This window comes from Pseudomonas sp. GL_093, from assembly GCF_057837605.1.
This window is the reverse complement of sequence record NZ_CM174448.1, coordinates 4,567,213-4,621,390: the sequence shown is the minus strand read 5'-3', so window position 1 is coordinate 4,621,390 and position 54,178 is coordinate 4,567,213. Positions and strand designations below refer to the sequence as shown.

General features: G+C 56.7%; 61 protein-coding genes and 1 pseudogene (2 of these 62 running past the window's edge). 30 read left to right on the top strand and 32 right to left on the bottom strand.

The genetic code is table 11. From position 1 onward, the window contains the following. Positions 1–310 carry the 3' end of an agmatine deiminase family protein gene (locus AC3IUE_RS21325; RefSeq protein ID WP_489263652.1) on the top strand. It extends 815 nt beyond the left edge of the window, so the window shows 310 of its 1,125 coding nt (coding positions 816–1,125); the start codon falls outside the window, past its left edge; it ends in the stop codon at positions 308–310. A 38-nt stretch (positions 311–348) separates the two neighbouring features. On the opposite strand, the gene phnE is transcribed toward AC3IUE_RS21325, so the two are convergent. The 4 genes from phnE to AC3IUE_RS21305 are packed head-to-tail and all read right to left on the bottom strand — an operon-like array spanning position 349 to position 3,579. Next, complete coding sequence (gene phnE, locus AC3IUE_RS21320) at positions 349–1,116, bottom strand: phosphonate ABC transporter, permease protein PhnE (protein ID WP_489263651.1); 768 nt, start codon at positions 1,114–1,116, stop codon at positions 349–351. Continuing rightward, positions 1,113–1,940 carry a PhnE/PtxC family ABC transporter permease gene (locus AC3IUE_RS21315; protein ID WP_489263650.1) on the bottom strand — a complete coding sequence of 276 codons (828 nt, stop codon included), beginning with the start codon at positions 1,938–1,940 and terminating at the stop codon, positions 1,113–1,115. The genes phnE and AC3IUE_RS21315 overlap by 4 nt, the downstream gene beginning before the upstream one ends. Continuing rightward, on the bottom strand, positions 1,934–2,731 hold the full coding sequence (locus AC3IUE_RS21310) for a phosphonate ABC transporter ATP-binding protein (protein ID WP_056743816.1): 798 nt from the start codon (positions 2,729–2,731) through the stop codon (positions 1,934–1,936). The genes AC3IUE_RS21315 and AC3IUE_RS21310 overlap by 7 nt, the downstream gene beginning before the upstream one ends. Continuing rightward, complete coding sequence (locus AC3IUE_RS21305) at positions 2,728–3,579, bottom strand: putative selenate ABC transporter substrate-binding protein (RefSeq protein ID WP_415768366.1); 852 nt, start codon at positions 3,577–3,579, stop codon at positions 2,728–2,730. The genes AC3IUE_RS21310 and AC3IUE_RS21305 overlap by 4 nt, the downstream gene beginning before the upstream one ends. Positions 3,580–3,870: 291 nt before the next feature. On the opposite strand from AC3IUE_RS21305, the gene AC3IUE_RS21300 reads away from it, so the two are divergent. Continuing rightward, positions 3,871–4,179, top strand: a complete 309-nt coding sequence (locus tag AC3IUE_RS21300; RefSeq protein ID WP_489268918.1) for a panthothenate synthetase — start codon at positions 3,871–3,873, stop codon at positions 4,177–4,179. Positions 4,180–4,201: 22 nt separating this feature from the next. On the opposite strand, the gene AC3IUE_RS21295 is transcribed toward AC3IUE_RS21300, so the two are convergent. From AC3IUE_RS21295 to AC3IUE_RS21285, 3 genes are all read right to left on the bottom strand, one after another. Beyond that, positions 4,202–4,687 carry a GNAT family N-acetyltransferase gene (locus AC3IUE_RS21295; protein ID WP_489263649.1) on the bottom strand — a complete coding sequence of 162 codons (486 nt, stop codon included), beginning with the start codon at positions 4,685–4,687 and terminating at the stop codon, positions 4,202–4,204. 41 nt (positions 4,688–4,728) lie between these two features. After that, on the bottom strand, positions 4,729–5,532 hold the full coding sequence (locus AC3IUE_RS21290; protein ID WP_046046719.1) for a 2OG-Fe(II) oxygenase: 804 nt from the start codon (positions 5,530–5,532) through the stop codon (positions 4,729–4,731). 83 nt (positions 5,533–5,615) lie between these two features. Continuing rightward, on the bottom strand, positions 5,616–6,425 hold the full coding sequence (locus AC3IUE_RS21285; protein WP_489263648.1) for a glycosyltransferase: 810 nt from the start codon (positions 6,423–6,425) through the stop codon (positions 5,616–5,618). Between the two features lie 330 nt (positions 6,426–6,755). Between AC3IUE_RS21285 and AC3IUE_RS21280 the strand changes: the two genes are divergently transcribed. Next, complete coding sequence (locus AC3IUE_RS21280) at positions 6,756–6,905, top strand: hypothetical protein (protein ID WP_489269010.1); 150 nt, start codon at positions 6,756–6,758, stop codon at positions 6,903–6,905. Positions 6,906–7,019: 114 nt separating this feature from the next. Then, the gene (locus AC3IUE_RS21275) at positions 7,020–7,481 is read left to right on the top strand and encodes an anti-virulence regulator CigR family protein (protein WP_056743822.1); all 462 of its coding nucleotides are present in this window, start codon (positions 7,020–7,022) and stop codon (positions 7,479–7,481) included. Positions 7,482–7,530: 49 nt separating this feature from the next. Here AC3IUE_RS21275 and AC3IUE_RS21270 read toward each other — a convergent pair whose 3' ends face one another. Continuing rightward, on the bottom strand, positions 7,531–7,965 hold the full coding sequence (locus AC3IUE_RS21270; RefSeq protein ID WP_489263647.1) for a GFA family protein: 435 nt from the start codon (positions 7,963–7,965) through the stop codon (positions 7,531–7,533). 42 nt (positions 7,966–8,007) lie between these two features. After that, a complete protein-coding gene (locus tag AC3IUE_RS21265; protein ID WP_489263646.1) occupies positions 8,008–8,949 on the bottom strand; it encodes a carbon-nitrogen hydrolase family protein in 942 nt (313 codons plus the stop codon). Positions 8,950–9,052: 103 nt separating this feature from the next. Between AC3IUE_RS21265 and AC3IUE_RS21260 the strand changes: the two genes are divergently transcribed. Next, a complete protein-coding gene (locus tag AC3IUE_RS21260; RefSeq protein ID WP_489263645.1) occupies positions 9,053–9,736 on the top strand; it encodes a winged helix-turn-helix transcriptional regulator in 684 nt (227 codons plus the stop codon). A 93-nt stretch (positions 9,737–9,829) separates the two neighbouring features. Further along, entirely contained in the window at positions 9,830–10,354 is a 525-nt protein-coding gene (locus tag AC3IUE_RS21255) for a hypothetical protein (protein ID WP_489263644.1), read from the top strand. 417 nt (positions 10,355–10,771) lie between these two features. Here the strand turns inward: AC3IUE_RS21255 and chrA are convergent, their stop codons facing one another. The 3 genes from chrA to AC3IUE_RS21240 all read right to left on the bottom strand — a co-directional run bounded on the left by chrA (position 10,772) and on the right by AC3IUE_RS21240 (position 14,140). Continuing rightward, positions 10,772–12,130 (bottom strand): chromate efflux transporter, encoded by a 1,359-nt coding sequence (gene chrA, locus AC3IUE_RS21250; protein ID WP_489263643.1) that lies wholly within the window; start codon positions 12,128–12,130, stop codon positions 10,772–10,774. After that, a complete protein-coding gene (locus AC3IUE_RS21245; protein ID WP_489263642.1) occupies positions 12,123–13,067 on the bottom strand; it encodes a chromate resistance protein ChrB domain-containing protein in 945 nt (314 codons plus the stop codon). The genes chrA and AC3IUE_RS21245 overlap by 8 nt, the downstream gene beginning before the upstream one ends. Positions 13,068–13,225: 158 nt before the next feature. Continuing rightward, on the bottom strand, positions 13,226–14,140 hold the full coding sequence (locus AC3IUE_RS21240; RefSeq protein ID WP_489263641.1) for a LysR family transcriptional regulator: 915 nt from the start codon (positions 14,138–14,140) through the stop codon (positions 13,226–13,228). 151 nt (positions 14,141–14,291) lie between these two features. Between AC3IUE_RS21240 and AC3IUE_RS21235 the strand changes: the two genes are divergently transcribed. Beyond that, positions 14,292–15,302, top strand: a complete 1,011-nt coding sequence (locus tag AC3IUE_RS21235; RefSeq protein ID WP_489263640.1) for a zinc-dependent alcohol dehydrogenase family protein — start codon at positions 14,292–14,294, stop codon at positions 15,300–15,302. A 35-nt stretch (positions 15,303–15,337) separates the two neighbouring features. Here the strand turns inward: AC3IUE_RS21235 and AC3IUE_RS21230 are convergent, their stop codons facing one another. From AC3IUE_RS21230 to AC3IUE_RS21215, 4 genes are all read right to left on the bottom strand, one after another. Next, positions 15,338–16,078 carry a Mut7-C RNAse domain-containing protein gene (locus tag AC3IUE_RS21230; protein WP_489263639.1) on the bottom strand — a complete coding sequence of 247 codons (741 nt, stop codon included), beginning with the start codon at positions 16,076–16,078 and terminating at the stop codon, positions 15,338–15,340. A 166-nt stretch (positions 16,079–16,244) separates the two neighbouring features. After that, entirely contained in the window at positions 16,245–16,670 is a 426-nt protein-coding gene (locus AC3IUE_RS21225; RefSeq protein ID WP_056743836.1) for a GNAT family N-acetyltransferase, read from the bottom strand. 66 nt (positions 16,671–16,736) lie between these two features. After that, entirely contained in the window at positions 16,737–17,750 is a 1,014-nt protein-coding gene (locus AC3IUE_RS21220; protein WP_489263638.1) for an acyltransferase family protein, read from the bottom strand. A 411-nt stretch (positions 17,751–18,161) separates the two neighbouring features. Next, positions 18,162–18,644, bottom strand: coding sequence for a GNAT family N-acetyltransferase (locus AC3IUE_RS21215; protein ID WP_489263637.1), 483 nt, complete (start codon positions 18,642–18,644; stop codon positions 18,162–18,164). A 189-nt stretch (positions 18,645–18,833) separates the two neighbouring features. Here AC3IUE_RS21215 and AC3IUE_RS21210 point away from each other — a divergent pair, with 189 nt between their 5' ends. Together AC3IUE_RS21210 and AC3IUE_RS21205 are read left to right on the top strand one after the other, a co-directional pair. Further along, positions 18,834–18,965: a hypothetical protein gene (locus tag AC3IUE_RS21210; RefSeq protein WP_489263636.1), complete on the top strand. Its 132-nt coding sequence runs from the start codon at positions 18,834–18,836 to the stop codon at positions 18,963–18,965. Between the two features lie 15 nt (positions 18,966–18,980). Then, positions 18,981–19,184, top strand: a complete 204-nt coding sequence (locus AC3IUE_RS21205) for a DUF1214 domain-containing protein (protein WP_489263634.1) — start codon at positions 18,981–18,983, stop codon at positions 19,182–19,184. 168 nt (positions 19,185–19,352) lie between these two features. On the opposite strand, the gene AC3IUE_RS21200 is transcribed toward AC3IUE_RS21205, so the two are convergent. From AC3IUE_RS21200 to AC3IUE_RS21190, 3 genes are read right to left on the bottom strand one after another with little or no spacing between them, the layout of a single operon-like run. Continuing rightward, a complete protein-coding gene (locus AC3IUE_RS21200) occupies positions 19,353–19,895 on the bottom strand; it encodes a histidine phosphatase family protein (RefSeq protein WP_489263633.1) in 543 nt (180 codons plus the stop codon). 17 nt (positions 19,896–19,912) lie between these two features. After that, entirely contained in the window at positions 19,913–21,001 is a 1,089-nt protein-coding gene (locus AC3IUE_RS21195) for an SDR family oxidoreductase (RefSeq protein WP_489263632.1), read from the bottom strand. A gap of 3 nt (positions 21,002–21,004) precedes the next feature. Continuing rightward, positions 21,005–21,424 carry an ester cyclase gene (locus tag AC3IUE_RS21190; RefSeq protein ID WP_489263631.1) on the bottom strand — a complete coding sequence of 140 codons (420 nt, stop codon included), beginning with the start codon at positions 21,422–21,424 and terminating at the stop codon, positions 21,005–21,007. 116 nt (positions 21,425–21,540) lie between these two features. On the opposite strand from AC3IUE_RS21190, the gene AC3IUE_RS21185 reads away from it, so the two are divergent. Both AC3IUE_RS21185 and AC3IUE_RS21180 read left to right on the top strand, forming a co-directional pair. Beyond that, positions 21,541–22,476 carry a LysR family transcriptional regulator gene (locus AC3IUE_RS21185; RefSeq protein ID WP_489263630.1) on the top strand — a complete coding sequence of 312 codons (936 nt, stop codon included), beginning with the start codon at positions 21,541–21,543 and terminating at the stop codon, positions 22,474–22,476. Between the two features lie 133 nt (positions 22,477–22,609). Next, a complete protein-coding gene (locus tag AC3IUE_RS21180) occupies positions 22,610–23,179 on the top strand; it encodes a DJ-1/PfpI family protein (RefSeq protein WP_403137616.1) in 570 nt (189 codons plus the stop codon). A 163-nt stretch (positions 23,180–23,342) separates the two neighbouring features. Here AC3IUE_RS21180 and AC3IUE_RS21175 read toward each other — a convergent pair whose 3' ends face one another. From AC3IUE_RS21175 to pdxR, 3 genes are all read right to left on the bottom strand, one after another. Continuing rightward, positions 23,343–24,608 carry an MFS transporter gene (locus AC3IUE_RS21175; protein WP_489263629.1) on the bottom strand — a complete coding sequence of 422 codons (1,266 nt, stop codon included), beginning with the start codon at positions 24,606–24,608 and terminating at the stop codon, positions 23,343–23,345. Between the two features lie 33 nt (positions 24,609–24,641). Beyond that, on the bottom strand, positions 24,642–25,712 hold the full coding sequence (locus AC3IUE_RS21170; protein ID WP_489263628.1) for a sugar phosphate isomerase/epimerase family protein: 1,071 nt from the start codon (positions 25,710–25,712) through the stop codon (positions 24,642–24,644). 112 nt (positions 25,713–25,824) lie between these two features. Beyond that, positions 25,825–27,330: a MocR-like pyridoxine biosynthesis transcription factor PdxR gene (gene pdxR / locus AC3IUE_RS21165; RefSeq protein ID WP_489263627.1), complete on the bottom strand. Its 1,506-nt coding sequence runs from the start codon at positions 27,328–27,330 to the stop codon at positions 25,825–25,827. Positions 27,331–27,623: 293 nt separating this feature from the next. Here pdxR and AC3IUE_RS21160 point away from each other — a divergent pair, with 293 nt between their 5' ends. The 5 genes from AC3IUE_RS21160 (at position 27,624) to AC3IUE_RS21140 (ending at position 31,491) form a co-directional block, all read left to right on the top strand. Beyond that, complete coding sequence (locus AC3IUE_RS21160) at positions 27,624–28,535, top strand: YeeE/YedE thiosulfate transporter family protein (protein WP_489263626.1); 912 nt, start codon at positions 27,624–27,626, stop codon at positions 28,533–28,535. A gap of 347 nt (positions 28,536–28,882) precedes the next feature. Next, a complete protein-coding gene (sseB, locus tag AC3IUE_RS21155) occupies positions 28,883–29,683 on the top strand; it encodes an enhanced serine sensitivity protein SseB (RefSeq protein ID WP_489263625.1) in 801 nt (266 codons plus the stop codon). Further along, the gene (locus AC3IUE_RS21150; protein WP_489263624.1) at positions 29,680–30,288 is read left to right on the top strand and encodes a hypothetical protein; all 609 of its coding nucleotides are present in this window, start codon (positions 29,680–29,682) and stop codon (positions 30,286–30,288) included. The genes sseB and AC3IUE_RS21150 overlap by 4 nt, the downstream gene beginning before the upstream one ends. Before the next feature lie 64 nt (positions 30,289–30,352). Continuing rightward, positions 30,353–30,652, top strand: coding sequence for a hypothetical protein (locus AC3IUE_RS21145; RefSeq protein WP_489263622.1), 300 nt, complete (start codon positions 30,353–30,355; stop codon positions 30,650–30,652). 209 nt (positions 30,653–30,861) lie between these two features. Further along, the gene (locus AC3IUE_RS21140) at positions 30,862–31,491 is read left to right on the top strand and encodes a LysE family translocator (protein ID WP_046046699.1); all 630 of its coding nucleotides are present in this window, start codon (positions 30,862–30,864) and stop codon (positions 31,489–31,491) included. A 385-nt stretch (positions 31,492–31,876) separates the two neighbouring features. On the opposite strand, the gene AC3IUE_RS21135 is transcribed toward AC3IUE_RS21140, so the two are convergent. Further along, positions 31,877–32,152 carry a hypothetical protein gene (locus AC3IUE_RS21135; protein WP_489263621.1) on the bottom strand — a complete coding sequence of 92 codons (276 nt, stop codon included), beginning with the start codon at positions 32,150–32,152 and terminating at the stop codon, positions 31,877–31,879. 312 nt (positions 32,153–32,464) lie between these two features. On the opposite strand from AC3IUE_RS21135, the gene AC3IUE_RS21130 reads away from it, so the two are divergent. The 8 genes from AC3IUE_RS21130 (at position 32,465) to AC3IUE_RS21095 (ending at position 40,465) form a co-directional block, all read left to right on the top strand. Continuing rightward, positions 32,465–33,598 carry an aminotransferase class V-fold PLP-dependent enzyme gene (locus tag AC3IUE_RS21130; protein ID WP_489263620.1) on the top strand — a complete coding sequence of 378 codons (1,134 nt, stop codon included), beginning with the start codon at positions 32,465–32,467 and terminating at the stop codon, positions 33,596–33,598. Positions 33,599–34,116: 518 nt separating this feature from the next. Continuing rightward, positions 34,117–34,608 carry a Csu type fimbrial protein gene (locus tag AC3IUE_RS21125; protein WP_489268916.1) on the top strand — a complete coding sequence of 164 codons (492 nt, stop codon included), beginning with the start codon at positions 34,117–34,119 and terminating at the stop codon, positions 34,606–34,608. Further along, positions 34,602–35,141 carry a Csu type fimbrial protein gene (locus AC3IUE_RS21120; protein WP_489263619.1) on the top strand — a complete coding sequence of 180 codons (540 nt, stop codon included), beginning with the start codon at positions 34,602–34,604 and terminating at the stop codon, positions 35,139–35,141. Before AC3IUE_RS21125 ends, AC3IUE_RS21120 begins: the two co-directional genes overlap by 7 nt. Positions 35,142–35,158: 17 nt before the next feature. Beyond that, positions 35,159–35,695 carry a Csu type fimbrial protein gene (locus AC3IUE_RS21115; RefSeq protein ID WP_489263618.1) on the top strand — a complete coding sequence of 179 codons (537 nt, stop codon included), beginning with the start codon at positions 35,159–35,161 and terminating at the stop codon, positions 35,693–35,695. A gap of 4 nt (positions 35,696–35,699) precedes the next feature. Continuing rightward, the gene (locus AC3IUE_RS21110) at positions 35,700–36,200 is read left to right on the top strand and encodes a Csu type fimbrial protein (RefSeq protein WP_489263617.1); all 501 of its coding nucleotides are present in this window, start codon (positions 35,700–35,702) and stop codon (positions 36,198–36,200) included. Positions 36,201–36,226: 26 nt separating this feature from the next. Beyond that, complete coding sequence (locus AC3IUE_RS21105; RefSeq protein ID WP_489263616.1) at positions 36,227–37,012, top strand: fimbrial biogenesis chaperone; 786 nt, start codon at positions 36,227–36,229, stop codon at positions 37,010–37,012. 136 nt (positions 37,013–37,148) lie between these two features. Further along, a complete protein-coding gene (locus AC3IUE_RS21100) occupies positions 37,149–39,464 on the top strand; it encodes a fimbria/pilus outer membrane usher protein (RefSeq protein WP_489263615.1) in 2,316 nt (771 codons plus the stop codon). Between the two features lie 35 nt (positions 39,465–39,499). After that, entirely contained in the window at positions 39,500–40,465 is a 966-nt protein-coding gene (locus AC3IUE_RS21095; RefSeq protein ID WP_489268914.1) for a Csu type fimbrial protein, read from the top strand. 11 nt (positions 40,466–40,476) lie between these two features. Here the strand turns inward: AC3IUE_RS21095 and AC3IUE_RS21090 are convergent. The 3 genes and pseudogenes from AC3IUE_RS21090 to AC3IUE_RS21080 all read right to left on the bottom strand — a co-directional run. After that, a pseudogene (locus AC3IUE_RS21090) lies at positions 40,477–40,578 on the bottom strand (anti-sigma factor); the annotation flags it as partial. Between the two features lie 495 nt (positions 40,579–41,073). After that, a complete protein-coding gene (locus tag AC3IUE_RS21085; RefSeq protein ID WP_489263614.1) occupies positions 41,074–41,388 on the bottom strand; it encodes a hypothetical protein in 315 nt (104 codons plus the stop codon). A 61-nt stretch (positions 41,389–41,449) separates the two neighbouring features. Beyond that, entirely contained in the window at positions 41,450–41,812 is a 363-nt protein-coding gene (locus AC3IUE_RS21080) for a DUF6463 family protein (protein WP_489263613.1), read from the bottom strand. Positions 41,813–42,034: 222 nt separating this feature from the next. On the opposite strand from AC3IUE_RS21080, the gene AC3IUE_RS21075 reads away from it, so the two are divergent. Next, positions 42,035–42,376, top strand: coding sequence for a cupin domain-containing protein (locus AC3IUE_RS21075; protein WP_489263612.1), 342 nt, complete (start codon positions 42,035–42,037; stop codon positions 42,374–42,376). Positions 42,377–42,490: 114 nt separating this feature from the next. Here AC3IUE_RS21075 and AC3IUE_RS21070 read toward each other — a convergent pair whose 3' ends face one another. Further along, positions 42,491–43,147, bottom strand: a complete 657-nt coding sequence (locus AC3IUE_RS21070; RefSeq protein WP_489263611.1) for an FMN-dependent NADH-azoreductase — start codon at positions 43,145–43,147, stop codon at positions 42,491–42,493. Positions 43,148–43,253: 106 nt separating this feature from the next. On the opposite strand from AC3IUE_RS21070, the gene AC3IUE_RS21065 reads away from it, so the two are divergent. Next, entirely contained in the window at positions 43,254–44,108 is an 855-nt protein-coding gene (locus tag AC3IUE_RS21065; RefSeq protein ID WP_489263610.1) for a LysR substrate-binding domain-containing protein, read from the top strand. A gap of 145 nt (positions 44,109–44,253) precedes the next feature. On the opposite strand, the gene AC3IUE_RS21060 is transcribed toward AC3IUE_RS21065, so the two are convergent. Continuing rightward, positions 44,254–44,526 carry a hypothetical protein gene (locus AC3IUE_RS21060; protein WP_046056783.1) on the bottom strand — a complete coding sequence of 91 codons (273 nt, stop codon included), beginning with the start codon at positions 44,524–44,526 and terminating at the stop codon, positions 44,254–44,256. 584 nt (positions 44,527–45,110) lie between these two features. Here AC3IUE_RS21060 and AC3IUE_RS21055 point away from each other — a divergent pair. The 3 genes from AC3IUE_RS21055 (at position 45,111) to AC3IUE_RS21045 (ending at position 47,045) form a co-directional block, all read left to right on the top strand. Then, positions 45,111–45,593: an HIT family protein gene (locus AC3IUE_RS21055; protein WP_489263609.1), complete on the top strand. Its 483-nt coding sequence runs from the start codon at positions 45,111–45,113 to the stop codon at positions 45,591–45,593. Between the two features lie 180 nt (positions 45,594–45,773). Continuing rightward, entirely contained in the window at positions 45,774–46,169 is a 396-nt protein-coding gene (locus AC3IUE_RS21050) for a hypothetical protein (protein WP_489263608.1), read from the top strand. Next, a complete protein-coding gene (locus tag AC3IUE_RS21045; RefSeq protein WP_489263607.1) occupies positions 46,170–47,045 on the top strand; it encodes a YecA family protein in 876 nt (291 codons plus the stop codon). 146 nt (positions 47,046–47,191) lie between these two features. On the opposite strand, the gene AC3IUE_RS21040 is transcribed toward AC3IUE_RS21045, so the two are convergent. Beyond that, the gene (locus AC3IUE_RS21040; RefSeq protein ID WP_489263606.1) at positions 47,192–49,168 is read right to left on the bottom strand and encodes an ATP-dependent nuclease; all 1,977 of its coding nucleotides are present in this window, start codon (positions 49,166–49,168) and stop codon (positions 47,192–47,194) included. Positions 49,169–49,400: 232 nt separating this feature from the next. On the opposite strand from AC3IUE_RS21040, the gene AC3IUE_RS21035 reads away from it, so the two are divergent. Further along, positions 49,401–50,759: an MATE family efflux transporter gene (locus AC3IUE_RS21035; protein WP_489263605.1), complete on the top strand. Its 1,359-nt coding sequence runs from the start codon at positions 49,401–49,403 to the stop codon at positions 50,757–50,759. 50 nt (positions 50,760–50,809) lie between these two features. Here AC3IUE_RS21035 and AC3IUE_RS21030 read toward each other — a convergent pair whose 3' ends face one another. The 3 genes in view from AC3IUE_RS21030 to AC3IUE_RS21020 are tightly spaced (at most 31 nt apart) and all read right to left on the bottom strand, a layout consistent with a single transcriptional unit that may run on beyond the window. Continuing rightward, on the bottom strand, positions 50,810–51,511 hold the full coding sequence (locus AC3IUE_RS21030) for a VIT1/CCC1 transporter family protein (RefSeq protein ID WP_461999028.1): 702 nt from the start codon (positions 51,509–51,511) through the stop codon (positions 50,810–50,812). 31 nt (positions 51,512–51,542) lie between these two features. Continuing rightward, complete coding sequence (locus tag AC3IUE_RS21025) at positions 51,543–52,520, bottom strand: FAD:protein FMN transferase (protein ID WP_489263604.1); 978 nt, start codon at positions 52,518–52,520, stop codon at positions 51,543–51,545. After that, positions 52,504–54,178, bottom strand: the 3' portion of a protein-coding gene (locus tag AC3IUE_RS21020) for a PepSY domain-containing protein (protein WP_489263603.1). It continues 506 nt past the right edge of the window; only the last 1,675 of its 2,181 coding nucleotides appear in the window; its start codon lies off the right edge, out of view; it ends in the stop codon at positions 52,504–52,506. Before AC3IUE_RS21020 ends, AC3IUE_RS21025 begins: the two co-directional genes overlap by 17 nt.

The following is a 54,178-nucleotide window of genomic DNA, read 5'->3' as shown; positions in this document are numbered from 1 at the left end:
CATTCTCAACAATGCCACGGATGCCGATGGCCGCAAGCTGCAGGTGCATACCCTGTCGCCACCGCTCAACCCACGAAAGAGCAAGTTCAGCCGCAACAACCCGGACTTTGCGGCAGGCTACATCAACTACTTCGTGATCAACGGGGCGGTCATTGCGCCCGAGTCTGGTGACAGGGCGGCAGACTCCAAAGCCTTTGATTTGTTGTCCGAGCTCTACCCGGATCGTGAAGTGGTGCAGCTCAACATCGACGCGATCTCTGCCGGTGGTGGCGGTATCCACTGTGTGACCAGTCACCAACCGTTGGCTTAGTCTGGAACAACTCTTTGCCATCGGGTGCTGCGAAGCCGTCAGGCCTTGACCCAGCGTTGACGGCTCCAGCTGCTCAATGTGTCGACGGCAAATACCAGCAACAGCATGGCCAGAATGACCGTGCTGGCTTGAGCTTCCTGAAACAGGCTGAGGCTGACATAGAGCATTTGCCCCAAACCACCGGCGCCGACGAAGCCGAGCACACTGGCCATGCGGATATTGTTTTCCCAGCGGTACAGGATGTAGGCCAGTAGCTGCGGCAACAGGTTGGGCAGTGATCCGTAACAGAACGCCCATACAGCATTGCCGCCCTGCAGGCGGATGGCTTCGGCCGGTTCGGGTGGGGTGTTTTCCAGCGCTTCGGCGAACAGCCGGCCGAGCACACCGGTGGTGTGCAAGGCCAGGGCCAGGGTGCCGGCATTGGGGCCGAGCCCGGCGGCGAGGACCATCAGCGCAGCCCACACCAGTTCCGGAACCGCGCGCAAGGCGTTGAGCACCAGACGCGACGCGCTCTGCAAAGGCCAGCCGAAGCGCCCGGCCGCGGGCAATGCCAACAGCAGGCCGAATACCGCCGCGAGCAGGGTGCCGAGGGCGGACATGGCGATGGTTTCCAGGGCGCCGTGGCCGATGGCTTGCAGATGGCCTGCGCTCAAGTCCGGGCTGAGAAAACGCTGCGCATAAGCGCCCATCTGCTTCAGGTTGCCGCTGCCACCCAGCTCGCCAAGGTCGATGCCCAAGTAGATGAACGAGGCGACCACCGCTGCGCCGATACACAGGAGCAGTGTCAGGTTGATCAAGCGGTTCATGTCAGCCTCCAGCGCAGCAGGCGACTGAGTTGATCGGCGAGCAGTACCAGGACGAGAAACGTCAGTAACAAACTGGCCACTTCACCGCCGGCGAACATGCGCAACGACAGGTCCATTTGCTGGCCCAGACCGCCGGCACCGACGAAGCCCATCACCACCGAGGCGCGGATTGCGCATTCCCAGCGGTACACCGTGTACGACAGCAGCTCCGCAGCGACATTGGGCAGGATCCCGTAGAAAAAGGCAGCGAGCCGGCCGCTGCCAGCCTGCAATAGCGCGTGAGCCGGGCGCTGGTCGACTGACTCGAAAATTTCCGCGTAGACCTTGCCCAGCATGCCGCTGTAGGTAATGGCGATGGCCAGTACCCCGGCAGTCGGGCCGAGGCCGACGGCGCGCACAAACAAAAGCGCCCAGACGATTTCCGGCACGCTGCGCAGGAAGATCAGTAAACCGCGTACCGGCCAACGCAGCAGTTGACCCCAATAGCTCGGGTGACCGGCGCGGGAGGCAGCAGACAGCGACAGAGCCCGACTGGCCAGCAGGCTGGCGGGGACGGCCAACAACAACGCCAGTGCCATGCCGGCCGTGGCGATGGCCAGGGTCTGCAGAGTGGCTTGCACTAACAGCTCAACGAATTCCTCGCCATGGGCCGGTGGCCAGAAGGCTGAGACAAACCGGCCCATCTCGCTCTGACTGTCACTCGCCACCAGAACACTGAGGTCCAATTCGCTGAAGTGGATGCCCGGCCACAGCAAGGCAAGGGCCAGTAAGGTGAACAGCAGGCGGGGCCGGGTGGCCGGATCTCGGGTATCACGGGTCAGCATCGGGGAATCTGCACACTCAAGGGCGCCGGAGTAATCGGTGGGGATTGCAGTTGTTCGTTGGCGTAGAGCTTGTCGAGCAGCTCGCGGTCGACTTCGCTGGCCGCAAGGTCGAACATGATCTGTCCATCACGTAAGCCGATGATCCGCGAAAAGTGCGCCAGGGCCAGCTCCACCGCATGCAGGCTGGCGACCAGGGTGACGTTGTGCTGCCGGGCATGGCGACAGAGCACCGACAGCGTGTGCTCGGCCAACACCGGGTCCATGGCCGAAACCGGCTCATCGGCCAGCAACACTTCGGGTGCTTGATACAGCACGCGGGCAATGCCCACGCGCTGTAGCTGTCCACCGGACAGTTGCTGACATTGCGCGAACAACTTGTCGCTGAGGTCGAGCCTCGCCAATGCCGCGCGTGCGCCCGGAATATCCACCGGATGCAGCAAGTTCAGCAGACTTTTGCCCAGGCCCCACTGACCCAGCTTTCCAGCCAGAACCGCAGTGACAACGCGTTGGCGCGGTGGCAGCGGGGGCGCTTGATGGATCAGGCCGATGCGCGCGCGCAGACGCTGACGCTGGCGGGCAGACAGCTGCCAGGCTCGCTCGCCGAGCACCTGCAGCTCGCCGTTGTCCGGTCGCAGGGCGGTGGCCAGCAGGTTGAGCAGGCTCGACTTGCCCGCGCCGGACGGACCGATGATGGCGACCTGTTCGCTGGCACCGATGTGCAGGTCCACACCACGCAACGCATGGACGCCGTTAACGTGGGTAAGGCTGACCTGGGTCAGATGCAACGTCATTTGAGCAGTTCGGCAGCGCGTGCGGCTTCCTCGATGCCCTTGTAGTTCTCGGGTTTGGTTTCGATGAATCGGCTGGCGGCCTGCAGGTCCAGAATCTCCTTGTCCTTCGGGTTCGCCGGATCGAGCGCCAGGAAGGCGGCCTTTATCTTGGCCGCCAGCGCCGGGTCGAGGGTCCCGCGTACCGTCCAGTTGTAGTCGTAGTAGGCCGGGGTGGTCGCAAACACTCGGACCTTGGTGGTGTCGACCTTGCCGGCGGCGACCAGTTTTTCCCACACGCTGGCGTTCAGTACCCCGGCGTCCACTTTGCCGGCCTGGACCCAGGCGACAGTGGCGTCATGGGCGCCGGAATAGCCCACGCGACTGAAGTAGGTTTCCGGCTTGATGCCGTCCTTCAGCATGAAATAGCGCGGCATGAGACTGCCCGACGTGGAGGACACCGAACCGAAGGCGAAGGTCTTGCCCTTGAGGTCGGCGAGGGATTTGACGGCCGGGTCGGCGGTGATGAATTTGCTGGTGAACTGGGCGTCCTGTTCGCGCTGTACCAGCGGAATGGCATTGCCGGTTTTCAGGCGTGCCTGCACGAACGTGAAGCCGCCCAGCCAGGCCATATCGATTCGGTCAGTGGCCAGCGCCTCGACCACGGCCGGATAGTCGCTCACGGGAACGAACTCGACCTTCATGCCCAATTGCTGTTCCAGGTAGGTGCCCAGCGGCTTGAACTTGCGCAGCAGTTCGGTCGGGGCTTCATCGGGAATCGCACTGACTTTCAGGGTGTCGGCGGCCTGCGCCAACAGAGTGCAAAAAGACAGCGTCACGCCGACAGCCAATGCCAGGGTACGGTTGAGCATGAAAATTCTCCGGTGCATTAAGGCAAAAATGTCGATACGCCAAGCGCAAGCTGGTTGCTGCATGGCGCTTTGTGAGGGTAGACGAAATGGAGCGAAATTGACCGCTTTTGGCCCACTTGTTAGTGCGACAAGCCTGAAGTCGATCCGGCCAGGATGATACGTGGTTTGGCGCTTTTAGCAGCCCGAAATCGCCATGTTGCATGACCGCTCGTAACCCGGCCCGAGGGTTGGCTAACGCTTGGCTATTCTTCATGACACTACAGCGTTGCAAGTTGAACAGAGGATTGAATGATGAAGATGTTACTGATGGTCGAGTGCCCTAACGAACCCTTCAACACCCTTGTCAAAGCCGGGAAGGTGGGCGAGGTTATTGAACGCATCCTGACCAGCATCAAACCGGAGGCGGCGTACTTTACCGAGCAGGATGGCAAGCGTGGTGGGATTTTTGTGGTCGACGTGCAAGACCCCTCCGACATCCCCACATTGGCGGAGCCCTTTTTTCTCAACTTCAACGCCAGCTGCAAGTTCCGTATTGTGATGAGCCCAGAGGATCTGCAAAAGGCCGGTCTGGAGACGCTCGGGCAAACGTGGGCGTGCTGAGAGGCCAGCCGCGTCTGATTAGTCAGTTCCGTACAGTCCAAAGCATGGTCTGAACCCTGATATGCGGATGACTGACCAAAGGTTCCCATTCATCGATGAAAGAGAAACCCTGCTTTAGATAGAAGTTCGAGGCTCTTGCATTGTCCGGGGAGACATCCAGGAAAACGCGATCATGCCCTTTGCCGATCGCGCGAGATTTCACCGCCTCAACAAGCTGAGCTGCCACACCAGAACCACGTGCAGCGGGTTCAACCCACATGCCGATCAGGTTGTAGCGATTCGCTTGACTGACCCCGGCACCGATCATCCCCACCGGTTTATCGTCCTTGATGGCCAACCAGAATTCCGCTCCGGCCGCTGACGAGGCTCGCTCTTTCCACTGCTCGTCACTGTATTGAGCGGCCGTTTGGTAACTCACACCAAACGCTGTCGGCGTGTCCAACAGCGCAGCGAGACGGACTTGCTTCAAAAACATCCAGTCTTTGGCTTCCGTCAATCGAATGTCCATGATCTTCCCTGAAGATGGCGCGAAATGGCTGCTTTCGTAGTCTAGTTTTTTTTCTTGATTAGTTTAGCCAGGTAGTACTTTAGGCTTAAACGATCTTTAGGCCTTGGCTTGTAGTGGGTTTTATTTCTTTGTGCAGGATCGATCACCATGGTGCCTGCGGTGTAGTAATAAAGCGCTATAGACCTGCGCGTGATGTGCTCTGGCGTTGTTAAAGGCTCTGGATGCCCATGATTGCTGTCTTTGTCTGTGTTGAAAATGACACATCGATTGTAAATGGGCAGGACTTTTTTAAGGCAGGTCTTCATCCCGACATCCCAAAGTTCAAGGTTGCCGCCGTATTCCTCTCGCCAGTCTTCATTCAGATAAATGATGATATTCAGTCTGCGCTCAACATTAAGCTTTTTGTTGAGCCTGAAGTCCGAGTGTACCCCCAGGAAACCGCCACTTTTCGTTTCATGCAAGCCGCCACCAGCGAAGTAGGGGTCGGGTATCAAACCTTCGATGCCTGTGAGCTTTTCAAGAAACTGCAACATGGGGGCAGAGTTGAAGGCGTTGAAAACAGTCTTCAAATAGGGGGGGCATTCGTTGGGACTGATTTGACGTTTTAGTTGGCCTTTATAGCCGCGCTCATAGAGCATTTCGTTGTGGGTGGGTTCGGTTGGGAAGTGCGAGCAGATACTCGCAATCAGCTCTTCATCCAGGAAATTATCGATGACGATGTGCGGAAATGGCGTAGCCTGAATATAGCCACTGGCCAATGACGAACCCAAGGCGCTGGCGGCGTTCTGGTCGAAATCAAGCTCCGGGGAGAGGGTCATAGGTAGTGCTTGAGTGATGGGTGCCATTACCGCTCCAATAACTTGATATAAAGACGTTTTGGTGACTTCAAGCAGCGTCCAGCGCACTGCTCGTTGTGTCTCTTCGTCGCTTAATTTTGGCTGTCTTCTTTTTTCAGGCGCTTAAGGATATCGTTGTACATTTTGGTTCGTCTATGAGTCTTTTCATAGCCGCCAGCCGCTGCGACAGTGCCAGACTGCATGTGATCCAGATAACTGAAGATTTTACGCGGTGATAACATTTCAACGACATAGCCAAGTTCGGTCATGCGGTCCTGGAGGGTGTAGCCAGGCACCCGATCATCCATCGAAAAATGCATGTTGTGCTGTTTGATAAGTTTGCAGTTCCACAATGTACAGAAACTCTTCAAGTAGACTTCTCTGTACGGTTTTGGTTCTCTGGAGCGTAATCCCATGGAGATTTTCAGGTGCCTGAAATGGTGTTTGAATAGTCGTGAGCTAAAGCGCCAAAGTGTTCTCGTGGTACCGCGGTTTAATTGCTCAACACAACCGACGGCTACGACTTTTTGGTTTTTCAAGCATTTATTCAGCATCATCGGGAAAACATTTTTATCGAAAACAAATGTATCGGTGTGCATTAGAAATAAATAATCAGTTTCAACTCGCTCCAAAACCAGGTCAAGTGCTTTGCCATGCGCGACATGCCCAGGTTCTGGTTCAGAAACAGAACGTTCGATTAAATTGATCCAGTCAAGCGTACGTAAATACTCAGTGCTTTCATCGGCGGAATAGTTGTCAACGACCCATACTGGGATGTTGTGGCTGGCCACATGCTGGTGCAATAAGTCTAAGCATATCTTGGTGATTTCTGGTGTTTTGTAATTGACTATAACTATGCTGAAGGTTTTAGCGTTATCAGCCAGAAAGTTAGTGTTATTCATCGTTCAGACGCCCAATGATATAGCATTTTATTGTAGGAATAATTTAACATGTATACAGCTTTCGCTAATTTGTTCGCACAAGATTTGCTTGACTATAAAAACACAATTTGTTAAGCCCGCTTTGTCAAATATAACCATAGTTTACTCTGCCTGATGGAGAGCAGTATATGCGACTTCATCGTATAAGGATCTGCGCTGTAGGTAAACGTTCGTGACTTAATTTGTTACACGTTCCCCCGCTAGCTATCTCCCGTACACGCAGCCTGGCTAAGTACAGCCATTGCTGTAGTTACCGTGGCACTAACGGTTACTGCGCATTGAGCATCACTGATGAAACGTGCGGCCCAGTGCATCCAGGCGAACCGCGATGGGTGGCAAGCGCTGGCTGCTCAGGGCAAGGGTTTCGACATCGTCTGCGGTGTTTTGCGCGATGCTCTGCACAGACTGCAAGCGCCCGACCACTTCGCGGCCGCCAGCTGACTGTCTTCGACACAGCGCTCCACGCCTTGGGTGTCGATGGGAGAACATGGAACCCACATCGTCGATAGCGTCTAAATTACTGAGAGATGTCCCGCCACGCTGAAGGAACGACTCATGCTCAGATCTCGCTCATTGATTGCAGCTATTACATGCCTTGCGCTGGTTTCCGGTTCAGTGACTGCATTGGCCGATCCTGGTAATGGAAAGGGCCAGGGAAACGGAAAGGGGCATCCGCAAAACAGCCAGGATCATGGCAACCAGGGAGGCAAGGGCAAAAATTCCGGGGGTGGTGATTGGGATAATGGCCCAAGCATCAATCGCGGAAGCGTTCTTGGGATCGTTGGCGGGTATCGAGACTACTGGAGTCCCGGACCTGCATTGCCACCCGGCATTCAAAAGAACCTCGCGCGAGGTAAGCCGCTTCCCCCCGGGATTGCCAAAAAACTGGACGGCCGGTTGATCGGCAGGCTGCCTCATTATGATGGGTATGAGTGGCAGCAAGTTGGCACCGACTTGATATTGGTCGCGCTGGCAACCGGGCTCATCTACGAAGTGCTCAACGGTGCTTTTGATTAATGGGCATGATCCCTATGCCCATTTGAAGGTGGCACCGGCGTAAACAGCGCTATTCGTCCACGCTGATACCCGATCCCCCTAATTCGTTGGGGACATCCTTCAGCTTGGGCACTCCATCTTTGATGCGCAGCACGGTCTCCTGATAGTGGACGTGAACGCCTGGCGAATACGCAAGATCCGGGATGACCGCGGCATACACATCGATCAGCCCCATCCCCGGGTGTTCAGTGAAGAGGTGCCCACCGCACGTCTTGCACCACTTGCGGTAACTGCGCGGTGTCTTGTTGTAGGTGCCGATGTTGTCAGCACCCCGAGTCACTTGCACCGCCTCGGGTTTCCACAGCGTGAAGGCATTGACCGGCCCTGCTGACCAATGCCGACACGACTCGCAATGGCAATAGCCCATCGCGGCCGGCTCGCCACTGACGGTGAACTCGACTGCGCCGCAAAAACAACTGCCCTTGTAAGACCGTTCAATGCTCATGGCATGACTCCTTGATCAATTGCCAGGCGATACCGCCGGACCTCATTCGTCAATGTAGTGCACCGCAGTAGCAGGCGTGCGCCGCACCTGCAGTTCGAAAATGTCCGGGCGCGCGTAATGCCCGGTGACGTCGAGCGCCCGCCGCGCTGGCGCCACGAGTGCGACGTCGATGTCCGCATACAGAATGCCTGCCTCTCGGTGTAATGGACCGGCCACGATCCGGCCTTGAGGACTGACCACCACCGAGTCGCCGTCGTTGATCCATTCCTCCGAATCGGGAAACAGTTGCGCACGCGCCGGGAAGTCGTCGGGAATGTCACTGCCGCGCAGCACGGTGCCGCTGCCGAGCACCCAACAGCGGCCTTCAAGTGCAATGTGACGCATCGTGCTGATCCAGCCTTCGCCCGTGTCGTACGTGGGGGCGACGTAGATTTCCACCCCTTGGGCATACAGTGAATAGCGTGCCAACGGCATGTAGTTTTCCCAGCAGATGAGCGCACCGACGCGGCCGACGGGTGTATCGACCGTGCGCAAACCGGAGGCATCACCGAAGCCATGCACCATGCGCTCGGGATTGGTTGGCATCAGCTTGCGATGTCGGTTGAGCACGGCGCCGTTCGCGCCGATAACGACTACGCTGTTGTAGAGCGTGCCTCCTCCCTTTTGCCGGTCGCATTCATTGATGCCGCACACGATCGTCACGGCGTGAGCCCTGGCGGCCTCACATAATTGGCTCAGGTCACCGTTCGCGATATCGACGGCGTTGGCCAGCAGCCGCGTGTGCAACTGGCCCATCACAGCCCCGTCCTTTCCCGCCGCCAGCCGCCAGATCCACGACGGGTAACCGGGAATGTACGATTCGGGCAAAACGATCAGCGAGGCTCCCGCTGCCGCAGCCTCAGCAACCGATTGCACGGCCCGGGCGATTGTCGCGCTGCGATCGAGCAGCACGGGCGGAAGCTGAATGATGGCTACCTTGGTCATGGCGTGCTCCTTTGGTATTTGGCTTTCGAGGTTTCAGCGTGCGCGTGGCGAAGTGGCGGGGCTAGTTCAGAATCTGAAGCGTTGTAATTGCGGAGCCAAGGCAATGGACGAAAGCTACGGTCAGTTCTGCACGGTCGCGCGCGGTGCTGAAGCCCTGTGCGAGCGCTGGACACCTTTGGTCGTGCGCGAGTTGCTGTGCGGCAGCAAGCGCTTCAATGAACTGCACCGCGGCGTGCCCCGGATGTCCACCAACCTGCTGGCACAACGTCTGCGCCATTTGGAAGAAATCGGCGTCGTGCACCGCACGGCCACCGGCAAAGTCTGGGAGTACAGCCTGACCGAGGCGGGCGAGGAATTGCGCCCCATCATCATGGCGCTAGGGCATTGGGGCGCGCGCTGGATCGGCAGTCGCCTTCGCGATGACGAACTCGACGCGGGCCTGCTGATGTGGGACGTACGCCGGTTCGTGCGCATCGAAACGTTCCCGTCCCGACCGGTGGTCATCCACTTCAAGTTCCACGACGCGCGACCCGGCGAGCAAGCGTGGTGGCTCGTGGTTGAACAGGGTGTGGCAGACCTGTGCCGCGACGACCCCGGACGCGAACTGACGCTCGTCGTGGACTCCAGCGTGCGCGCGTTGACCGAGGTGTGGGCGGGCGACCGCACACCGCGGGAGGTTCTTCAGTCGCGAGAGCTGCGTGTAGATGGCGCGGTGAAGGATGCGGAAAGTTTGTGGCGCTGGCTTGGCACGAGTGCGTTCGCGGGTACACGGAGCGTGGCACGCTAGCGCTGGCAGCATCCGTCGGTCGCAGGACTTGAACTGTCTGGGGCTTAATGCGTCATAAGACTCGCGATATCAACCAACCCTACGGAAGCAATCATGCTTTTAAAGAATAAGAGTCTCATTGCTGTAATGTCCTGCGCCCTGATGCTTGCGGCCGCCCCATTACTCCCTGCTGACCTGTCCATCATGAACTCCGCCTATGCGAAAGACGGTGGTGGTGGTGGTGGTGGTGGTGGTGGTGGTGGTGGTGGTGGTGGCGGTAACGGTGGTGGTAATGGGGGCGGAAACGGAGGGGGTAATGGCGGTGGCCACGGCGGCGGTATAGGCGGCGGCCACAGCGGTTCAGATCACTCCGGCGGTACTAACAGCAACGGCCGCGGCAATGGACTGAGCAGCGATCATGCCGGCAAGGCTGTTCGCGACCATGGCGAAAGCGGAAACCACTACGGCAGAGATAGCAATAGTGATCGCGGTCATGGCCAAGCGACTTCAGGCATCGCCCACTCCAAAGACACTCGCGGCGTGGCCAAAGCCAGAGCAGTCTCGACCACGACACCAGGCGATCACAACACGAAAGGGTTGAGCAAAGCCGGGACATCGGTATCGAAAATCTCGCACTGATCAGCCATAAGGGTTGATGGGGAAGTCCAACAGACTCAACTGCAAAGTCTGCCACACGCTTGAGCTCAATTGGACTTCTTCGGTGGGTAGTTACCGCGCAAGCCCCCGGACTGGGTGCCTGTCTTACTGGTCAGGGCAGGCACTACCGGGCGAGATCTGGGTTGGGGGTTGGAGCGGCTCCGGGGTTGAGGTTGTTTGCTCATTGTTTGCCTCCTGACTTTTCAGGGTTTCGCGAAGGCCTCCTGATAAAGCTTAGCTGCTGGCTGCGATGGTCTGCATCGTTCAGCAGTGGGTGAAAAGGCTGCAAGCGACCAAAACCCGCAGCACGCAATCCTGAACAAAACGGGCGCCCGACAAGGCGCCCGTTTTCGTTTGTTCCGTTGCTTGAGTCCGTAAACGTCGACCGATACATCCTCTCTAGCGCAGCAGATGCACCGCCAAGCCGACGAGCGCGCAAGCCATCAGCACCTGAATGACGCCCCGTTTGAAGCGGAACAAGGCAATTGCCGCCAAAATGGCGATCAGTGCAGAGGGCCAGTCGAGGTTGCCGCTGAAGCCCTTCGGCCACAGCACGTGATAGCCGAAGAAACAGGCCAGATTGAGGATCACTCCAACCACCGCCGCTGTGATTGCAGTAAGCGGTGCAGTGAACTTGAGTTCGTTGTGGGTCGATTCCACCAGCGGGCCACCGGCGAGGATGAACAGGAACGAGGGCAAGAAAGTGAACCATGTCACCAGGGTGGCCGCGACAGCCCCGGCCAGAAATACATGATCGGCGCCGAACACTTGTGAGACGTACGCTCCCACAAAGCCGACGAAGGCCACCACCATGATCAGCGGCCCTGGTGTGGTTTCCCCCAGTGCCAAACCGTCGATCATCTGGGTCGGGGTAAGCCAGCCATAGTGACCGACCGCACCTTGATAGACATACGGGAGGACTGCATAGGCCCCGCCAAAAGTCAGCAACGCGGCCTTGGTAAAGAACCAGCCCATCTGGGTCAAGGTACCTTCCCAGCCAAAAAGCGCGGTCAGGACTCCCATCGGCAACGCCCACAGCGCTGCGCCGATAAGGGCCAGCAGCGCCAGTTTCATCCAGCTGAACCGGGCATGTTCCGGGGACGGGGTGTCGTCATCGATCAAGGCTGGGCCGTAGGACTTTTTGGCAGCGCTATGGCCCCCGGTTCTGAACTTTTCAGGCGCCAGACGCCCTCCGGCATAGCCGATTAACGCTGCTCCCAATACGATCAGCGGGAAAGGAACATTGAACGCGAAGATCGCGGTAAATGAAGCTGCTGCTATCGCCCACAGCCAATTATTCTTCAGCGCCCGAGTGCCAATCCGGTGTGCCGCCTGCACCACGATGGCCGTCACGGCAGGCTTGATCCCATAGAAGAGGCCGGCCACCACAGGCACTTCGCCGAACGCGATGTACATCCACGACAAAGCGATGAGGATGAACAGTGAGGGCAGCACAAACAACACTCCGGCGATCACTCCGCCCCAGGTTCGATGCATCAGCCAGCCGATGTAGGTCGCCAATTGCTGAGCCTCTGGCCCAGGCAGCAACATGCAATAGTTGAGCGCATGGAGAAAGCGTCGTTCGGAGATCCAGCGCCGACGTTCCACCAGTTCCTGGTGCATGATCGAAATCTGTCCTGCTGGCCCGCCGAAACTGATGAAGCCGAGCTTCAACCAGAACCAGAATGCCTCACGCAAGCTGATCGCCTCCGGCCTCGATAGATCCTCTTCAGCCGTTGATGCCAACACCTTACGCATTGGGTTGTTCCTCTTTCACAAACTCGGCGAGCAGGCCGTCGAAGATGGCGCTGGCAGCAGCCAGCAAGTGGTCGTCGTGGGTAATGGTTTCGCGCAATCCCGCCAGCACGCGCTCGATGCCGGCCGCCTCCAAAGGCTGAATGCCGCCGATATCGAGGTAGTGCACCAAGGCCGCGATGCGGTTCAGGCCGGGCTCTTGAAGCTCAAAACTGGCTTGCAGGGTTTCGAAGGTCACGCGATTGCCGACATGACTGAAGGTCGCATCATCGAAGTCGAAACCCAGCGCGTCTGCCGGACAGTCATGTGGAGTATTCAGCCAGAGGATCCGAGCTTGAGGATCAATGAAGCGCCGAATCAACCAGGCGCAAGCCAGACGGTCAACCCACGGACGCTTACGTGTTGCCCAGATACGACTTTGATAGTCGCCACGTTTGAGTGCCGTTATGGGCTCGTCGCGGCTATGGGGTTCATCCGCAGACAACGCTCTGCTGACAGCCGTCTCAAGCGCCTGCAAGGCTGAATCAGTCTGCTCCTTTGGCTTGCCTGGAAAATAATCGATGTGTGTGAGCTGATCGTAGTTTTTGCGCAGCTTGCGAATTTGCTTGGTGGTGGCCAATGCGTTGTCAGGATTGAGCTGCCCACGGCACTCTTCAATCTCTGCGCGTAGCTTGCTGTAGTCGTCGCCACGGTCGAACAACTCGACAAAGCGCTCACCCTCCGGATCGACCACGGGCAGGATGTAAACAGTGCCATTGATAGAAAGGATGTCGCGCTCGACAGACGCCAGAGCATCGCGACAGACACCGGTATCAGGCAACAGATAGGCACCATCGCGCAGAACCGCCGCACCTGAGGCTTTCAGAGCACGCCAGGCTCGCATGCGCTCGGTGGCATTCGCCGTGGGTAAGGCGAGAATCAGTGTCAGCCAGTTGTTCATGTAGAGAGCGCTATTTATTTTGTAGTTCTTATTACGTTATCGGTGTTTTTGGCGTTTGGAAAGCCATCCTTGAAATCTGCATTAAATGGAGATTGATTTTGAAGTGAAGGCCGGCTGTCCGATGGATGCTGGTGTTGACGGCACCGATTTAATGATCGCTATTGTTCCAGCCAGTCAGGATGAATTTGCGGAAAGCGCTCTTGCAGCCATTCGACAAAAACTTGCACCTGCGGTGCCAAGTGCGTCCGGCTTGGGTACAGCACCGACACAGGGCGAGGGGCTGGCCGATAGGGATTTAGAATCTCCACCAAAACGCCGCTGTCCAGATACTCGGCCACGGTGATTCCTGGCGCCTGGATTATTCCGAAGCCCGACACACCGCACTGAACGTACGCATTCGACTCGGTGACTGTGATGCCGGCGTTACTCACAAACGCTCGATCCTGCCCTTGTACAGAGAAGTGCCAAGGCAATGTTCTGTTGCTCTGACCGGACAAGAAGTTGACGCCTCGATGGGAGATTAGATCGTCGAGTGTCTCGGGTTCGCCGTACTCGTTCAGATACTTGGGCGCTGCGCACGTCACCATGGTTGCCATCGCGATGGGGCGAGCGATCAATGTCGAGTCCGGTAAATCGCCTATTCGCAATGCACAGTCGATACCTTCACCTATCAGGTCAACGGCTCGATCGGTCACGCCCAGCACCATGTTGATGCCGGGGAAGGTGCTAGTGAATTCTTTCAGGCTTTTGATGAATTCCATTTGCGCGAAAGCGGTCGGGATATCGACGTGAAGTCGGCCCACGAGCGTTGCTCCGGTGCGGTCAAACATCGAGGTCGCAGCAGAAATATCCGCGAGAATTTCCTGCACTCGCTCATAGAACCGTTCACCCTCGGCGGTGAGCGCCACCTTTCTCGTGGTGCGTTGGAATAGGCGCACGCCCAATGACGTCTCCAGCTCCTGGATGTAACGGGTGACCTGAGGTCGCCCGATGTCCAGCGACTCGGCGGCTTTAGTGAAACTGCCGAGTTCAGCAAGCCTGGCGAACAGTCGCATTGATTGCAGCAATTCCATAATGTCTTACCTGGCCGAATACAATTGTTGCCTGAGGATAGAATAATCATGTCCTTTTTTACGTATTTATTGCGCGCCCCCAAAAGCGAAAGATGTGCCCAGGGCGAACCCATTGCGGTTTGCAGCCATTGACTCGTTTTGGAGATTCGCAATGAAAGCTTGGCTATTGAAAGATTTCGGGCTCGACAACCTGCAACTGGGAGAGACAGCGACCCCGCAACCCAAGGCCGGCGAGTTGCTGGTAAAGGTCGGCGCTGTCTCGCTCAACTTTCGCGACAAGGCGATCGTTGACGGCATCTATGAGCCGCATAGGGTGCCCAAACCCCTCATCCCGGTTAGTGATGCAGCCGGCGCAGTGGTCGCGGTTGGTGACGGCGTCACGCGCTTCAAAGTCGGTGATCGGGTCAACTCGCATTTGTACTCCCGTTGGCTGGATGGCGAGCCTGGGCCGAATGAACCGGATTACTGTTTCGGATCGCCATTGCCTGGCGGTTTGGCCGAATACATGATCATCCACGAAGACAGCGCCGTTGGTGCGCCAGACAACATGAGTGATGAAGAGGCGGCGACGCTGCCGATTGCCGCGCTCACGGCGTGGTACTCGCTGGTAGACTTTGGACAAATTCAGCCCGGGCAAACCGTGTTGGTTCAAGGCACTGGCGGTGTGTCCATATTTGCCGTGCAGATCGCTACTGCGCTTGGCGCGAAGGTGATCGCAACGTCGAGTAGCGACGAGAATCTGCAAGCCGTGAAGGGGCTGGGAGCCGTAGCGGGCGTCAACTACAGAACTACTCCGAACTGGGCAGACGAAGTGCTGAAGCTGACCGAAGGCAAAGGCGTGGATCTGTTGCTCGATGTGGCCGGTGGCAGCGGCATCAATCAATCGGTCGCAGCGACCAAGGCATCCGGGCGTATTGCGCAGATCGGCTTTTTGACCGGGCAGACCGTTGAACTCAATCTGATGCCACTCATTTTTCGCCAGACGACCATTCGCGGTATTGCCGTGGCGCCGCGCTCATCGTTCGACCGGATGAATGCATTCCTCAACGAACACAAGATTCGTCCTGTAATCGATCAGGTGTATCCGTTCGAGAAAGCACGAGAAGCTTACGAGCATCTTGCGAAGGGAGCATTTGGAAAGGTTGTAATCAAAATCGGTTGATACCGTTAAGGCGCCAATATGGCGCCTTTTTTCGCCTATCGGTACAGCAGAGGTGCCAGCAGTGCACACATGCCGCGCCAGTGCGAACCCTCCCAGTAAACCCGCTGGCAGGCGTCGCAGCGCAGGAAGTGCGAATAGAGGATGCCAATGCGTGGCGGCACCTGCGACCGGGCCAGTTCCGGGCTGATCTCGTGCAGCGGCAGGTTGCAATGAATGCACAGGCTGAATGGCCGCGCGCTACGCGCCAGGTCGAGGCGCTCGTACAATTCGCGCAGCTGCAACGACGGTTTCAGGGCATGCACGTAACAGCCGTGGCTGATGATCCGTCGCTTGAGCAGTTCGCGGTCGCGGGTTAGCACGATGCGTCCTTGCTGCGCAGCGATCTCGGCGATTTCGCTATCCTCGAAGCCATTGTCGTAGAGGGTGTCGAAGCCGCTCATGCGCAGCAGGTTGGCCAGCCCGCCAAGGTGCGCATCAGCGACGAAGCGCAGCACCCGTAAAGGTTGCGCACGAACCTTGAGCAGCGGGCTGATGTCCAGCGCTTCGAACTTGGGATACACCGCCAGCCGGTCACCGTCGAAAATCACCCGCTCGAAGCCCACCGACTCGCCGTTGAGCAGCACCAACTCGACCTCCGTGTGCGGTATCCCGAGCGCCTCGATCATGTGCTTGACCGTCGCCGCTCGCGCGCACTCGCAAGTGAAGGACTGCCGCCGCCGTTCGGCCGGCAGGAAATCGTTGAGCTCCTCGTAGAAGCGGAAGGTTGCTCTGGTCATGTTGAACAGTATGGCAGGGCTGCAAGGATGAGCGAGTCTAGCCCGGACATCTTCTCCGGCAGCCCCCAAACTAAGAAACGCCCGCTGAGCGATTTAGCCGAAGCTGCCTGAGATACACATCACCGGGCGTTGGGATCTACGAGAGCAAAATCAACTCAAAGCGCTGCTAGCACAGCGTCTTTTGGTAATAGAGTCGAGTCTGTCCTGGTGGGTAATCTGCCAAGCGTCCGAACTCGGAGTACCCAAGTTTTCGATAAAAACCTGGCGCTTGAAAGCTGAAGGTCTCTAGCCAAATGCCAATGCAGTTCTTCTTTTGCGCTATATCTTCGGCCATGCGCATTAACCGCTCCCCGATACCCTGGCCCCGCATCTGTTCAGGAACGCTGACAAGATCGATGAGTAGCCATCGATAGGAGATCTTCCCGTACAGCCCGCCAATGACTTCGTCCCTGTCAGGGGCTCGTAGCAGCAGAGCAAATGTTTCATGCGCGTCGTCTCCGCCGTTAGTCAGGTTATGGGCCAGCAGCGGGGTCAGAATGGCGAGGCGCTCTGCCTCCGTTACATTTTCTGATAGTTGGATTTGTGCAGGCATGGTGCTCTCCCTGAGCGTTTTGCAACCGGGTCAAAAGGGTATCCCATTCGCGTCATCCATGATGAGTCAACCGGCCGATGTAACAGATTGGCTAGCTACTTTCTTGGAAAATCTCTTACCAAAAGCAATCCACCATTTTTCATAATAGAAGGTCGAGATATGCGCGGTGAGAAAAATGGCGGCGAACAACAAAGGGCGCTTCAAGTATTTTATGACGGTATCTCCGCTGCCCAGCCAAGTATTTATTAGCAGCGGATGAACAACGTAAAGAGCGTACGAGATGGTGGCGATATAAAATAGAACGCGATTATTCAGAAGCTGGGCAACGGGTGTCCGACTATTGAGTAACGTGCTCCCCACCATTGCTGCGGCAAGATAGGGACGGAAGTAGTTCATGAAGCCCGCGTCGGGATGACAGGACAAGACAAACAGGAGGCATAAAAATATTTGTGCGATCCCCGTTTGTGTCGGAAGTTTCGCAAGGATGTTGCCCAGTCTATTGTTGTATATCAGTGCAAGTATGCATCCGGAAAGTATTTCATCAATGCGGTAATAAGTGTTGATAGCGACATGGACATCATTCATGACTCGGTACATCGTGACGGCGATGCAGAGACAAGGGATTAGCAGTATCCACTTGTTTCTCATCAGAACTACCAGCAAAGCGATGGCGAAATAAAACTGGACCTCCATGCACAAACTCCATAGGTGGCCGTTTACACTGCCAAGCCACATGGGCGGCCAGTTGGCAACGAACAGAAAGTTTGCGATGTAGAAATCCGGAGTGCTGTTCATGACAGGTAAAGCAATGAGCATGTACAACCAGGCGAGCGGCACAACCCGAAAGATTCTGCGGATTAAAAAATCAACGACGCTGCTGTTGTTGAGCAGAAAGTTTGTTATCAGGAAACCCGATAGCGTAAAAAATATAGCCATTCCCATAACGCCTGCGGCGGCATTAAATTGCCAAGGCTTTGGGCCAAGTGGTAGCAGGTGGCACGCCAAGACAAGCAAGATGCTTATGCCGCGCCATCCATCAAGTACGCTGAATCGAGAGCCCGCTACGGAATCACTATTCATATTTGCATCCCGCTCTTGGGTCGATAGAGGGCATTCTATAAAGGCAGTGCTGCGACTGAAAACTGTCTGAATTCATATAAAAACCCACTAGTTTCAGCGGTTAAAAATTCAAAAAATCAGACCATTTAAGCCTGTAGTCTAGGACACCTTTTGCGCTTTACACTTCACGCCATGAAAAAATTCCAGGCGCGAGGAGTTCGCTAAATGACTGGGTTTTTGGCGTTGTTTGTTTGACGTTGCTTGATAGCATGGCGCTAAGTAAATCGCCCACTTTTTGGTAGATGCCCTGACCAGCGGCTTTTGGCCGGATTCGGCCTGTCGCGAAGGGCGGCAATCCATTGCTGCCGTTCATGAACGGCAGAAATTGGTCCAGAGTGTGTAAAAACGTACGTCGAGGTGCATCACATCCAGCTAGCAAGCTGGGCCAACCGGCGGAACGCTCTGACGAACATAATAATTGTCGAATTCACTGCTTTCGACGAATTGGAAGCCATGGCGGGTATAAAAGCGATTCGAAGCGCTTTCTTTGAGAGCACCAACTTTAATAGGGAGCGCAGCGGCATCCGCTTCTTTGAAAATCTGTGTGAGAACAGCAGAGCCTATCCCTGATCCTTGCGCGCCCGGTCTCACATACAAGTGGTCGAGCAAGAGTTCATTGTGGTGATGCTTGACCACTACAAAACCAACCCGCTCTCCAGATACCTCGATGTAGTGTGTGTTGTGGGCTTCAAAACCGCTAAGAAACCGCTCGCGCGCACGCACTGGATCAAATCGCCCAACACGCTCCAGACTTTCGCGCATAGCTTCAATTCGAATGGCTACAAGATTGTCCAATTCGCTTTGTTGAGCTAGGACCAAAACGACTGGGGAATTTTGATTGGGTGTGACGGGCATATTTTGCGCTCTAACTACCATCCAGGGATGGTCAGTATAGAGAGCCTGATATGTGGTTCCCAGTTTGCTGGGACCTAGCTTGACCGCACCAAGACCGATGGAGATCCAGATTACGCAGCGGTGCATAAGATCCAGGCCGGTTACAAGGTGACTCCGCTCTCACATTGGGGCAAGGCTGTGGAGCCGGTAATGGTGAAAGTTGACCCGAGCATCGACATGAAAACGCCGCCCAAGGTACAGGTCGACACCATGCCGGCCGACCAGTACTTTGCATACGCCGCCGAACTCCTTGAGGTCAATCCTCCCCACGACACTGACTAGCCGATCATCGCGCAGATGAAAAAAATTGGTCTTGAACCTGGTAAAAGCTTTGACATCAACAAGCTCGATCCGGACCATGCAGATGGTTCTCTTGACCTGTACATCCAAAACGAGAGCCCTGGCAAAGATAAGGAGGCCAATTGGCTGCCTGCGCCCGAGGGCGCGTTCAATCTGACCATGCGTCTTTATGCACCTGCCTGTCGCCACCAGCAGCAATAGATATCTGTCCAGCGAGACAAATCGCCAATCTACACTCCAAGCTCCCACCTTTGTACGGGGCTGAGCGGGTAGAAAAACGTGGTTTCGCGTCCCAAAGAATGGATCTCTATAAATGAACGACCAACCTGAACTTTCTCTTCGTTTAATCCCCGCGCCAGATGGCACCTTTTAAACACCGCCATATTGATACACCGTCGCACTCCAATACTGGCTGCCGTTACGTTTTTGGCGAACCCATCCATCGGCCACCAGTTGATTGGCGATCATTCGATTCATAAAGCCATGACCGAGCAGCAGAACCGGTCCTTCGTTGGCAAGGGACTGAAGTCGTCGAGCTGCCGTGCTGGCGCGTATCCTCGCAGTGCCGGCAGATTCGACTCTGCGTGAGTAGCCGCACAACCATAAGACTCGAAGGATAAATACCCAGGTAAACGGCGATAGCCGTGGCAGTTTCCAGTGACCATAAGGCAGTTGCGCTTCACAGAAAAGCGCGTCGACGAGGGCGGGCTTCAGGCCAAGAGCCTGGACAGAGGTCAGCGCACGAGGCGCGCTGCTTGAGACAATCACCTTGGCGGTTGCGGCGAGCTGCATGCTGGCATCCGGGACGGGTTGGTGGGTAATTTCGGACCGGTTGTATTGCTCGATCCAGTCTTCCATATCGAGCGCTGACATTTTGTCGGTTGCGACCAGTTTTGGCTGGCCGTGACGCATCAGGATTATTTCCCTACTCACTCTATGTTTACGTCCTTGTCCAGGTGTGCGGTCAATGTGGAAGGAGTGCGGTTCCGGGAACTTAAGGTTTGACTCTCAAACCAATCGTGATCGCGGTACCACGCCACCGTGTCGGTGATTGTCAGCTCTAGTGGCCGGAAACTCAGGCCAAGCTCTTGTTCACTCTTGCTGTGGTTGAAACAGGTGCGGTCCTTCTCTCGTACCAACAGGCGCAACGTGGCCATGCTCAGCAGAATGGGCTTGCTGGTAAGACGCGCATAAATCTCCTGCACAGCCGCCAAGGTGAATAGAAAGGGGAGCGGTAGTTGTCGAACGGGTGTCTTGACGCCCGCTATACGTCCAAGAATAGGCACCAGCTCACGCATTGTCATATGCCGGCCCGCCGCGAGATAGCGCTCACCTCGCCGCCCATGTTTGGCCGCGGCAATCTGCGCTAATGCCACATCGCGGGCATCAACAACGGAGAAGCTACCGGGGATCAGTCCGGGTAATTTGCCGTGCACGACATCGTTAACCAACTGTCCCGAGGAGGTCGGGCCAATGTCGGCAGGGCCCCACATCCAGCCAGGCAGGACCATGCAGGCATGCATCTCGGGATGGACCTCCAGGAACGACAAGACGACACGGTCGGCGAGGATCTTGCTGCGGTAGTAGTCATCCGCGTCGGCGTCGGCCCGCAGACATGTCTCATCGATGGACGTGCCAGGTGCGCCGTCGAGCACGGCAATGGAAGAAGTATGGATGAACCGTCGTATACCGGCGCGGTAGGCCTGGTTTAGCAGGCACCGCGTACCAGACACATTAATCTTTTCGAGTTCCTTCCAGTGGCTGCCGCCCTTGTAGTTGTCGCGAAAGAACGCCGCGGTGTGAAACATCGTATCGCAGCCTTGCAGCGACGCTGAGAATGCGTCGACATCGGCCATGTCCCCAACGACCAGTTCCACACCCGGCAAATTGTTGAACTGCTGTTCACCTTTGGCTCTTGAGCGGACCAGGGCTTTGACCGCGTAGCCACGAGCGACCAATTCACGCACCAGGTTGTTGCCCAACAAGCCGGTTGCGCCAGTAACGAATGCGCTGTTCATGGCTCAACCCTCAGCTGGATAGGCTAACGGCATCAGCACCGCACTGTCGAAGAAGGCCTCTTCACGGATGGCCAGCCCGTCTCTGAAGGTGAAGTGTGCGGCGTAGTACGCGGTAATATGGCGTCCATGAGGTGGAATCACCCGGCCTGGCAGCACCAAGGGTGCGGCGAATGTGCCGGTCAGGAAGGCAGTCAGCGCCAAACGATCGTTACCGATGGCGAATGGGCTGAAAATCACTTGGGCATCGGGGAGTGCTTCGAACAATGCGATCTCTCGTTTGCGCATGGCTTCGCGACCGGTTTGTATCCCGGTGCCATCGAGGTAGATGAAGTCTTCGCAAACCAGCGCAAGCATCGCCTCCACATCACGGCGATTGAAGGCACTGGCGGCGCGTTCCGCATAGTCTTTGGGTCCAGTAGTCATGCAGTCCATTCCATTCGTTTCGAGGGCCTGTAGATATACCTTTGAGGCCTCTCCCGAAAAACAGCGACTACTGCATAATGGCTTTGCACATATGCAGACCAGGGAGGACAGGACGCATGGCGTTGCAAGCAAATTGGGACGATCTTCGTCTGCTGTTGGCAGTCTCGCGGCGTGGCAGCTTCCTTCAAGCTGGCCAGTTGCTGGGTATCGCGGCGTCTACCGTGTCCCGCCGCCTGACCCAACTTGAGGTCGCACTGGGCGAGCCACTCGTCGAGCGGGGCGTTGAAGGATGCTGGTTGACCTCGCGGGGCCAATCCCTCGTGGAAGTTGCCCTGGCTGCGGAAGCTGGCTTGAGGCGTCAAACCGCTGCTGGTATATCCGAGCTACACACAGGGCTATTTGGCAGTGTCCTGGTCAGTGCAGGAGAGGGGTTCTCGTCTTGTGTGCTGGAGGCCGCGAGTCGCTTCACTTCTCTGCACCCGCGTTGCTCGGTGGAGCTGATGGTAACCGCCGACTTTCACAAGATCGTCCGCGGTGTGGCAGACATTGCTGTACGTACAGCTCATCTGGGGGAGCCGTCGCTGATTTATCGACCAATAGGCCGGCTCGCCTACGGTGTCTTCGCCGATGCAGGTTATCTGAAACGGTATCCAGGGGTGACTCCGGCCACTGCGGTCAATATTGCCTTGCTTCCTCCGCTGGACATGTTGCCGCAAATGCGTGCGGCAAAGGCCGCGGGTCTGGAACGCGCGCAGATCAGCGTGAACTCGTTCGCGGTTCAGCTCGAATCGGTGAGGCGAGGAATGGGTGTGGCAGTACTGCCCCGTATTCTGGCAAAGGACTTGATCGAGTTGTTCCCGGATCTCCAACTTCCAGATATGGAAGTCTATCTGGTGACTCGTCCTCAGGCATTGAAACAGGCTCACATCAAATGTTTTTTTGCCATCCTGGAGCAGGTGCTGCTCGAAGCCCTTTCCATAGCAAATGCGGAAGGTTACTTCTTGGGGGGCAACCCGAAATGGGTGCAGGGGGGCGCTAGCCAAAATAATTAAGATTGGTTCAGTCAAGACATCAGCTAACGAAGTTACCAATGAAACCATGACCGGCAGAGATCGACCCAAAGCAGCCCTTGATGTATGTGCGTTGTCGCCATATGTTATTTGCATTCATGGAGGATTCTGACTGATGGCACGCGTGGGATTGATACTGACACCCGGTTTTGCGGACTGGGAATATGCTTTCATTGCTGGAACTGCGTCTCCGTTTTACGGGATCGACGTCAGGTTTTTCGCTTCTGCTACGGGGCAGTTCCGCTCGCAGGGTGGATTGGCTGTAACTGTCGATAGCAGTTTGCAACAATGTCTGGACTGGAAACCGGACGTTGTTGTCGTCATTGGAGGAATGGTCTGGGAACGTGCAGAAGCACCGGATATTCGAGAGTTTCTTCATGCTAGTCGTTCAAGTGGAGCGACAATTGCCGGTATCTGTGGGGGAACGCTGGCACTTGCGAGGGCCGGGCTTCTCGACACGGTTCCTCATACATCGAACAGCGCTGACTTCTTACAACAGAATGCCGTAGGTTATGAGGGGCGCACGCTTTATCGAAGCAGTCCAGTGGCTGTGGTTGCAGACCGCATCATAACTGCTCCAGGCCCTGCACCCGTTAGCTTCACCTGCGCAGTGTTCGAAGGTGCCGGGCTATCTTCAGAAATCACTTCTCAATTCAGGTCAATGTTGGCAGCGGAACATCGGTGACTGCTTCGTCCTACAAAACAGCCGATCAGGTGATGTGTTCGAGTGGCCGCTCATGGCCGATTTCTGCCTGCGCGTAAGTCAGCGCCGGTTCATTCCGGCGTTGTGGCCAGGAGGAGGGATCGGCGTGGTAGACGATTCCTCCTCCCGGAGTCCATGGCGATGATCAGGCTTGCGCCGCACTCATCCCGCCAGTGGCCATGGATTTTTTGCGCACCGCTTGATAGAGCAGGCTGGACACCATGAAGCCCACGACGGCCAGCAGGCTCATCAAGGTGAAGACATAGTTGTAACCCTGTTGACCGGGGAAGTGGTCGAGGATCGCGCCATAGATGACGTAGGCAAACATGCCGGGTGCATAGCCGATCAGGCAACCGATGCCGAAGGCCGAGCCGGTGATGTGCTGGGGAATGCCGACTTCACCCATGGGCGCCCAGAACACGCCGCGCATGGAGAACACGATCAGGGCGAAGGACAGGGTGGCGGCCATGCCCGCATAGATGAAGCCCGGGCTTTTCGGAATCAGCATGATCACGCCCATCAGCGGCAGCAGCGCCAGGAATGCCCACTTCAGGTAGCGGCTGGTGCTCTTGAACTGCTTGTCGGCGATGAAACCGCCGGCAGGCCCGCCGAGGATCTTCAGGAAGTATTGGTTGATGATGCCGTAGGCACCCACCAGTGCCACGGGCAACCCGTACATTTCCTTGAGGTAGGGAATGAAGTAGGTCAGGCCGCAGTAGACGATGTAGACCATGAACACGTTGAGGCTGACCAGCCAGATTCCCGGAACCTTGATCGCCTCCATCAGGTTCGCCAGACCGTTCTTCGGCTTGGCCACTGACTGCGCGTTGCCGCCCTTGAGCAGGAACCAGGTCAGGGTGCCGGCCAGAATATCGATGACCGAGTAAAACAGGATCGCCGACTTCAGGCCGGTTTCGCCCGAACCCATGGCGACGAACACGCCCAGAGCGGAAAAGGCCACCAGTGTATCCACCACGCCACGCCCACCTTCGAGCAGGCCGAACAAGCGGCCTTGCTCCTGATCGTCACCCAGGTTGCGGATGGCTTTGAGCAGCGAGGGCCAGAACAGGCAGTCGGCACAAATCGCCAACAGACTGAACACGATCAGCAAATTGCTGAAGGGCGGAAAGGTCGCCAGGTACAAGCCCAGGCCACCGGTCCCGATCAGGCCGAGGGGGATCAGCTTTCGCGTGTCGTAGCGATCGGCGAGCAGGCCGCCCACCACAAACAGCGCGGTGGCGATGATCGCGTTGGCACTGAGCAGCATGCCGATTTCAGTGTGGCTCAAGCCCATGAATTCCTGCATGGGTACATAGAAGGCGTCCTTGAGGTTCGCCAGCTTGTAGATGGTGCCGCCACCGAGGATGAGGATCAGGAATCTGAGCCATTTGGCCTTGTTTTGAATTGTCATTATTGTTCTCCGGGCGTAGTCGGGTCGTCAGGTTCAGGCGTTGGAAGGGCTGGCCAGGGTTAGTTCGGCCAAGGTGCGCAATTCGGCCAGCAGGCTACGGACATAGGCGACCTGGTTGTTCGCCCAGCGGTGTTCGTCGGCCAGCATTCGCTCAAGGGAGTAGCCGTTCGGCAGCGGCGTTTCGCTCATCTCCCGGTAGGCAATGAAGGGATCGGCCGCCTCAGTGCTCTGGCGGAAGGCCGGGGCCACGTAGTGGTTTTCCTGCTCGAGGATGAAGGCGATCACCTGCGGGGCTGCTTCGCCGAGCATCAACAGCTCGAACAGCATGCGGGCGCTGGGCAGATCGTCCTCGTCGCTGCCCTGCAAAACGCCGTAATGGCCGAAGCCGTTTTGCTCGGGGACGATGCGCACACCCTTGAGGTGAGTCTGGCGGATGTGCGGCGCCAGGTTGCGCAGGGCCTGCAGGGGCTGTTCGCAGGCATTGATCATGTTGCCGAAGTCAAACAGAGCATGCAGGCGAGGGTGGTTGAGTCGGTTGAGCAGTTGCGCGATTTCGCCGCTTTTGAGTTCTTCATGCTGCTCGAAGTCAAAGTACAGATCGTGTTCGTCGGCCTGTTGTGCGAGGTAGAGCAGGTCGGTCTCGATCACGTCCATGACCCGCGACAGCGTGCCCTCATAACGTGAGTAAACACGGATGTTGCGCACCCCCAGGGCCCTGGCGATGGCGATCACCTGGTCGACATCCTTTTTCAGCGTGCTGCTGATTTCCAGGTGCACATCCAGCCCCAGCGCTTTGGCCTTGGCGGCAAACGCCTGGAGCTGCGCGGGTGACATTTGGCTCAGGCTGTTTTCCTCGCCGTCGAGCAAGTGCAGGCTCAGGCCTTGCAGCTCGTGGCGATAGGCGAAGTCCAGCAGGTCGGCAGGGGTGACACGACCGTGGGTGAGGTTGGTCAGTAGCGGGTAGGCGTGGGCAAACAGGCGCAATTGCCCGAGACGTTCAAGCAGCCGCCGGGCCAGTGCGTCCGTCAGCACGGGAACAGCCCCGTGTTCGACCACCTTATGGCTCAGCAAGGCGTTGAATCGTTCCTGGATCTTATTGTTCATTAGAGTCGTTCCTGGTTCAGACACCGGGTCTACCGGCGCAGCCTTTATCGCGCCAGTCAGGAACTCTCGATAGATCCATTATCAGTTAATTGATAAGACCACTTGCCTCGCATCAAGTGGTCGGCGGCAGATAACCCAAGGTGCACAAGGCCCGGGCGAGCGCCTCGACACGCTCCTGGGCCTGGTTTTCAGGCGTGCCGGCAAAGCCGATCAACAGCGCCGGCGGCAGGGCATGTTTGATGCGGTAGTCGCTCAAGGCGTAGGTGTGGATGTTGTGCTGGGCCAGTTGCCGGGCGATGTCAGTGTCACTGAGTTCAGGGGGCAGCCAGGCGATCAGGTGCATGCCGGCATCCGTCGGAGTGATCCTGAAAAAGCTGCCAATCTGCTTTTCAATCTGTTCGATCAATGCCTCTTGGCGCGCCTTGTACAGCGCACGCATGCGGCGGATGTGCCCCAGAAAGTGGCCTTCGATCATGAAGTCTGCCGTTGTCGCCTGAAGCAGGGTAGGCGGACTGCGATCCATGACCGCGCGCAGGGTGCAAAAGGGTTCGACCAGGGCCTGCGGCAGAATCACGTAACCCAGTCTCAGTGACGGAAAGAGCACTTTGCTGAACGTTCCGACGTAGATCACCCGGGCCATCTGGTCCATGGCATACAGCGCCGGGAGGAGGCGGCCACTGTAGCGAAACTCACTGTCGCAATCGTCCTCGATGATCCAGCTCTGATGCTGCGCAGCCCAGTCGATGAGTGCCTGGCGCCGCGCATAACTCAGGGTGACGCCCAAAGGATGCTGGCGCGACGGCGTACAAAACACCAGGCGGGCATCAGGGCACTCGGTCAGGCCTTGCTGGACATCGATCCCCTGTTCATCGATACGCAACGGAATCACCTGAGCCCCCTGGGCCTGCAACGCAATGCGCGCGGCGATGTGCCCAGGGTCCTCCATCCAGACGCTGTCCTGAGGATTGAGCAGCAGCATGCCCAACAGGTTGAACGCTTGCTGCGCGCCGGAAACGATCACCACTTGCCCGGCACTGCAGTCGATGCCACGCGCATCGAAGACGTATTCGGCAATCGCTGTGCGAAACGCCTGCAAGCCTTGCAACTCGCCATAACCCAGAATGGCCTTGGTTGGCTTGAGCAGATGACGGTTCATCAGGCGCCGCCAGATCGCCTGCGGGAATGCGTCATAGCTGCTGTGGCTGGGCAGGAAGGAGGTCGGGGTCGCGGGGTCCCAGTCGGCATAGGACACCCCGCGAAAATGATCGCTGCGCAGCGACAGCATCGACTGGCTCAAGTCGGACAGGCGCGGTGGCTGGCGCGGTTGCTCATCCTCGATACCCCGGCTTTCCCACTCAGTGCCGACATACGTACCGGCGCCAGTGCGCGAGGCCAGGAAACCTTCGGCAATCAGATGATCGAAAGCATTGAGAATGGTGATCCGCGACAACCCCAACTCGTTGCTCAAGGTCCGGGTCGACGGCAGGCGCACGCCCCCCTGGATTCTGCCGTTGAGTATCTGTTTGCGAATCTGCAGATACAGTTGGCGGTACAGGGGAATGGCACTGGCACGGTCCAACTCGATAGCCGACAGCAGCAAACCTGCGGGGGATTTCATGACATGCTCGTCTGGGTGAAATGGGATTTGACCGGGAAACCGTCAGGCGACGGGGAGGTAAGGGTATCGAGCGATACCCGATAAGTCATCTGTCTGGCGTTGATGTCCGGCGCAATACCGATTCGCTACAGCGCTACCAGCGACTTTTGCCTTCATACCGATAGCTGCCTGTCATGAAGGGCCTCTAACGACGCAAAGCTTACGGCTGTGTCAGATACACAGATAGCCTGATCGAGAGCTACGCTAATGCCTAGTGAGGCCCGGCCCATCCAAATCAGCAGTGGCGCACGAACATGGTTTTCTCTTTACTGATGGCGTTGGTATTAGCGTTCCTGATTGGCTGGGTTTCGCAGCGCATGGGTATGTGCCTTGTCAAAGCGAGCGAACAATTGCTGGCGGGGCGCCCGACGTTGTTTGTCGCACTGACATCGTGTGGATTGTTCGGGTTGATGCTGGCCCCGCTCTATCGTTTCTCCGAGGTCAGCCTGCCGCTGTACTCGCCTGGTATTTCCTATCCTTTACTGGTTTCGGGAGGCTTGTTGTTCGGGGTGGCATCGGTGCTGAACAACGGTTGCAGCGTAGGCACGCTGACCAAGTTTGCCTGTGGCAATTTCAATAAACTGTTCACAATGATCGGCTGGGTCCTGGGGATCGTGCTCTGGTATTACATGCGCATGATGCCCGAACAGAAAACCATTCTGATGCCGGAAATTTCCAGCCACCATTACTGGCTGTTGATCGGTGTAGTGGCGCTGGTGCTGATATTTTTGGTCGGCATACAGGGTAATAAACACCTGGTGCTCTCCAGTATGCTGCTGGGTGCGTTGACGAGTGCGCTCTATACGTTCGAGCCGTTATGGACACCTAGTGTGTTCTTTTACAATGTTTCGCAGATGTTCTGGCAAGCCGATATGGCAATCAGCGCCCGGCGTATTGCGGTGTTTGTTATGTTGCTGGCAGGCATGTTGAGTTTTACCCTGTACAGGAAAACGTTCTGTTTCGAGGCCTTTACCCCATCAAAGGCTGGCGTTCATTTGTTGGCGGGTATTTTGATGGGGATTGGGGCTTCGATGATGCTCGGCGGTAACGACTCGCAAATACTGTTGGTGTTTCCAACACTGAGCGTTGCTTCAAGCATTCCTATGGTGTCGATTGCCACAGGCATTCTGGTGTCATTGTGGTGCAAAAAACGCGGTACGAGTTGAACAGACGGTTCCAGAGCGAGCATTTCGTGGGAAAGGGGCTGGTTTGATTTCGTCTGGCTGAACATTTGCAAAGTGTCGATTGGAGCTGGTCGCTGAGAGCCGCTTTCGACTCAATAATATAGACGGTGACGACAGACAGAAATCGGCCAGAAGCAGCCCTTCGAGGCGAACCGCATTTGGCTCTTCATCCACCACTGATATGGAGGAGCTCTCCTTGGAAAACCGTTCAGGGTGACTCTCCGTATGCTTCAGATTTATTAGCCTGCTGTTCTTCCTGTTTTCACCGTCGCGTGAAAAACTGCGCGCTCTTTGCCGCTCACTTTTTGTCTGTTTTGATGGAACTGCCGATGGACATCATGGATACCAAGCAAGAAAACACCCTCGAAAAATCACTCAGGCTGGCGGCGGATGAACCGGCCCATCGACCTGACTTTTTCAAGACTCTGTTGAATTCCACTATCTACGTCCTTGGCACTGCCGGCACTGGCGAAGGTCAAGTCAACCTCGAGGCTGGTAGCAACATCAGCATCGCGCATTGGCAAAAGCCTGACGGCTCCGCTGTCATCCCGTTTTTTTCTTCATTGCAAACACTACAAAGATCCATAGATAGCGAAGAGTCCTACGTAGAGATCCCGGCCAGATCGCTGTTTGAAATCACACTGGGCACCCCTCTTTTCCTCAATCCAAAGTCTCCTTACGGGAAAGAGTTTTTCCCGGAGGAAGTGCGCCATCTGCTCTCCGACGAGATCGGCCAAAAGCCGGTGCAGCGCACGGTCGAAAAAGACACCAAAGTGCTGCTCGGACAGCCGTCGCAATATCCGTCGAAGATGGTCAACTCGCTCACACAATTACTCGCCAAACATCGCAACGTAAAGTGTGCATTTCTGGCGTTGATGCATGACGCATCGTCTGATCAAAAGCCTCATCTGATCATTGGTATTGAAGCGGACGGAGATATTGAACTGGTCATGCGCGAAGCCGGTAACGTTGCCGGGGATACCGCTCCGGATGGCGAACCCGTTGACCTCTATCGCGTTCACGAAGGGGAATCAGGCCTTAGCGATTACTTCCTCAAGCAAACCGCACCCTTCTATGAACGGAAGTCGGCAGGCTGGCTGCGTTCATTGTTTGGCTTTGGTAAAGCGTGACAGAGATCAACGCCGTGCTAACCGCCGAGCATGCCTGTGAAATCGTGCTTGGCCTGTTTGACGTCGTCATGAGAGATGGCAAACCTGAGCGTTTTGTCATTCAGTCATGTGAGCTTTCCGCCAACGGTGATTACTGGGTTATTCGCAGTAACAGTGAGGATTACGTCGTCCACGGCATGACGGAGTTCTGCTACGTCGGTGTTAACGCGCACTTGATCAACGTCATGACGGGCGAGCGTGAGACGGTCGTCAGTTGCATGAGTGTCGATGAGTATCTGCAAGACAAATACGATCTGGAGGCAGTGTCGGGCAACCAGTATGTACTGACCCCGGCAATTGACCGAGGCGACAAACCGGCGCTGGTCAATTTGCGTCGAAAACTGCATTGCACCTACCCGCAAACCCTTGCGTTGCTGACGGGCAAACAACGACTTTGGCTCACAGGTAAACGCAGGCTTCTTGAAGACGCGCAGCGACTGCTTCTCGAACAAGGCATAACCACCCAAATCGAGTTAGTGCTTGATGCCTGCGAAGCAGTCGCCATCGGCGTCGAAACCTGGCACATCGAAGCGGTGTTGAGGGCTGTGCGCGAGAGGTTGTGCTGAGCCGACGCTAAGGAGCAGTCATATAAAATGCCCTAACCCACCATCAATAGATACGGCCGACGCCATGCCCCAGCCTACAAGTCACCTATTTGCTTATGTAAGGAAAATCAGCGATTTCCGGCCTGACGTTACCGCTATCGTGCTTTTCGGCCTGAAGGCCGAAGACGATGACCTGGTGTATCTGGAGATACGCTTTAAGGACTACGGAGAACTCCAAATTGAAGGCGACCACTTGATGCTTGGATTGGATGAGGCACTGGAAAGCGCCGAGTTCGAGTACGGTATTTTGCCAAATGATTGGCGAGTAATGAGCGAGGCGGAAATTCAGCGAATCCCATTCTTTGTCGGTGGAACATGCGTTTAGCGATTTGACCGCTTTGGGTCGTTTTCTGTCCTTCGCGACTGGCTGAAATCGGCCAATAGCAGCCGCTCGAACTTGTTTCACCATGCTGTCGAACGGATTATTTTGCCTCTCCACACCAGACTGTTGCGGCCAAATCCATCCCCACTGTATCTGCTTCTGCCTAACTACTACCGGTTAGCATTACTTCTCACACAAGGAAGTATTGCTCTATGCCGGACGCCACTAACCTCTACCTATTCATTGTTGCCGCCTTGATGTTGCTGATCGTGCCTGGCCCTAACATGGCTATCGTCAGCAGCCATGCAGTCACCCACGGCTGGCGCGCCGGCCTCGCCGCAGCACTAGGAATAACCCTGGCCGATGTGCTGATGACCGTCATGGTTAGCGCAGGTCTCGGTGCGCTGGTGATGAGTTGGGCGCCGGCGTTTGACTTGCTACGGTGGGCCGGGGCTTGTTATCTGATGTGGCTGGCCTGGCAGGCATTGAAGACTCCTCCTGCGGATACTGATACTCAAGCTACACAGGCTTCGTTTCGGAAGATCTTTGCCCGAGCCACGCTCAACAGCCTGTTAAATCCCAAGGCGCTGTTGTTCTTCATGGTATTCCTGCCGCAATTCGTCACCGTAGGTGCCAGCAGCGTCACCTTGCAATTGATGTTCTTAGGTTTGTTGCTTGCGCTGATCGCATTGATCTTCCATTCCCTGCTCGGATTTTGCGCCGGACGGCTGCATGGACGCCTCAGCAAAGGCATGATATCTAAACGCCTTGGTGCTTATGGCTTCGCTGCGGTAATGACAGCTCTGGCGGCACGTTTACTGGTACTCAACCGGCCGCTTTAAAGGGTCGAGGCACACCGATTTGGCAGAATATTTTCCTTGCTGATCCGCACCGTCGAATACCGTGACCTAGACGAGATGTCCGCTATGGGTCCAGGCTGTGTGAAAACGTTTTAGAGCAGATTTGAAAGTCAGGACTGGAACGAAAATCGCGTTCCTACGCAAATTTCCGGTCTGCTGCTGAACCAAACGCTGGCAGATTTTACGTAGCAACGCGGACTTCAAAATGGCGCATGCGTTTTCACACAGCCTGGGTCGTTTTCTGCCTCTCGCGACAGGCATAAAACGGCCAAAAGCGGACTGTCATGAAGGGCCGAAATCGACCGAGGCCGTGTGAAAACGCAACGAATACGCCGAAAGCTGAGTCTGTTAGACCACAACACTTATTTTATTTCAGCTCCGTTCTTATTTCGGTTCCGGGCACGAAATATTTACTGGGATCATTGACCTTCTTCAGGTCAATCAGGGCTCGGCAAATGCAATGTGAGAATTGTTTCTGCAACATTTCGGGGTCTTTCCATGCCATTTGCGATGCTTGCAATGGTTGTCCCTCGGACGATTTATAGCAGACACAATTATCAAGTCGGGTGATGCCGTTATCATTTGTGCTTTGACAAGCAGTGGCAAGCAAAGAGATCGCGATGAGCATTACGAAGCGTTTCATTGGCTCCCCTCCGTGGCTGTTGTGAAGGGCTAACTTTAAATGGGCCGCAGTGGGGTGATAAGCCCGACATTAGAAGGAAGCTTAGCTCTCATTTTCCATCGCTCCATCCGCTGGCTGCTTTTGATCGGCTGCTGCGCTTCGTAACGGGTCGTTATCGACCGAACGTAAGGAGGTAGGAACCTTTAAGGGTAATCGACCTGATAATGCCAGCCGCTCGACAGAAGTCGCAATTCGATCCCGAGCAATCTTGTCATTTGCCAAGGCTTAGGGCAGGGTCGATACCACTGACATCTCTGCCAAAGGAGTCACCCCATGTCAAAGCTATATCCCAGTATCGATCCTGAGGGGCTGGTCGAGTACTCAGTGGTCTACACCGACCGCTCGCTCAACCACATGTCGCAGTCATTTCAAGGCGTGATGAAGAACATTTCCAGGACCCTGAAACAGGTCTACAACGCCCAGGCAGTTGCGGTGGTCCCGGGCAGCGGCACATTCGGCATGGAAGCGGTGGCGCGACAGTTTGCCACCGACCAGCAATGCCTGGTGATACGCAACGGCTGGTTCAGTTATCGCTGGAGCCAGATCCTTGAGATGGGCAACATCCCGGCGGCCACCACGGTGCTGAAAGCCCGACCGGTCGACACGGGTCGCCAGGCTGCCTACGCCCCACCCCCACTGGACGAAGTGCTGGCAGCCATTGCGGCGCAGAAGCCGCAGATTGTCTTCGCCCCCCACGTTGAAACCTCATCAGGGATTATCCTGCCCGACGAGTACCTGCGGGCCGTCGGCGACGCCGTGCATGCGGTGGGTGGCCTGTTCGTGCTGGACTGCATCGCCTCAGGCACGCTTTGGGTTGATATGCAGAAATGCGCAGTCGACCTGCTGATCAGCGCACCGCAGAAAGGCTGGAGCGCCTCCCCTTGCTGCGCCCTGGTGATGCTCAGTTCTTTGGCCCTCGAACGCATCGAGCAGACGCATAGCAGCAGCTTCGCCTGCGACCTGAAAAAGTGGCTTCAGATCATGCAGGCCTACGAACAGGGCGGACATGCCTACCATGCGACCATGCCCAGCGATTCCCTCGCGCGGTTTAACGAAGTGATGAAAGAGACGCAAGCCTACGGTTTCGACAAGGTCCGCGGCGAACAACAGGCTCTGGGCGATCGGGTGCGCGCAATGTTGACCGGCAAAGGCATCAAAAGCGTGGCCGCAGCCGGCTTTCAGGCCCCTGGCGTAGTGGTGAGCTACACCGATGATGCCGACATCAAGAGCGGCAAGAAATTTGCCGACCACGGCCTACAGATCGCCGCCGGAGTGCCGTTGCAATGCGACGAGCCGGCCGACTTCCAGACCTTCCGCATCGGTCTGTTCGGACTCGAAAAGCTGCACAATATCGAGCGCACGGTCAGCACCCTCGAGCAGGCACTGGACGAGGTGATGGTTAACTAAGCCCTCATCTTGCCCGCAGCACACACCGGACTTGTGAATTCCAGGAAGGCATCCTGCCCTGGGCACTGCCGGCCCATGGCGCTGATCTTCGACGAATATGACGCTGGTCGCCCGGACGTCACGTTAGAACCATAAGGGAACGCCCGTGCACGCGTCTTACTGACACGTGCACCCTTCAGCGCTATCAGAAAAGGTTTCCAACCAAGCCTTTCATGGGGCGGATGATTGGCGGCTGTATGACTTGGATCGACCCAGGCTGTGTAAAAACGCAGGCACCGTTTTGAAGTCTACGTTTCTACGTAAAATCTGCCAGTGCCTGGGTTAATCAGCAGACCTGAAACTTGCGTAGGAACGCGATTTTCGTTCCGATTCAGCCCCCCCACGCTCGGCGTCAAGACCTGATCCGACTGGCAGATTCCCCCTGCGTTGCTAACCTCATACACAGCAATCACCCCTGTACAAGGATTGGGGCAGTGAAGGGACACGCAGTCTTGGCAGTCTTGGCAGTTGTGAGCGCGATGCTCTGCGACATGGTTTACGGTGCACAGCTCCAAGTGGAGGTGCGCATTGACGTACAGCGTGGTTGCCAATTGGTGGGTACCACTCGCAGTACCGGTATCGAACAACTCGGGGTGCTGGACTTTGGCAGTGGCCCGCGCCTGGATGACCCCGCGGGCCCGTTGAGTGCCGCGCTGATTAGCCAGCGCCAACCACGCCTGGAGTGCAACCCGGATACGCCCTATCAGGTACGAGTCGACGGTGGCCTGCACGGTGGCGTTGGCGAGGTGCGTTACCTGGCTGCCGCGTCTGCGTTAGGCAAACCCATTCCCTATCGGATTTATACCGACGCCGCCCGGCGAATCCCTCTGGCCGTGGATGTGCCGGTCAGCGGTCGTGTACCGGCTTCAGGGTCGGTGGATTTGCCGCTTTACGGGCGTATCGAGCCGCTCAAGGACATTCCCCAGGTGGGACGCTATTCCGACCTGCTCAAGGTGACGGTGACTTGGTAGCCTGCCGTTGGGCCTTCGCGGCGCTGGCCGGCCTGTCGCTGCTGGCCGATGACGCCGACGCTGCTGTCAGCGGGCAGATTCACGCGCGGCTGGTGATTACCGCCAGCTGCGAGGTGAGCAAAGGCACCGAAAGCGCTCCGGTCAGCCCGGACGGCCGGGTCGCGGTGCTGGATTTTGGCAACCATGGCCCGACTTGGGACAACCGCTCGAGTGCCGAGATCAGTGACAGTGAAAGGGCGCCGTTGGCGGTCTCTTGCAACCCGTCGGTCAGCAGCTTCACTGTGACCATCGATGGTGGTGCCCATGGCGACGGCAGCACCCGGCACCTGAGCAATGGTCGACAGACCATTCCCTATCGTCTTTCTGCCGATGCTTCCGGTCGCAACACCTACAGCATCGGCCAACAACGCAATTTCGTCGTGTCCAAGAGCACACAAATACCGATTCCGGTATTTGGCTCGGTGGAGGCGAACACCAGGGCCTTACCGGCCGGGATCTACACAGACACCCTGACGGTGACACTGGATTGGTAAACCATAAGGAGAACATCATGCATGCACTTGTCTCGAAAGTAGGCCTTCCGTTGATGGCGCTGGTGTTGGCCTCCAGCGCTCAGGCGGCGACCACCGTGACTGGGCAGATCAGTTCCACCCTGATATTGACCAACAGTTGCCTGGTCAATGGCGTGGGCGGTACCACGGGCTTGAACTTCGGTACGCTCAATTTTGGTACCACCAACAGCCAGTTCACCACGGCCAACGGCCAAGTGCTGGGCGGCGGTGGGGGCGCCCTGTCCATTCAGTGTTCTTCGGGCACCTCGCCGGTGATTACCGTGGGCGCAGGGTCCTATGATGGCCAATCGACGGGCGGTACCCGGGCACTGTACGACGGCGTTGCCAATTATGTGCCTTATGACTTCTACACCGACTCCGGGCATTCGACGCTCCTGGCTATCAATGGAACGATCAACGTGGGCGCGAGCACCGGCCTGGCGCAAACCGTGAATATCTACGGTCAAGCCGTGGGCAAGACGGGGCTGCCGGCCGGTACTTACACCGATACAGTATCCGTGCAACTGACGTTCTAGAGCCATGAAGGGCGTCTGGTACACGACGGCGGCGGTGGTTATTGGCTGGGGGATGCCGCTGTCACTGTTGGCGGTCACCGGCCAAACATTCCAGGTCAGCGCGACGATCACGCCGGGTTGCCTGGTGGTCGGCGGCGGGTCGAACTATGGCAGCCTGACCTTCGGCACCTATTCGGCGTTATCCACCAGCAGCGTCTCCGTGCCGCTGAGCGGCAGTGTGACCCTGCAATGCACGCCGGGAGTGACCCTGAACATGAGCGTCGATGGTGGTTTGTACAACAGCAGTGGTCGGCACCTGCAGCTCAATAGCGGCAGTGCACAGGTGGCGTACCAGTTGTTTCGGGATGCCGCGCTGAGCCAGAGCCTGGGGATCAGCCAGAGCGTCAGCGTGGCCTACAGCAACGCCAACAACATCACCCTGCCGATTTACGGACAGGTGCAGTTACCGGGTAATCAGCCTGGGGGGACGTACAGCGACGTGTTGCAGGTGCAGCTGTCGTGGTAAGGCTATTGGCATAAGGAGTGGGGTCTATGTATTCAGCTTCCCGGCGGTTATGGGTTGCAGGTTTTATCGGGCTGGTGGCGTTGGGCATGGGAAAGGTTCAGGCCGCCAGCTCCGTGCTGATATGGCCCATTGATCCGGTTCTGGAAGCGGATCAGCAGGCCAGCGCGTTGTGGCTGGAGAACCGTGGCACCGAGACTGCCAACCTGCAAATCCGTGTGTTCGCCTGGAGCCAGAGCGGGTTTGATGATCAGTACCAGAACCAGCGCGACGTGATAGGCAGCCCGCCTGTGGCCAAGATCGAACCTGGGCAGAAGCAACTGGTGCGCCTGACCCGAACCCGGGAAGTGCCGCCGGGCCAGGAGCTGGCCTATCGGATCATCATCGATGAAATCCCTTCGGCGACGCCGGTAGCGCCACCGGCCGATGGCAAGACGGCTGCTGCCATCCGCTTTCAGATGCGCTATTCGGTGCCGTTGTTCGTCTATGGCCCCGGCCTGTGGAGCAAGGACGACAGCACCCGCCAGCGGGACCCGAAAGGCGCGGGCAAGCCTGATCTGAGCTGGAAGAAGGTCACCGTCGCCGGGCGTAACTATGTGGAAATGCGCAATCAAGGCGCGGTACACGCCCGCCTGACTGATGCCGCGCTCAAGCAGGGCGGGCAGCCTCGGCCGCTGGTGGAGGGCTTGCTCGGCTACGTGCTGCCGGGCGCGACCATGCGCTGGCCGATACCGGATACGGTGCCGGCCGATCAGCCGTTGCAGGTGCGGATCAACGGGGCAACAAACGTGGAAAACATTACGCCCGGACGGTAGTGCCGCGGTCTGGAGTGTGATGCAGGGGCAGCCCCTGCTTTTAACAGGATGGAGATGTCCTTTGAAGGACGCAAAGCCTTGATGAGTCTTGATGAGGCATGATCGGGATCGTTATCTGTGGCGATCGGTGTTGGCAATGAGTGGCCTGTATGGCCTGGTGTTCGCGCCTCTGGGCATGGCCGCTGCGTTGCCGCCACCCCCCGGCAACATGGAGGCTGTTGCCGATGCACAGTTATTTCTGGAGCTTGTGGTCAACCAGATGGACACCGGCCGGGTGGTCGCCGTCAATCAGCGTGCCGAACGGTTGTTTCTGCCGGCGGCCACCTTGCGTGACGTGGGTATGAAACTGCCCGCTGACGTGACCGAAGAAGTCGCCCTCGACAGCCTGGCCGGGCTGCACAGTGACTACGACAGACAGGGCCAGCGTTTGTTGCTGAATGTGCCGCCAGCCTGGTTGCCGGATCAGCTCATCGGTAGCCGTAGCAACTACCCGCGTACCCAGGCGATGACCAGTTTTGGCGCCTTGCTCAACTATGACGCATACCTCAACGACACCGACGACAGCGGTACCTACCTGGCCGTCTGGAATGAAGTACGGCTGTTTGACACCTGGGGCACGCTGTCCAACACCGGCCAGTATCGCAGCACCATTGGCTCCCAAGTGGAAGGCAGCACCCTGAACAATGGCTACCGGCGCTATGACACCACCTGGCGCTTCTCCGACGATGAGCGCCTGCTGACTTACGAGGCCGGCGACGTGATCAGCGGTGCGTTGCCCTGGAGCAGTTCGGTACGCCTGGGTGGTGTGCAACTGTCCCGGGACTTTGCCGTGCGCCCGGACTTGGTGACTTACCCCTTGCCACAATTCGCCGGTGAGGCTGCCGTGCCATCGTCGGTGGACCTGTTTATCAACGGTTATAAATCCAGCAGTGCCGACCTGCAGCCGGGGCCCTACACCCTGACCAATATTCCTTTTATCAACGGTGCAGGCGAAGCAGTGGTGGTCACCACTGATGCCCTGGGTCGACAGGTTTCGACTACGGTGCCGTTCTACGTCACCAGTACGCTGCTGCAAAAAGGCCTTTCGGATTTTTCGGTGGCCACCGGTACTCTGCGCCGGGACTACACCGTACGGGACTTTGGCTACGGGCCCGGGGTGGCCAGCGGCAGTTTTCGTTACGGGTTATCGGACACGCTCACCCTGGAGAGCCATGCCGAAGCCTCCAATTCCCTGACCCTGGGAGGGCTGGGCGGCAACCTGCGGCTGGGCAACTTCGGTGTGCTCAACACGGCCCTCAGCCAAAGCCAGTTCAACGGCGAGAAAGGCCAGCAATTGAGCCTGGGCTATCAGTACAGCAGCCAGCGCTACAGCCTGTCCTATCAGAGGGTACGGCGCCGTGACCAGTACGCCGACCTGACCCTGATCGACACGCCATTCGCCAGCCTCAGCAAGCGCAGCGAACAGGTGACCCTGAGCCTGAGTCTGGACAGCTACGGCAGCATTGGCGCCGGCTATTTTGATGTGCAGGCGGCTGATGATTCACGCACGCGGCTGTTGAACCTTACCTGGAGTAAACAGCTGTGGCACAACACCAGTTTCTACCTGTCCGCCAACCGCGAGATTGGTGACAGCAACTGGGCCATGCAGGCGCAACTGGTGATCCCCTTCGACATGTACGGCAGCCTGAGCCTGAGCAGTGAACGCAGCCAGGCCGGGGAAAATCGTCAGCGGGTCAACTACAGCCGTGCGGTCCCCACCGATGGCGGCGTTGGCTACAACCTCGGCTACGCCCATGGCGACGGTCCGGTCTATCGCCAGGCGGACCTGATCTGGCGCTTGCAGTCGGTGCAGTTGCAGGCTGGTGTGTATGGCAGCAGCGATGCGCAAACCCGTTGGGCGGACGCCAGCGGCTCGCTGGTATGGATGGACAAGCAAGTATTTGCCGCCAATCGGGTCAATGACGCCTTTGTGGTGGTCAGTACCGATGGCTTTGCCGGCGTGCCGGTGCTCTACGAGAACCAGAAAGTGGGGGAAACCGACCGCAACGGGCATTTGCTCGTGCCCTGGAGCAGCGCCTATTACCGCGCCAAGTATGAAATCGATCCGTTGAACCTGCCGTCCAACGTGCAAACCCAGCAGGTCGAACAACGCGTCGCGGTTCGCCGAGGCAGCGGCTACGTGCTGGAGTTTCCGGTGCACCGAGTCATTGCGGCCAGCATCACGCTGGTGGACGCCCAGCACCAGAACCTGCCCTTGGGCAGCCTGGTGCAGCATGAACAAAGCGGCGCGCAGGCGGTGGTGGGCTGGGATGGCCTGGTCTACCTGGAAGGCTTGGCGCAGCACAACACGTTGCGGGTGACCGTGGGCGAAGGTCACACCTGCCAGGCAACATTCGATCTGGACATCAAGCAGGAGCAGGTGCCGCTGATTGGCCCGCTGGTTTGTCAATAAAGTGAAGGAGTGTGGACGTGCGGTTCAAGCAAGGGTTGTACCCGCTGCTGCTGCTGGCAAGCCTGGGTTTCGTGGCACAGGCGAAGTCGGCTTGCTCAGTGGTGTCGACCGTGCCGGCCAGCTTCGGCTCGGTGAGTTCGATGACGGTGCGCACCGCCGTACAGGCCAGTTCGACCACCAACGCCGGCCTAAGCTGCGGGAGCACGCTGATCTCGCTGTTGGCGGCCAACGATCACTTCTATGCAACGATCACCTCGGCGACCAGTGGCATGGTCGGCCCCACGGGTGATGTCATCGGTTATACGATTTACGCCAATAACAGCACCAGTTACCCGATCACTCGCGGGACCCAGTTCGACTTTTCCAGCAACAATATTGCCCAGAGCCTTGGCCTGGTATCCGGGCCAGGCAACAAGACAGTGCCGATTTACCTGGACAGCATTACTGGCAGTAACGTTGCGGCCGGGGTCTACAGCGAGACCTTGAGCATCTTCTGGAGCTGGAACTACTGTCATACGCTGGGCACTGGCTCCATCTGCCTGGGGCGGGATATCGGCACCGGCACCGCCAGCCTGACCGTCAGCATGACCGTGACCAACGACTGCCAGATCACCGCGCCCAACATCAGCTTTGGCAGCGCACCGGTGGTCAGTGGCTTCAGTGCCGTGACCGGGCAGACCATCAACATCGCCTGCACCAAGGGCAGCGCCTACACCGTGGGCTTGAGTGACGGCCAGAACCCGGTAAGCGTGGGCGGGCGGCGGCAGATGATCTCCGGCGGCAATCTGCTGGCCTATGACATCTTCAAGAGCGCCACCACCACCCGTTGGGGCAGTGTGACGACAGCGCGCCGCGCCAGCTCCACGGCCGAGGTCAACCCGGGCAACGGCCTGGGTACCGGCAGTCAGATTTTCAACTACAACGCCAAGATCTACACGGACCAGAACACCCCACCGGGGGGGACGTATATCGACAATGTGGTGCTGGACGTAGGCTTCTAGAGCCGCAGGGTTTACTTGAGCATTTGTGTGGTCGGCTGGTTCGACGGGCTGACCATTGCATAGTTATAACCGCCGCCGGACCAGTACTCGGCTTGCAGCCCATCGGAACGTCGGTCATGGGCGGAACGCTGCTGAGGGTCATCTGCCGCGCTTGCGTTGTCTGGTCGCAATTGAGGATGATCGTCAGCATCGTGCAGTTCTCTGCTGATCATGGTTACGAAACGTATTGGTCAATTCCGATGCAGATGCCTGGTCAGTGGCAATACAAACGGATGGTCAAGTGGAGTGCAATTTCGCCCGGGCAAACCTACGGGATTCTAAGCGTGGCATTACGAAGTTCAGGGAGAGGCGTGGTGTTTCAGCGGTGGTTTTTTCGCGCTGTAGGTTTTCGGCATCCTTCAGACGTTAGCTTGATTGAAGCTCTCCAATTTTGTACGCGATCAGCTCTTGCAGGTGCCGAAGATTGCGATCCTCAATGCCATGCAGATGGAGTATTGAAACGGTACGGCACAGTAGGGATATGTCGCTGCAGACATAGCGGGCGAGCGAGATCGTCGAGCAGTTGCGGCGTAACTGGTGCTATTACGCAACCTGTAATGCCCGTTCACTTACCTAGACCCAGCGCTCAGTGCATGCTCTTGGGTTTTGGTCCACAGTCGATGCATGCCATCGACTAGATCCTGGGCAATCGCCTGCTGCTGAACAGGATCACGCAAGATCACCAGATCTGCACGAATTAGCGAAACCATGTCGATATTAACCTCCGGGTAGCGCCAAAACAGTTCGGTGTCTTTGCCCGAGGTGCCCGGCACCAACTGGCTCAATTTGCAAAGCGCCTTGAGCTTGGCGGCTTCAATCTCCTCCGTTGAACAATAGCCAAAATAGAAGCGGTGATTTAACACGATATCGGCGTAGCCCTCCATGGTGAATCGCACCTAGTTTCGTAGACGCACCCGAGTGGCTGCTTCTGCCTTGAACCGTTTGTCAGGCGTACAAGCCATACCCTGCCGCGATGATCAGCGGAGAAACCAGTAGCGTTGCCCAGAACCCCGATTTTGGAACAGCAATGACGCAAATGATCGAGATCATAAGCACATAGATGCCAACCATTTTAAGTAGCGCGAGATCGCCAACGGCTACGGCGTGAATCGCTGTCTGCCCTGCGAGCATAAAAAGCGGCCCCAGCATGGTAAACCAGAGGGCAGTACGCCGATTTTCGTGCGCTTTGAATTGGTCAACGAAGCCAGAGTCTACGGCGGCGGCGAATGCTGTTTTGAACTTGATGATACCGAATGGAACATGGAGGACGCCCAAGGCGAACAGGGTCCATGCGACGATGTTTGACATGTCTTATAGGCTCCGTAACGGTAAGCGCAACATGGGTGACGCAAGGACTGCTGCCCTCTAATGAAGCTATCCATTTGCCATCACCGTGTCCACCATTCACTTTTGGTCGATAACAGCCTGTCGCGAAGGGCGGTAATCGACCCTTTGTCGCCTGCCGACTGATCACACCTTTTAGGGTCTCTACTTCTAGTTAGGCCCTGTATGTACAGTTGGGAGCGCGCGATGAGCAACGAACAGGCTGCACCCGAGACGAAAGGCGTTTCGGTGACGTTACTGGCAACGATTGACCTGGGTCCTGAGATCGAGGGAATGGCAGGGCGCCAACTCAGAATGCGCAGGGTGACCATCGAGCCTGGAGGCGTCTTCGGGCCGATTCACAACCATGTAGACCGACCCGGCACCGTCTACATTCTGCAAGGAACGATCACTGACCATCGAAATGGAGTCGCCACGGATTACGGGCCAGGAGTGGGCTGGCCCGAGGACAGGAACACCACTCACTGGCTTGAGAACAGAGGCACGATTGCGGCGGTGGAGATCTCGGTCGATATTGTCCGTGTTTAGTCCTGAAATAGGTTTATACCTGTTTCAGGACTAGACAGTCGGGCCTTGCTTTACGTACCGGCGAGTGTGCTGCCAGCCGTGTTTGTAATGAATCGATATACAGCCGGGACGGCCTCAACAGCAGGGGGCCGTCAGCGACAAACTGTCTGCCAGGTTCCTGGCCTGCTGAGTCGCGCTCTCACGCGCGCGCCGATCAACGTCTTCCCCCAGGATGGTTTTCTCCACAATCACCGAATGCACATCCGTGACGCCGATAAATTTCAGCCAGGCTTCCACGTAGGGCTTCTGGAAGTCGAAGCGCTCCGCCGGTGTGATCGACTGCGCCGAAAAATCCAGGCCGCGGGCGTACATCACCACGGCAAGTTTGTTGTGCAGCATGCCTTCCAGACCGCGTTCCGGGTCAACGCTGAACAGAATGTCTTTCTGCGATACCAGGTCGATGAAGTGCTTGAGTTTGTACGGGATGCTGAAATTCCACAGTGGTACGGACATCACGAGAACATCCGCGCGGTGCAGGTGACTGGCCAACTCTTTTAACGTGTTCCAGGCGCTTTGTTGTGCGGCAGTCAACGGCGTGCCATTGAGCCCGGCATATTTGGCCTCCATGGCCAGATCATCGAATTCCGGTAGCGCCATGTTCCAGAGGTCGAGGGTGATGATTTCGGTGTCCGGGGTGTTTGCTTGATAACGCGCAATGAAGCTGCGGGCGACTTCAAGGGAAGCCGAACGCTGCTTGCGTGGAGAACACTGAATATGGAGAAGAGTCGTCATGGCACACCTTGGATGATGGGGAAGCAGGGCAGGTGAGAGCATTGCAACATAGTTATATTTGAAATATAAATCGTAAATTCCTGCTCAATTGATCACGTATAAAACTATGTTCGATGCTCTGCTGCTCAAGACATTTGTCACCGTCGTCGATGAAGACGGCTTCAGTCGTGCAGCCCAAAAGTTGCACCTGACTCAGTCGGCGGTCAGTGGCCACGTGCGGCGATTGGAAGAACAGATTGGTAAACCCCTGTTGACGCGCACCACCCGTTCCCAGCAACTGACGGCCGATGGCGAGCGCCTGGTCTCTTATGCGCGCACGATCCTCGCGCTGAACCGTGATGCCTGGACAGACCTGACACGCACGCCGTTTCACGGGCGGCTGCGGATCGGGGTGTCCGAAGATTTTGTCGAGTCTCGATTACTGCGCACTGTTCAGGATTTCGCGGCGCAATACCCCGGAATGAAGATCGAGGTGCAGGTGAACATTCCGGGTACGTTACTGGCGCTGATGAAGCAAGGGCATCTGGAGGTGGTCATCGGTTCGCTGTGCGAAACCAGCGAAGCGGGGCTGTTGCTATGGCAAGAACCGCTGGTGTGGGCCTGGTCGGCGCAACCCGTCACCCGGTTACCCACGCCGTTGCCACTGGCCCTGTTCCCCGAGCCGTGCCCTTATCGCGAGGCCGCGCTGACTAGGCTGGCGCAGGCGGGAATCGCCCAACGCACGGCGATGTTGTGCAGCAGCACCGCCGGGTTGCGCGCGGCGGCCCTGGCAGGCTTCGCGGTAGCGCCCATGCCACTCAGTCAGTTGGGGCAAGGATTGGCTGTTGTTGGGGGAGAGCACGGGTTGCCGGATTTGCCGGATGCGCAATGTCGGCTGTTCACCTCGCCTGAAGCGGATCAGGCGATTGTGGCGGCGGTCACTCAGCTGATTGTGGAGTATTGCTCGAAGCGGAGGGCTTGATTGTCATTTCAAGGGCCTGCTTGAACGTCTCGAGTACGCGGTCTTTGCCTTCCTGAGGGAAGGTCAGCCGTCTGTTGGATGCGGGTGAACCACTTTGATCATGGACACAAAAAAAACGGGCGCCCATTGAGGCGCCCGTTTTTACTTACTCCTTCACCTGCGCTCGTAAGCGTCGACCGATCACGTCCATCAAGTCACAGCCGTCGCGTAACGGAATGACTAACAGCTGAGAAAAGTCTTTCAACACCACCGTGTCACAACCGAGTTCGGCGCGGTAGGCGATGTTTTCCAGCACCTGCGTGACCGTACGAATGCGGTAATCGGCCATGGCTTGCAGGACGTCGAGTGGGGCTTGGGTGTCGATGAGCAGGGAAGCCGGGATCAGGTCGATTCCGGTGAGGGGCATGTATCTTTCCATAGGTGAGATCTCGTTCAGTTAGATGAGACCGCCAACAGATCGTCGCCAAACGAATAGGGTGGCAGTTGCGCGCAGGTTGGCGAACCGGGAACGAGTAACCGGCAGACCCGAAGGTCTCCCGCGCGCAACCGCCATAGTACAGCGGTTTTGCAGTTGCGACGACGCCTGCAAATGAGCAGGCGGCCCTCGCATTCGTATCTCGGGTCGCCAAACCCGAATCGCCATTTTGGGCGACGAGATGGACTATAGGCTTCATCAGAACGGCGGGAAAGGTGAGGGATTCCGAGGTTTGTGTAGGAATTTTTATGGTGGTCCTAGGACCGTTACGCCCCTTCCGTGAGCGACTGCTATCGGCCCAGAGTGTGTAAAAACGCTTCGCCAAAATTGCAGTGCGCGCGTCTACGTTAAATCTGAAATTTATCGGCACATCAGCAGATGTGGATTTTGCGTAGACGCGCGATTTCCAGCCCGGTTTTGAGTACCTTTCGCGCTGAAAAATGTTTTTACACAGTCTCGGCCAATAGCGGACATGGTGAAGTGACTTTGGTACCCTTCTGCTTCGACTACCCAGGACATATTCGCATATGGAAATTGCGCCACATTTCATCGTCCATGAAACCGACCATTGGATACTCAATCATCATTTAGCGAGCGCGCTTCCCGGCTATTTGATGCTTGGGGCGAAGATCCAGACCACATCACTGGCTGAGCTATCGCCTGACGCACTAGCAGAGCTGGGATATCTGCTGGCCAAGACCCAGCAGATAATTGAGCGGCAACTCCTGCCAAAGCGGCTCTACATCAGCCGCTTCGGTCATGAACCGGGCTTCCCCATCCACTTCCATTTCATACCCGTCTACCAATGGGTCGAAGAGCTGTTTTGGAAGGATGCGCGATATAGGCTACTTGAAACCTTCGCTCACCCAGAAAACGCTTCCTCGTCGACTGACGGCGCAGAGCTGACTTTATTCATATGGCGAGAATTTGGTGAAAGCCCCACTCCACCACAGATTCAAGGTCCCTCTATCAACGAGGTCATCAAGGATCTGCGAATAGCTTTCCTTTAATCGATGCAATCGGCCGACGTCGTCTTGACCATTGTCCATTTTGGTTTGTGGATTCATCTGGTCGATGCAACACACTAGATTCTGTGTAAGCATAAGGAGTGTTTCAGATGAAGCAGAGGCCTCGCTCCATCATAAGCAAGCACAAACTTAAACCAACCAGACAGCCAATATACTTATAATATGAAAATTGAAGTATTGACAGACCGTTACTACGAAGGCTCCATTTCCAACGAAGCAGGGCCTTTTAAAAAGTGGATGAGAGTTCACCACCCAGAAATAGAAGTTGCAGTGCCTAACGGGGCTACGAAGTACGACCTCCATGATTACTCAATAATCATGCCCTTCGTTAGTTTGGCAATCGACATGTCACTACAGAATTATTTAACGCTGGTAGCCGAGTACATCAAAACCATTACGAGTGACAAACTTGAAGGTGAAACTGACGTAGTGCAGATCAATGCACTCTATCACGACGACAACAAGGGAATTAAAAAAGAATTTAACTTTAAAGGCAGCCAAGAAGCACTTCAAAAAAGCATTAAAAAATTTGATCTAAACAAATTCATGGAGGAATAAATGTACGGCATTGAGCTATTGGCAGGGCGCCTCAATTCAGCAGAGGACGACGTATCAGAAATCGTCAATTTGATTGACTCTCGGCGTTACGATGACGCGCAGGCTCTCTCGACGCAGGCTCAGGAAAAAATTTCGAAGATCAAATCCAATGCCTCCGACGGCCAAATAAAAAATGAAGCTTACATTTACGATTGCTTTTTCAGTATGCTTTCAAATGTGGCTCGTTTTTGGAAATGCATTGAAGAGCAAACCTATTACGACTCGTGGTGGCGTCTTCACGATACTTTTGACGACCTTAGATGCTTGAGAAAATTTTACAAGCGCAACAATAGAACAATTGACTTTCTAGTCAAGCAGATGAAATCGATTGAAGGAATATATCCATATAAAATTTTTTCTAGCCCTGGCTTCATCGTAGAACGTTACGACTGCAGTATCTGCGACAAAGATATGGACGGGGATGAATGCCAGCATTTCAAGGGTGAGCTATATGATGGTGAGATGGCGATTGCGATAGCGAAAACCATCAAAAGCATCGACCACTTTGCTTTCGTATACAATCCTAAAAACAAACGTCTTGCTATTAGTGGTGGCGATGGCCTTACACAGTTTAATATTTTCAAGGAGTTAGTCGAGCATTTTGATCAAAACAGAAATTCGCCACTGGGATTTACTCACGCTAAGATTTTCGAATTTATGAGAGACAAAGACACCCTCAAAAAGACTGCCAGGAATGAAGCGTGTCATTGCGGCAGCGGAAAAAAATTCAAGAAATGCTGCATAAACACCCCACAAACTAAACAGATTCACGTCGACTTTTATCCAGGCCACCTATTGAAGCGCATGGACGCAGAAAGAAAAAGCCTAATGATCTAACAAGCTTGCCTCCTGCGTATCTGCGTTAAAAAATGACACCGCGTCGCGACACGCTTCGACTAACCAGCTGCTGATATCGGGTATGAAAAGGGTGACAGATTTATTTAATCAAAAAATAAATCCGTCCCCATTGTTGTTGAGCCTAGCTACTCATCATTCTGAGTCTTAAAACGGATATTATCTTTGAGGCCGTTTTCCTCCGCCCATTTCCGCACAATTGTCCTTAAAGTCAGCAGAAAGTCATTTCCTTCAAGAATTTCTTTAGGGATCGGCTCATGCTGCTCTGAGGACATTAGGTCTGTCAGGATTTCTTGGACGACTTTAGCTAAATCATCTTGCTCGGATATTTGAAGATAAGCATTTAGTGGTTTGTCTTTCGACGCTTCATCTCCGCCTAAAAAGCGCTCGAAGTCTGGAATGCTGATTCGATGGCGAACCGATACCTCTGCTTGTCGAGCCGACAAAACTGCGTCTCGAATTTTCTTATTTTCTGTCCACATTCCATTTTTATGACCATTCGATTTATAAGGAGGATCCGCATCGTGCACCAGTCCAAAGTCTATTTTGAAGTGGGTCATGACTTTTATTAACGGTACTAAAATTGCTTTGCCTCGGGCACGAATTATAGTGACTTGGTCAATCAACTCATGTTGGCGTTCAATGATCGATGCCATGAATGCGGCATGCTCCGTGTCGCCTTCAACGAGTATCGGATACGATCCAAAAAATACTTCTGAAAAACTGGGGTCGATGTGTTGTAAAGCTTGAAGGCGTTTTTTGTCGTCCCCTTCAAACTGTATCAAGTCAGATCGATACGTCTTCGGCGCTATAGGTGCGTCATCAGCATCTTGGGGCCGTTCGAGCCGTTCGAGCCGTACGATTGTAGTGTGATCCTCAAAAGGGTTTATAAAGTATGGCGAGTGCGTGGTCATAATGACCTGCCAGTCAGGGTTCTCTGCCAATTTATACAGATGACGTTGAGCGGCACGAGCAGCCATTGGGTGTAAGGCATTTTCCGGCTCGTCAATCAAGAGTAGGTATCCAGGAAATGCCGGATCGTCTGGGCTTTCTGGAATGGGGGCTCCACTTTCATGAGCATCAAGCCGCGCATGAGCATGAGCTAATAACTCAGCCAGCTGATCGGCGTTCTCTCCTTTAGGTGGTTTTGTAACTTTCTTGGTAAGTTCAGAAATTTCCTTTTCTACTCTTTTTTTGTATTCGTCTCGTACTTCCTTGTCTCGATTAAGTTCGTTGTGTACTTGTAGCATCGCCCAAAATAGAGCTCTTCGTGCTCCAGTACCTTGCTGTATCAGCGCGGTATCGGCAGCACCATCTTTGACCCTCAGGCTAGATCCACTCTTGACAAGATCAGTTACCTTAGGTGCTAAGGGAGCAGCGCCGACTTTCAGACTGACATCAAGCATAGGGAACACACTTTTGAATCCAGTCGAAACTCTGCCAGCGATTTCGTTGAAGTGTTCTTGGTGCTGTTCACTAAGCAAATTCATGCTTTGTGAAACGCTAGCTATGGCTATTGCTAGATCCGAAGCCGGGTCGTTCCGGGCTTTTTCTAAGCCGGCTAGAAGCGGTGAAAGGGCGAGAGTAAGGAGCATTTCCTCTGTCTTGGCCGCATCATCTAGAGATCCAATTCGAAGAGAGCGTGGCAGTCGAGAGTTAAAAACGGGATCAGCGCCTCCGGCCTTACCGTCTTCTGCCCAATCGCCGTTCCCTTCAGGTCCGGCAGTCGGGTCCCAGGTCGATCTGACTTTCTGAAAGCTCGGAGCGCACCACTGCCATCGACTTTTTACGATCTGAAGACCATCTTTTTCGTATTTCCATTTTGCATCTATGTTCCCAATGCCTTCAGGAATATGCACCTCAAGGAGAACCTCAGAAGGTTGGTCATCTAAAGCGTGTTGGTAACGATCTCGTGATACGTCAAAAGCAGGAGATCCACCCCCTCTGGCGAGCTCATATGCCCTGAGAATTGTCGATTTGCCTGCGTTGTTTTTCCCTACTAGGCAAACAATATTATCGAGCTCAATTTGTACGCCTTCGTCCCCGATACACCCTATGTTGCGGGCCGTCAGTCGCAGCAATTTTGAACGATTTTCTACTGGCATCATTCCTCCGATGAATGTGATTGCACTTACAGCAGGTATTCATTTGTGAATTGCCGCGTTTTGGGACATACAGTCAGGCATGCTCCTCCGAGTGCGGAGACACAGAGCCTAGCTGGAAGCCAGCAAAATGCCATGACGTAACGCATTGCTTGAATTCTAATGGGTGCTATTAGCAATCTAAAGTCACTGCTAGCCTAAGCGCCCCGCGTATCCGAGATGGAACTTCCCCTCAATGCAAACCCCCGCCACCCAACACCCCCTCTGGAAAACCTACCTCCTTTTCCTCGCCCCCATGGTCCTCTCCAATTTCCTCCAATCCATGTCGGGCACCATCAACAGCATCTACATCGGCCAAATGCTCGGCACCCAAGCGCTGGCTGCCGTCTCCGGCATGTTCCCCATCGTCTTCTTCTTCATCGCCCTGGTCATCGGCCTCGGCGCGGGTGCCGGCGTGCTCATCGGCCAAGCCTGGGGCGCGCGTGAGCCGCATCTGGTGAAAACCATCGCCGGCACAACCTTGCTGTTAGGCGCAATGATCGGCCTGACAGCGGCAGTACTCGGCAGCGTGTTCGCAAGGCCAGCCCTGGAGGGCTTGGGCACACCGGCCGACGTTATCGACGACGCCGTGTCCTACGCCCACGTGATGATGTGGATCATGCCGTCGCTGCTGGTCTACGTGCTGTTCACCCAACTGCTGCGCGGGGTGAGCGATACGGTGTCGCCGCTGATTGCGTTGGTGGTGTCGACGTGTATCGGGTTGGCGCTGACGCCGGCGTTGATTCGGGGTTGGTTCGGGTTGCCGATGATGGGGATTCAGAGTGCGGCGTATGCGGGGTTGGCGGGGAATTTGTCGGCGATGGGGTGGCTGGCGTGGCGGTTGATTCGCAAGGGGCATCCGTTGGCGCCGGATCGGGAGATGTTTGCGGCGATGCGCCTGGATCTGGTGATTCTCGGCAAGGTGTTGCGCATCGGGTTGCCGACCGGGTTGCAGATGGTGGTGTTGTCGGTGTCGGAGCTGGTGATTCTGGCGCTGGTGAATCAGCACGGTTCGCAGGCGACGGCGGCGTATGGGGCGGTGACGCAGATCGTCAATTACGTGCAGTTTCCGGCACTGTCGATTGCGATCACGGCGTCGATCCTCGGTGCTCAGGCAATTGGGGCAGGGCGGCTTGAGCGCATGGGGCCGATTCTGCGCACGGGGCTGTTGATCAACGTGTGCCTGACCGGTGGGTTGGTGGTGTTGGGTTATCTGTTGTCGCACTGGTTGCTGGGGTTGTTCCTCACGGATGATTCCACCCGGGCGAAGGCGGAGCATTTGTTGCACATCATGCTGTGGAGTCTGTTGGTGTTCGGCTTCCAGGCGATTGTCGGCGGCATCATGCGCGCCAGCGGCTCGGTGCTGGTGCCGATGGCGATTTCGATTTTTTGTGTGGTCGGGGTGCAGTTGCCGGTGGCGTATGTGCTGGACGGGCAGTTCGGGTTGCAGGGTGTGTGGATGGCGTTTCCGGTGGCGTATCTGGGGATGCTGATGTTGCAGACGGCGTATTACAAAATGGTCTGGCAGCATCAGAAGATCGAGCGGTTGGTGTAGGGGGGTGAAGCAGGTGTAAACCTATTCCAGGACTAGATAGGACGCCCCCGCTAGACCACTGCGCCAAACACGTGCCCCACCAGTGCCGTAATCCCCATGGCCAGAGCCCCCCAGAATGTCACGCGCCAGGCGCCGGTCAGGACCTTGGCCCCGCCTGCCTTGGCGGCAATGGCGCCCAATGATCCTAAAAACACCAGCGACATGGCCGATATCCAGGGCCCGACGCTGTGCTGCGGCGCGAAAAAAGTCACGGCCAGAGGCAACGCGGCACCCACCACGAAACTGGCGGCGGAGGCCAGGGCGGCCTGCAAGGGTTTGGCGGTGAGGGTGGCGCTGATGCCCAGCTCGTCCCGGGCGTGAGAGCCCAATGCGTCATGGGCCATCAATTGATCGGCCACTTGATGCGCCAGTTCGGGTGATACGCCGCGATGCATGTAGATGTTGGCGAGCTCGATGTGTTCGGCTTTCGGGTCGCTCGCCAGTTCTGCCCGTTCGCGGGACAGATCGGCCCGCTCGGTATCGGCCTGGGAGTGCACGGAAATGTACTCGCCTGCGGCCATGGACATGGCGCCGGCCATCAGCCCCGCCATACCGGTAACCAGCAACGTGGCGTGGCTGGCGTTGGCTGCCGCGACACCGATCAGCAGACTGGCGGTAGAGACAATCCCGTCGTTGGCGCCCAGGACGGCGGCGCGCAGCCAGCCGATACGATCGCTTCGGTGTGCCTCGGTGTGCCTGTGCATGAACTTCATTGTTTAACGGGACTCACTGTCATTAGCCGGTTCACATCGGACGGGTTTCAATCTGCGCCTGCAACTGGCCGCCGACAATGGATATTTCTTTGAACTGTTCACCCTCGCGCAGTACGAACAACGCGTCCATCCCGCGCTCCTGAGCCAGACGTGGGCCCTCTGTTTCGCCCAAGACTATCAGCGCCGTGGCCCAGGCATCGGCGAGCATGCACGAGGCCGCCACCACGGTGACGGCGGCGAGCGGGTTGCACAGCGGCGCGCCGGTGGCCGGGTTCATGGTATGAGCATAGGACTGACCGGCCACATCGACCCAGTGGCGATAGTCCCCGGAGGTCGCGATGGCGGCATCGCTAAGTTCCATCACGCCCATGACTTCACGCACGCCCCGGTTGGGCTTTTCCAGGGCCACGGCCCAGCACTGGCCGTCAGGTTTGACGCCCCGGGCGCGCATCTCGCCATCGATGCCGACCAGGTAGCAAGTAATGCCCAAACCCTCCAGGCAACGCGCCAGTTCATCAACGCCAAAACCTTTGGCGATGCCACTCAAATCAAGGTTCAGCGGTACGCGCTTGCGCACCTGATTGCGTTGCGGGTCAACCACCAACGCGGCGCTGGCTAACAGCCGGGCGCGGGGCGCAATCGTGCCGATCGCCTGCTCTGTGACTGTTTGCTCCCCAGGGCCGAACCCCCAGGCGTTAACCAGATCACCGACAGCGATGTCGAAGGCGCCGTCAGATTGCTGACTGACACGCAGTGCAGCAGACAGCACCACGGCCAGTTCCTTGGGCACTGACACCCATTCCTGCTCTGGGGCGGCGTTGAGGTGGTTGAGGTCCGAGTCGGGTTTCCAGGTGGACATTTGCTGGTCCACCCTGGCCACGGCGCGCGCCAGGATATGGCCAACTTCGTCGGTATCGATCCCGGCCCCGGCATAAAACAGGGCGGTGTAGCGGGTGCCCATGGTTTCGCCGTTCAGGCTATAGCGCTGCAACTCAGTAGACGTCTTCACGGTAGCGTCCTTGTGCCTTGAGGGTCAGCACACTCAGGTTGAGAGGCGCCAACACTTCATCGAGGGCCTGCATCACGCCTTTGGCCATTTCGCGGCTGCCACACACCAGCACCTGAGCACCTTTTTCAATCAGCCGGCGCAAGGCCAGGGCATCGCCGATCAGCCGGTCTTGCACGTAGCTGCGGTCCTGAACCTGAGAGAAGGCGGCGCGCAATGCTGTGAGGCGCCGGTCCGACAAGTATTGGTTGAGCTCCGGTTCATAGAGAAAGTCCGAGGCCGGGTTGCGCCCGCCCCAATACAAGTGCATCGGGTGTCGGGCCTTGTTGTTGCGAATAAAACCGGCCAGAGGACCGATGCCGGTACCGGCGCCGATCAGGATCACCGGGTGCGTGCCCGATGCCGGACGAAATTGCGGGTTGGGCTGGATAAAAGCTTCGATCTGCGCGCCGATGGTCAGGCCATGAAGAAATTCCGAGCACATGCCACCGTTGTGTTTACGCACACAGATCTCCAGCACGCCGTCCTGCGAACCGCTGGCCAGCGAGTAGAAACGTGGAATCGGGCTGCCCGGTGGCAGAATCCCGACCAGGTCACCGGCCAGAAAGCCCGGCAGCTCGCCGGGTGCTTTGAAGCGCAGTACGTGGGTCGGCGCATTCACCTGTTCGCCATAGGCAATCCGCTCTGTCAGCTCCAATTGATGCGTACGCGGCTGCTGCGGGGTGTGAACCAACGTCAGGTCTTGCCCCAACACTTCGCCCAACGCGTGGCCCCAGCGCGCAAATTCCTGAGAGGACTGGCGGTTGACGGTTTCCAGCCCCAGTAACGGCGAGCCACCGGCCTGCAACATCGCATCCTGCACCTGATGGGCGTACTGACAGAACTGCGCAAACTGGCGGTCGCCCAAGCCCAGCACAGCAAAGGGCGGGCCGGGCTTGAGGCCGGTTTTGGCCAGCCGCGCCAGGAACTGCGAAGCCGAGGCCGGCGCATCGCCGTCACCGTGGGTCGCGGTGAGGATGAACACCCGTTGGGCATTGCGGTAATCGCCCACCCATTGATTCATCGCCGCGCTATGCACCTGATGGCCACTCTGGTGCAAGGCGTCGTGCAAGGTTTTGGCAAAGCCCCAGGTGCTGTTGTTTTCACTGCCCACCAGAATCACGCTGTCGGCGGAGTGGGCAGGGCTGTTGTGGCGAATGTTCGGGCCAGCCTTGCGGCGGCGCCACCACAACAGGATGCCGGTCACGCTCATCAACGGCACGCAGAGGGCGCAGAGCCCCAGCGGCAGGCCCAGCCACCAGAGGCCTTCGCCGGTGTGCAGTTGATAGATCCATTCGTAGAGGTTGTGCATCGAGTCGTGGGCTTGATAGGACAACAAGGTGCCGCTGGCCTGATCCACGTAGCCGTCGCCCTGGGCCGTGCGCAGGGAAAACACATCGTGCGGGTTGCCGGGGCTCGGGAAGACCAGCTCGCGCAGGTCATTCAAGTCGGTGGCCTGCAAGGCTTGCAGGTTCGCCACCGGCAAGGCCGGGCCGGCGCTGACGTGGGCGGGGAAGGCGGGTTCACGTTGACTGCCGTCGGCGATAAAACCAAAGGTGGTGGCGGACATATAGAGCCCGCTGAATGCCGACAGCAGCAGCCCGAGCAATGCCAGTCGCCCG

Bases quoted from the DNA above. Each gene is read 5' to 3' on its own strand.
- AC3IUE_RS21040 (WP_489263606.1), bottom strand. From the start codon at position 49,168: ATGCCAGTAGAAAATCGTTCAAAATTGCTGCGACTGACGGCCCGCAAC.
- AC3IUE_RS21245 (WP_489263642.1), bottom strand. From the start codon at position 13,067: ATGAACAACTGGCTGACACTGATTCTCGCCTTACCCACGGCGAATGCC.
- AC3IUE_RS21110 (WP_489263617.1), top strand. From the start codon at position 35,700: ATGAAGGGCGTCTGGTACACGACGGCGGCGGTGGTTATTGGCTGGGGG.
- AC3IUE_RS21190 (WP_489263631.1), bottom strand. From the start codon at position 21,424: ATGACTACTGGACCCAAAGACTATGCGGAACGCGCCGCCAGTGCCTTC.
- AC3IUE_RS21055 (WP_489263609.1), top strand. From the start codon at position 45,111: ATGGAAATTGCGCCACATTTCATCGTCCATGAAACCGACCATTGGATA.
- AC3IUE_RS21060 (WP_046056783.1), bottom strand. From the start codon at position 44,526: ATGGAAAGATACATGCCCCTCACCGGAATCGACCTGATCCCGGCTTCC.
- AC3IUE_RS21125 (WP_489268916.1), top strand. From the start codon at position 34,117: ATGCTCTGCGACATGGTTTACGGTGCACAGCTCCAAGTGGAGGTGCGC.
- AC3IUE_RS21170 (WP_489263628.1), bottom strand. From the start codon at position 25,712: ATGAACAATAAGATCCAGGAACGATTCAACGCCTTGCTGAGCCATAAG.
- AC3IUE_RS21215 (WP_489263637.1), bottom strand. From the start codon at position 18,644: ATGCCCGTCACACCCAATCAAAATTCCCCAGTCGTTTTGGTCCTAGCT.
- AC3IUE_RS21205 (WP_489263634.1), top strand. From the start codon at position 18,981: ATGAAAAAAATTGGTCTTGAACCTGGTAAAAGCTTTGACATCAACAAG.
- AC3IUE_RS21185 (WP_489263630.1), top strand. From the start codon at position 21,541: ATGGCGTTGCAAGCAAATTGGGACGATCTTCGTCTGCTGTTGGCAGTC.
- AC3IUE_RS21100 (WP_489263615.1), top strand. From the start codon at position 37,149: ATGAGTGGCCTGTATGGCCTGGTGTTCGCGCCTCTGGGCATGGCCGCT.
- AC3IUE_RS21200 (WP_489263633.1), bottom strand. From the start codon at position 19,895: ATGCGTCACGGCCAGCCAAAACTGGTCGCAACCGACAAAATGTCAGCG.
- pdxR (WP_489263627.1), bottom strand. From the start codon at position 27,330: ATGAAATCCCCCGCAGGTTTGCTGCTGTCGGCTATCGAGTTGGACCGT.
- AC3IUE_RS21225 (WP_056743836.1), bottom strand. From the start codon at position 16,670: ATGCCTGCACAAATCCAACTATCAGAAAATGTAACGGAGGCAGAGCGC.
- AC3IUE_RS21255 (WP_489263644.1), top strand. From the start codon at position 9,830: ATGCTTTTAAAGAATAAGAGTCTCATTGCTGTAATGTCCTGCGCCCTG.
- phnE (WP_489263651.1), bottom strand. From the start codon at position 1,116: ATGAACCGCTTGATCAACCTGACACTGCTCCTGTGTATCGGCGCAGCG.
- chrA (WP_489263643.1), bottom strand. From the start codon at position 12,130: ATGCGTAAGGTGTTGGCATCAACGGCTGAAGAGGATCTATCGAGGCCG.
- AC3IUE_RS21175 (WP_489263629.1), bottom strand. From the start codon at position 24,608: ATGACAATTCAAAACAAGGCCAAATGGCTCAGATTCCTGATCCTCATC.
- AC3IUE_RS21035 (WP_489263605.1), top strand. From the start codon at position 49,401: ATGCAAACCCCCGCCACCCAACACCCCCTCTGGAAAACCTACCTCCTT.
- AC3IUE_RS21235 (WP_489263640.1), top strand. From the start codon at position 14,292: ATGAAAGCTTGGCTATTGAAAGATTTCGGGCTCGACAACCTGCAACTG.
- AC3IUE_RS21070 (WP_489263611.1), bottom strand. From the start codon at position 43,147: ATGACGACTCTTCTCCATATTCAGTGTTCTCCACGCAAGCAGCGTTCG.
- AC3IUE_RS21210 (WP_489263636.1), top strand. From the start codon at position 18,834: ATGGTGAAAGTTGACCCGAGCATCGACATGAAAACGCCGCCCAAGGTA.
- AC3IUE_RS21290 (WP_046046719.1), bottom strand. From the start codon at position 5,532: ATGGCACCCATCACTCAAGCACTACCTATGACCCTCTCCCCGGAGCTT.
- AC3IUE_RS21145 (WP_489263622.1), top strand. From the start codon at position 30,353: ATGCCCCAGCCTACAAGTCACCTATTTGCTTATGTAAGGAAAATCAGC.
- AC3IUE_RS21105 (WP_489263616.1), top strand. From the start codon at position 36,227: ATGTATTCAGCTTCCCGGCGGTTATGGGTTGCAGGTTTTATCGGGCTG.
- AC3IUE_RS21240 (WP_489263641.1), bottom strand. From the start codon at position 14,140: ATGGAATTGCTGCAATCAATGCGACTGTTCGCCAGGCTTGCTGAACTC.
- AC3IUE_RS21310 (WP_056743816.1), bottom strand. From the start codon at position 2,731: ATGACGTTGCATCTGACCCAGGTCAGCCTTACCCACGTTAACGGCGTC.
- AC3IUE_RS21275 (WP_056743822.1), top strand. From the start codon at position 7,020: ATGCTCAGATCTCGCTCATTGATTGCAGCTATTACATGCCTTGCGCTG.
- AC3IUE_RS21300 (WP_489268918.1), top strand. From the start codon at position 3,871: ATGAAGATGTTACTGATGGTCGAGTGCCCTAACGAACCCTTCAACACC.
- sseB (WP_489263625.1), top strand. From the start codon at position 28,883: ATGGACATCATGGATACCAAGCAAGAAAACACCCTCGAAAAATCACTC.
- AC3IUE_RS21195 (WP_489263632.1), bottom strand. From the start codon at position 21,001: ATGAACAGCGCATTCGTTACTGGCGCAACCGGCTTGTTGGGCAACAAC.
- AC3IUE_RS21135 (WP_489263621.1), bottom strand. From the start codon at position 32,152: ATGAAACGCTTCGTAATGCTCATCGCGATCTCTTTGCTTGCCACTGCT.
- AC3IUE_RS21305 (WP_415768366.1), bottom strand. From the start codon at position 3,579: ATGCTCAACCGTACCCTGGCATTGGCTGTCGGCGTGACGCTGTCTTTT.
- AC3IUE_RS21085 (WP_489263614.1), bottom strand. From the start codon at position 41,388: ATGGAGGGCTACGCCGATATCGTGTTAAATCACCGCTTCTATTTTGGC.
- AC3IUE_RS21180 (WP_403137616.1), top strand. From the start codon at position 22,610: ATGGCACGCGTGGGATTGATACTGACACCCGGTTTTGCGGACTGGGAA.
- AC3IUE_RS21065 (WP_489263610.1), top strand. From the start codon at position 43,254: ATGTTCGATGCTCTGCTGCTCAAGACATTTGTCACCGTCGTCGATGAA.
- AC3IUE_RS21080 (WP_489263613.1), bottom strand. From the start codon at position 41,812: ATGTCAAACATCGTCGCATGGACCCTGTTCGCCTTGGGCGTCCTCCAT.
- AC3IUE_RS21220 (WP_489263638.1), bottom strand. From the start codon at position 17,750: ATGAATAGTGATTCCGTAGCGGGCTCTCGATTCAGCGTACTTGATGGA.
- AC3IUE_RS21265 (WP_489263646.1), bottom strand. From the start codon at position 8,949: ATGACCAAGGTAGCCATCATTCAGCTTCCGCCCGTGCTGCTCGATCGC.
- AC3IUE_RS21285 (WP_489263648.1), bottom strand. From the start codon at position 6,425: ATGAATAACACTAACTTTCTGGCTGATAACGCTAAAACCTTCAGCATA.
- AC3IUE_RS21230 (WP_489263639.1), bottom strand. From the start codon at position 16,078: ATGACCAGAGCAACCTTCCGCTTCTACGAGGAGCTCAACGATTTCCTG.
- AC3IUE_RS21315 (WP_489263650.1), bottom strand. From the start codon at position 1,940: ATGCTGACCCGTGATACCCGAGATCCGGCCACCCGGCCCCGCCTGCTG.
- AC3IUE_RS21130 (WP_489263620.1), top strand. From the start codon at position 32,465: ATGTCAAAGCTATATCCCAGTATCGATCCTGAGGGGCTGGTCGAGTAC.
- AC3IUE_RS21260 (WP_489263645.1), top strand. From the start codon at position 9,053: ATGGACGAAAGCTACGGTCAGTTCTGCACGGTCGCGCGCGGTGCTGAA.
- AC3IUE_RS21030 (WP_461999028.1), bottom strand. From the start codon at position 51,511: ATGAAGTTCATGCACAGGCACACCGAGGCACACCGAAGCGATCGTATC.
- AC3IUE_RS21295 (WP_489263649.1), bottom strand. From the start codon at position 4,687: ATGGACATTCGATTGACGGAAGCCAAAGACTGGATGTTTTTGAAGCAA.
- AC3IUE_RS21270 (WP_489263647.1), bottom strand. From the start codon at position 7,965: ATGAGCATTGAACGGTCTTACAAGGGCAGTTGTTTTTGCGGCGCAGTC.
- AC3IUE_RS21045 (WP_489263607.1), top strand. From the start codon at position 46,170: ATGTACGGCATTGAGCTATTGGCAGGGCGCCTCAATTCAGCAGAGGAC.
- AC3IUE_RS21140 (WP_046046699.1), top strand. From the start codon at position 30,862: ATGCCGGACGCCACTAACCTCTACCTATTCATTGTTGCCGCCTTGATG.
- AC3IUE_RS21160 (WP_489263626.1), top strand. From the start codon at position 27,624: ATGGTTTTCTCTTTACTGATGGCGTTGGTATTAGCGTTCCTGATTGGC.
- AC3IUE_RS21280 (WP_489269010.1), top strand. From the start codon at position 6,756: ATGAAACGTGCGGCCCAGTGCATCCAGGCGAACCGCGATGGGTGGCAA.
- AC3IUE_RS21050 (WP_489263608.1), top strand. From the start codon at position 45,774: ATGAAAATTGAAGTATTGACAGACCGTTACTACGAAGGCTCCATTTCC.
- AC3IUE_RS21115 (WP_489263618.1), top strand. From the start codon at position 35,159: ATGCATGCACTTGTCTCGAAAGTAGGCCTTCCGTTGATGGCGCTGGTG.
- AC3IUE_RS21075 (WP_489263612.1), top strand. From the start codon at position 42,035: ATGAGCAACGAACAGGCTGCACCCGAGACGAAAGGCGTTTCGGTGACG.